This window comes from Serratia oryzae (assembly GCF_001976145.1).
In the GTDB taxonomy this organism is placed as follows: Bacteria; Pseudomonadota; Gammaproteobacteria; order Enterobacterales; family Enterobacteriaceae; genus Chania; species Chania oryzae.
The window spans coordinates 57,672-108,734 of sequence record NZ_MOXD01000015.1; the positions used below are offsets into that span (position 1 = coordinate 57,672).

General features: G+C 53.4%; 45 protein-coding genes, 1 tRNA gene and 1 pseudogene (1 of these 47 cut by a window edge). 35 read left to right on the forward strand and 12 right to left on the reverse strand.

Translation table 11 applies throughout. From position 1 onward, the window contains the following. Positions 1-2,344 carry the 5' portion of a pullulanase-type alpha-1,6-glucosidase gene (gene pulA / locus BMI79_RS20830; RefSeq protein WP_076944066.1) on the reverse strand. Its footprint begins 1,028 nt before the window's first position, so 2,344 of the gene's 3,372 nt are visible here — the first part of the coding sequence; it begins with the start codon at positions 2,342-2,344; its stop codon lies off the left edge, out of view. Between the two features lie 457 nt (positions 2,345-2,801). Between pulA and gspC the strand changes: the two genes are divergently transcribed. The 15 genes from gspC to BMI79_RS20905 all read left to right on the forward strand — a co-directional run bounded on the left by gspC (position 2,802) and on the right by BMI79_RS20905 (position 16,285). Next, on the forward strand, positions 2,802-3,668 hold the full coding sequence (gspC, locus tag BMI79_RS20835; protein WP_241680026.1) for a type II secretion system protein GspC: 867 nt from the start codon (positions 2,802-2,804) through the stop codon (positions 3,666-3,668). Between the two features lie 15 nt (positions 3,669-3,683). Then, positions 3,684-5,657, forward strand: a complete 1,974-nt coding sequence (gspD, locus tag BMI79_RS20840) for a type II secretion system secretin GspD (RefSeq protein ID WP_076944109.1) — start codon at positions 3,684-3,686, stop codon at positions 5,655-5,657. After that, positions 5,654-7,159: a type II secretion system ATPase GspE gene (gene gspE / locus BMI79_RS20845; RefSeq protein WP_076944067.1), complete on the forward strand. Its 1,506-nt coding sequence runs from the start codon at positions 5,654-5,656 to the stop codon at positions 7,157-7,159. The genes gspD and gspE overlap by 4 nt, the downstream gene beginning before the upstream one ends. Before the next feature lies 1 nt (position 7,160). Next, positions 7,161-8,384, forward strand: a complete 1,224-nt coding sequence (gspF, locus tag BMI79_RS20850) for a type II secretion system inner membrane protein GspF (RefSeq protein WP_076944068.1) — start codon at positions 7,161-7,163, stop codon at positions 8,382-8,384. Between the two features lie 30 nt (positions 8,385-8,414). Then, positions 8,415-8,846, forward strand: coding sequence for a type II secretion system major pseudopilin GspG (gene gspG / locus BMI79_RS20855; protein ID WP_076944069.1), 432 nt, complete (start codon positions 8,415-8,417; stop codon positions 8,844-8,846). Further along, positions 8,846-9,397 (forward strand): type II secretion system minor pseudopilin GspH, encoded by a 552-nt coding sequence (gene gspH, locus BMI79_RS20860; RefSeq protein ID WP_076944070.1) that lies wholly within the window; start codon positions 8,846-8,848, stop codon positions 9,395-9,397. Before gspG ends, gspH begins: the two co-directional genes overlap by 1 nt. Continuing rightward, positions 9,394-9,759, forward strand: a complete 366-nt coding sequence (gene gspI / locus BMI79_RS20865; RefSeq protein WP_076944071.1) for a type II secretion system minor pseudopilin GspI — start codon at positions 9,394-9,396, stop codon at positions 9,757-9,759. Before gspH ends, gspI begins: the two co-directional genes overlap by 4 nt. Continuing rightward, on the forward strand, positions 9,756-10,355 hold the full coding sequence (gene gspJ, locus BMI79_RS20870; protein ID WP_076944072.1) for a type II secretion system minor pseudopilin GspJ: 600 nt from the start codon (positions 9,756-9,758) through the stop codon (positions 10,353-10,355). Before gspI ends, gspJ begins: the two co-directional genes overlap by 4 nt. Continuing rightward, the gene (gene gspK / locus BMI79_RS20875; protein WP_076944073.1) at positions 10,352-11,329 is read left to right on the forward strand and encodes a type II secretion system minor pseudopilin GspK; all 978 of its coding nucleotides are present in this window, start codon (positions 10,352-10,354) and stop codon (positions 11,327-11,329) included. Before gspJ ends, gspK begins: the two co-directional genes overlap by 4 nt. 8 nt (positions 11,330-11,337) lie before the next feature. Further along, complete coding sequence (gspL, locus tag BMI79_RS20880; RefSeq protein WP_076944074.1) at positions 11,338-12,528, forward strand: type II secretion system protein GspL; 1,191 nt, start codon at positions 11,338-11,340, stop codon at positions 12,526-12,528. Next, entirely contained in the window at positions 12,521-13,012 is a 492-nt protein-coding gene (gspM, locus tag BMI79_RS20885) for a type II secretion system protein GspM (protein ID WP_076944075.1), read from the forward strand. The genes gspL and gspM overlap by 8 nt, the downstream gene beginning before the upstream one ends. Further along, on the forward strand, positions 13,002-13,745 hold the full coding sequence (locus BMI79_RS20890) for a type II secretion system protein N (protein WP_076944076.1): 744 nt from the start codon (positions 13,002-13,004) through the stop codon (positions 13,743-13,745). The genes gspM and BMI79_RS20890 overlap by 11 nt, the downstream gene beginning before the upstream one ends. Positions 13,746-13,779: 34 nt before the next feature. Then, positions 13,780-14,622: a prepilin peptidase gene (locus BMI79_RS20895; RefSeq protein WP_076944077.1), complete on the forward strand. Its 843-nt coding sequence runs from the start codon at positions 13,780-13,782 to the stop codon at positions 14,620-14,622. Between the two features lie 84 nt (positions 14,623-14,706). Continuing rightward, positions 14,707-15,801 (forward strand): M14 family metallopeptidase, encoded by a 1,095-nt coding sequence (locus tag BMI79_RS20900; protein ID WP_083704505.1) that lies wholly within the window; start codon positions 14,707-14,709, stop codon positions 15,799-15,801. Positions 15,802-16,075: 274 nt separating this feature from the next. Then, positions 16,076-16,285, forward strand: coding sequence for a hypothetical protein (locus BMI79_RS20905; protein WP_076944078.1), 210 nt, complete (start codon positions 16,076-16,078; stop codon positions 16,283-16,285). A gap of 88 nt (positions 16,286-16,373) precedes the next feature. On the opposite strand, the gene BMI79_RS20910 is transcribed toward BMI79_RS20905, so the two are convergent. Next, on the reverse strand, positions 16,374-17,696 hold the full coding sequence (locus BMI79_RS20910; protein ID WP_076944079.1) for a 6-phospho-alpha-glucosidase: 1,323 nt from the start codon (positions 17,694-17,696) through the stop codon (positions 16,374-16,376). Then, complete coding sequence (locus tag BMI79_RS20915; RefSeq protein WP_076944080.1) at positions 17,693-19,303, reverse strand: alpha-glucoside-specific PTS transporter subunit IIBC; 1,611 nt, start codon at positions 19,301-19,303, stop codon at positions 17,693-17,695. Before BMI79_RS20915 ends, BMI79_RS20910 begins: the two co-directional genes overlap by 4 nt. Before the next feature lie 283 nt (positions 19,304-19,586). On the opposite strand from BMI79_RS20915, the gene BMI79_RS20920 reads away from it, so the two are divergent. The 7 genes from BMI79_RS20920 (at position 19,587) to BMI79_RS20950 (ending at position 28,879) form a co-directional block, all read left to right on the forward strand. After that, on the forward strand, positions 19,587-20,324 hold the full coding sequence (locus tag BMI79_RS20920; protein ID WP_076944081.1) for a GntR family transcriptional regulator: 738 nt from the start codon (positions 19,587-19,589) through the stop codon (positions 20,322-20,324). Positions 20,325-20,485: 161 nt separating this feature from the next. Continuing rightward, positions 20,486-22,927, forward strand: a complete 2,442-nt coding sequence (locus tag BMI79_RS20925; protein ID WP_241680027.1) for a glycogen/starch/alpha-glucan phosphorylase — start codon at positions 20,486-20,488, stop codon at positions 22,925-22,927. Between the two features lie 84 nt (positions 22,928-23,011). Next, complete coding sequence (locus BMI79_RS20930) at positions 23,012-24,295, forward strand: PP2C family protein-serine/threonine phosphatase (RefSeq protein ID WP_244157362.1); 1,284 nt, start codon at positions 23,012-23,014, stop codon at positions 24,293-24,295. A gap of 9 nt (positions 24,296-24,304) precedes the next feature. After that, positions 24,305-24,643 carry an STAS domain-containing protein gene (locus BMI79_RS20935; RefSeq protein WP_076944082.1) on the forward strand — a complete coding sequence of 113 codons (339 nt, stop codon included), beginning with the start codon at positions 24,305-24,307 and terminating at the stop codon, positions 24,641-24,643. Between the two features lie 29 nt (positions 24,644-24,672). Beyond that, entirely contained in the window at positions 24,673-25,125 is a 453-nt protein-coding gene (locus BMI79_RS20940) for an ATP-binding protein (RefSeq protein ID WP_076944083.1), read from the forward strand. Positions 25,126-25,165: 40 nt separating this feature from the next. Beyond that, positions 25,166-27,043, forward strand: coding sequence for a diguanylate cyclase domain-containing protein (locus BMI79_RS20945; RefSeq protein WP_076944084.1), 1,878 nt, complete (start codon positions 25,166-25,168; stop codon positions 27,041-27,043). A 42-nt stretch (positions 27,044-27,085) separates the two neighbouring features. After that, entirely contained in the window at positions 27,086-28,879 is a 1,794-nt protein-coding gene (locus tag BMI79_RS20950) for a bifunctional diguanylate cyclase/phosphodiesterase (protein WP_076944085.1), read from the forward strand. A 31-nt stretch (positions 28,880-28,910) separates the two neighbouring features. On the opposite strand, the gene BMI79_RS20955 is transcribed toward BMI79_RS20950, so the two are convergent. The 8 genes from BMI79_RS20955 to BMI79_RS20990 form a co-directional block, all read right to left on the reverse strand. Beyond that, on the reverse strand, positions 28,911-31,604 hold the full coding sequence (locus BMI79_RS20955; RefSeq protein ID WP_076944086.1) for a PAS domain-containing hybrid sensor histidine kinase/response regulator: 2,694 nt from the start codon (positions 31,602-31,604) through the stop codon (positions 28,911-28,913). Next, a complete protein-coding gene (locus BMI79_RS20960; RefSeq protein WP_076944087.1) occupies positions 31,594-32,046 on the reverse strand; it encodes a Globin in 453 nt (150 codons plus the stop codon). The genes BMI79_RS20955 and BMI79_RS20960 overlap by 11 nt, the downstream gene beginning before the upstream one ends. A 324-nt stretch (positions 32,047-32,370) precedes the next feature. After that, a complete protein-coding gene (alr, locus tag BMI79_RS20965) occupies positions 32,371-33,597 on the reverse strand; it encodes an alanine racemase (protein ID WP_076944088.1) in 1,227 nt (408 codons plus the stop codon). 236 nt (positions 33,598-33,833) lie between these two features. Further along, positions 33,834-34,439: a class I SAM-dependent DNA methyltransferase gene (locus BMI79_RS20970; RefSeq protein WP_076944089.1), complete on the reverse strand. Its 606-nt coding sequence runs from the start codon at positions 34,437-34,439 to the stop codon at positions 33,834-33,836. Between the two features lie 113 nt (positions 34,440-34,552). After that, complete coding sequence (locus BMI79_RS20975) at positions 34,553-37,201, reverse strand: alpha-amylase family glycosyl hydrolase (protein WP_076944090.1); 2,649 nt, start codon at positions 37,199-37,201, stop codon at positions 34,553-34,555. 196 nt (positions 37,202-37,397) lie between these two features. Continuing rightward, positions 37,398-38,723, reverse strand: coding sequence for an alpha/beta hydrolase-fold protein (locus BMI79_RS20980; protein ID WP_083704507.1), 1,326 nt, complete (start codon positions 38,721-38,723; stop codon positions 37,398-37,400). Positions 38,724-39,066: 343 nt separating this feature from the next. Further along, positions 39,067-40,557, reverse strand: coding sequence for a helix-turn-helix transcriptional regulator (locus BMI79_RS20985; RefSeq protein ID WP_076944092.1), 1,491 nt, complete (start codon positions 40,555-40,557; stop codon positions 39,067-39,069). 83 nt (positions 40,558-40,640) lie between these two features. Beyond that, positions 40,641-40,715, reverse strand: a tRNA-Arg gene (locus BMI79_RS20990). Between the two features lie 398 nt (positions 40,716-41,113). On the opposite strand from BMI79_RS20990, the gene ccmA reads away from it, so the two are divergent. The 11 genes from ccmA (at position 41,114) to BMI79_RS21045 (ending at position 49,711) form a co-directional block, all read left to right on the forward strand. Continuing rightward, entirely contained in the window at positions 41,114-41,746 is a 633-nt protein-coding gene (ccmA, locus tag BMI79_RS20995) for a cytochrome c biogenesis heme-transporting ATPase CcmA (protein ID WP_076944093.1), read from the forward strand. Then, on the forward strand, positions 41,746-42,405 hold the full coding sequence (ccmB, locus tag BMI79_RS21000; protein WP_076944094.1) for a heme exporter protein CcmB: 660 nt from the start codon (positions 41,746-41,748) through the stop codon (positions 42,403-42,405). Before ccmA ends, ccmB begins: the two co-directional genes overlap by 1 nt. 81 nt (positions 42,406-42,486) lie before the next feature. Further along, a complete protein-coding gene (locus tag BMI79_RS21005) occupies positions 42,487-43,224 on the forward strand; it encodes a heme ABC transporter permease (RefSeq protein WP_076944095.1) in 738 nt (245 codons plus the stop codon). Continuing rightward, on the forward strand, positions 43,221-43,454 hold the full coding sequence (gene ccmD, locus BMI79_RS21010) for a heme exporter protein CcmD (RefSeq protein ID WP_076944096.1): 234 nt from the start codon (positions 43,221-43,223) through the stop codon (positions 43,452-43,454). Before BMI79_RS21005 ends, ccmD begins: the two co-directional genes overlap by 4 nt. Before the next feature lie 2 nt (positions 43,455-43,456). Continuing rightward, positions 43,457-43,951: a cytochrome c maturation protein CcmE gene (ccmE, locus tag BMI79_RS21015; protein ID WP_076944113.1), complete on the forward strand. Its 495-nt coding sequence runs from the start codon at positions 43,457-43,459 to the stop codon at positions 43,949-43,951. Next, positions 43,948-45,918: a heme lyase CcmF/NrfE family subunit gene (locus BMI79_RS21020; RefSeq protein WP_076944097.1), complete on the forward strand. Its 1,971-nt coding sequence runs from the start codon at positions 43,948-43,950 to the stop codon at positions 45,916-45,918. The genes ccmE and BMI79_RS21020 overlap by 4 nt, the downstream gene beginning before the upstream one ends. Beyond that, a complete protein-coding gene (locus tag BMI79_RS21025) occupies positions 45,915-46,466 on the forward strand; it encodes a DsbE family thiol:disulfide interchange protein (protein ID WP_076944098.1) in 552 nt (183 codons plus the stop codon). The genes BMI79_RS21020 and BMI79_RS21025 overlap by 4 nt, the downstream gene beginning before the upstream one ends. Then, positions 46,463-46,930 (forward strand): cytochrome c-type biogenesis protein, encoded by a 468-nt coding sequence (locus BMI79_RS21030; protein ID WP_076944099.1) that lies wholly within the window; start codon positions 46,463-46,465, stop codon positions 46,928-46,930. Before BMI79_RS21025 ends, BMI79_RS21030 begins: the two co-directional genes overlap by 4 nt. After that, positions 46,930-48,141 (forward strand): c-type cytochrome biogenesis protein CcmI, encoded by a 1,212-nt coding sequence (gene ccmI / locus BMI79_RS21035; protein WP_076944100.1) that lies wholly within the window; start codon positions 46,930-46,932, stop codon positions 48,139-48,141. The genes BMI79_RS21030 and ccmI overlap by 1 nt, the downstream gene beginning before the upstream one ends. 31 nt (positions 48,142-48,172) lie before the next feature. After that, positions 48,173-48,934 carry a phospholipid-binding lipoprotein MlaA gene (gene mlaA / locus BMI79_RS21040; RefSeq protein ID WP_076944101.1) on the forward strand — a complete coding sequence of 254 codons (762 nt, stop codon included), beginning with the start codon at positions 48,173-48,175 and terminating at the stop codon, positions 48,932-48,934. Between the two features lie 444 nt (positions 48,935-49,378). Next, positions 49,379-49,711 carry a hypothetical protein gene (locus tag BMI79_RS21045; protein WP_076944102.1) on the forward strand — a complete coding sequence of 111 codons (333 nt, stop codon included), beginning with the start codon at positions 49,379-49,381 and terminating at the stop codon, positions 49,709-49,711. A 146-nt stretch (positions 49,712-49,857) separates the two neighbouring features. Here BMI79_RS21045 and BMI79_RS21050 read toward each other — a convergent pair. Next, positions 49,858-50,111 (reverse strand): annotated as a pseudogene (locus tag BMI79_RS21050) (IS1 family transposase); the annotation flags it as partial. Positions 50,112-50,229: 118 nt separating this feature from the next. Between BMI79_RS21050 and BMI79_RS21055 the strand changes: the two are divergent. Together BMI79_RS21055 and tnpA are read left to right on the forward strand one after the other, a co-directional pair. Next, on the forward strand, positions 50,230-50,646 hold the full coding sequence (locus tag BMI79_RS21055) for a hypothetical protein (RefSeq protein WP_083704509.1): 417 nt from the start codon (positions 50,230-50,232) through the stop codon (positions 50,644-50,646). Positions 50,647-50,952: 306 nt separating this feature from the next. Then, positions 50,953-51,063: IS66 family insertion sequence element accessory protein TnpA (tnpA, locus tag BMI79_RS24625; RefSeq protein WP_425272365.1), on the forward strand; the 111-nt coding region annotated here is incomplete at its 3' end.

Genomic DNA, 51,063 nt, shown 5'->3' on the forward strand with positions numbered 1-51,063 from the left:
CGCGCACGGCATCACGCAGGCGATCGGAGAAGGTGCCGATCCCAGTGCCTTTCAGATTGATTTGTGAAGCGATCTCAAAACGATCTTCCTGCCCGGAGTTCCAGCCTTCGCCAAAGAAATAAACGTTAGGATTGACCTCTTTGACTTTCTCACGCGCCGCCAGGATCTGGGCTTTCGGGTGATAACCCATCAGATCGAAGCGGAAAGCATCGATCTTGTAGTCTCTGCTCCAAACCACCAGAGAATCATCAATCAGCTTGGCGAACATGCGGTGTTCTGGTGCTGAGTCGGAGCAACAGGTGGCTGATTCCACGCTGCCGGTCGATTCGTTCAGGCGCTGATAGTACCAGGGTACGATCTTATCCAGCACTGAGGTGCGATCGGTTGGGCCTGCGGCATTAGTGTGGTTGTACACCACGTCCATAATCACGTTCATCCCCAACTGCTGCTTGATGGCCTGCACCATGGTGCGGAACTCTTTGATACGCAGCGTGCCTTCCGGATTGGTGGCATAGGAGCCTTCCGGCACCGTGTAGTGGAAAGGATCGTAACCCCAGTTATAGGAGTCGGTCTGCGACACGTAGCCATTCAACTCTTGCACCTGCGGATTGTCTTTGCTGTCGTCCTGTTTTAGCGCGTTTAGCACTTCGCCAATGGTGGAAGCACTATTGCAGTAATCAGCAAAGCGGCTTTGCTTCACGGCGCTGTTCAACTCACACAGGCGGCTGAACGGTTGTGGCAGATCCGCCACTTTGTCGCTGAACTCATTCACCGTGGCCAGATCGAACACCGGCAGCAGTTCAATGTGCGTCACGCCAGACTGCGCCAACTGCTTCAGGTGTTTCACCATATTGCTGTTGGCGGCGGTCAGTGCCAGATATTTGCCACGCATGGCCTCAGGCACCGTCTGATCCCAGGCGGAAAGATCGCGGATATGAGATTCGTGGATCACCATCCGGGCGAGATCGGCCTGAGTAGCCTGCGGATGCGGCATGGTCAGGCTGTCCCAGCCGTCAGGTTTTAGCTCACTGTCATTGAGATCCACCACCTGGCTGTACTCGGAATTGGTCGAGAGGCTATGGGAGTATGGATCGGTGACCTCATACTGTTCCACTTTGCGCGATTGCGGATGGTAGACCGTCAGGGCATAGCGATAGAAAGCCCCTTTGAGATCGCTGCCGCCTTGATATGACCAGGCACCGGATTCGCTATCCCGGGTCATTGGCTGACTGCCAATCACTTTTTTATCTGCGCTGTAGAGCACCAGTTCAACCTGTTGGGCCGTCGGTGCCCACAGGCGGAAGGTCACACCGGAACCGTTCACCAGAGCGCCGTACTCCAGTTTTTCCGCCGCGGCCGCGAAGCGATCGTCCAGTACTCCCGCCGTTTGCACCTGGGTGGCCGAGCTCAAAATCCCGTCCTTATCGGTGGCCAGCACGACAGTTTCATCGGTCAGCAATTCATCCACGTTGGCTGTATTGGGCAGTTTGAACGCGGCATAACCGGCAAGATGCGGGAAGCGCGCGCTGGTTTCCTGGCTGATGGTGGTCGGCGTCAGCGAGAAATAGCGATCGGTAAACTTCCCTTCGCTGTTGGCGGCAACCTTGCTGCTGTGGTTGTAGTAAAGGCGCACGATCGGTTTATCTTTTCCGCCAGGCCAGAGGATGGTCTGTTTATCCACCCAGTGTGCTTCTGCCAGTGCGATTCCGAAGGCACCGCGGAAAGCATCGGCTCGGGTATCGTACACCGCACTGCTGCCCGCAAGGACCGACACGGTGCGATCGGGGAAGTCGCTGAACGTTACACGCATATCGGCATCAATCAGCTTATTGGTGCCGTCGCGCAGGATAAAGTTGATGCAACCGCTGGTTTGATTGAGCGGTAGAACCCAGTAAGGACCATAGGCATCACTTCCCGTTGGAGTGATACTGGTATCCTCCCAGCCATCGGAGGTTTTTTCCAGCGAGTTACAGCTATCGTTATTCCACAAAAACAGGTTCTTGGTCGCGTAATTCGCCGCGGCTCGGTTGGTGACGCCGGCAATATCCACCAGATGAATCACTGCCTGATTGCCATCTGCCGTAACGGCTTCGCCAGGAATAGCCACATCGGGTAAGCGTGCGATTGGTTCCTGATTGTCTGGGATTTCAGGTACCGGTTTTTCAGGATCGGGTGTCTCAGGTACCGGTGTCTCAGGCTCAGGTGTATTCGGCGTACCTGGTACTTCAGGTGTGGTCGGTGTTTCGGGTGTGTTGGGAGTAACATCAACAGAATTATTATTATCACAGCCGCTCAACAAGATGAGCGAACTGAAGAGTAGGGCATTACAGGTATGTTTAAGCATTCTAAATTCCCTATCAGACTCACGTAATAGAAAGTAAAAAATGGTATTAATGTGTAAAGCCAAGGCATTAGATAGCGTGGGCAAAGGCGCAGCATCATCCCGCAAGGGGAGGAGGCGGGGCGTAGAGAGCAGGAGGAAGCGTAACGGAGAAGGGATGACGAACTGCAAAACGGCGACTATTATGATGCGGGCTAAAAAAGAAAGAAATCACTAGCAAAACAGAAAGATGAATCATCCGCTTGGCAAAAAAAATTATTTTTTCGTCATGTGAGCATGTATAAAGTAGTCGTTGCTGAGAGGATCGTCTCACACGGCTCGGCGGAAGCGACGCAATTGCACTGCGCAAGGTTCCAGAGAGAATCTGACAGGGTTCTGTTGGACAGCGCTAACTATCACGATGTGCCTCTAGGGCTGAGTGGAGTGACTCAGGCTACTAGGGGCGCTGGCAAAGGAAAGCATGATTCAATTTTCTGGGATGGTTTTGTCAATCAGAGAGACAGCATTCAAGATGCTGACGCCGCGCTGGGTATTGTGCGTTGTGATGCTATTAGCCTGCAATCAACTGGCGATGTTGACCTGGCAGATCTGGCTACCTGCTGAACAACCTGCGGTCAGTTTGGCCAAGGCCGCGGTGCCGCAAGCTGCCGCCGTTAGCAACGAGGCGGCCGCAACCTATCGATTCAACCTGTTCGGCACAGCCGCGCCTTCGTCTGCGCCCGCCGCTACGGCGGTATCAGACTCTTCTCTGCATAATGCCCCGCCATCGGCGCTCAAAATCAACCTGACCGGCATTGTGGCCAGCCCCACGCCAGCGCATTCCATCGCCATTATTGCCAAAGACAGCAAGCAATTCAGCCTCGGTATCGGGGATAACACCCCCGGATATGATGCCAAGATTGCGGCTATTTTTGCCGATCGTGTGGTAATTAACTATCAGGGGCGCTATGAATCGCTGCTCCTGTTCGGTGATGCATCGCCCGCGGCGGCTAAGGCACCTAGCGAGAAAAAAGCCTCAGCAGGGCAGCTTAAGGCCCAGTTACAGAAACAGCCGCAAAATATTCTCACCTACCTGAATATTTCGCCCGTGATGGTGGATAACAAACTGACCGGGTATCGCCTGAACCCTGGCGTGCAAGGGGAGTTGTTCCAACAGGTTGGGCTGCGGGAAAACGATCTGGCCGTGGCGCTCAATGGCCTGGATCTGCGTGATGCCCAACAAGCCCAGCAGGCACTGAAACAGTTGCCAGAACTCAGTGAACTGAACCTTACCGTCGAACGTGATGGTCAATTGCATGATATCTATGTTGCTCTTGGAGATAATTAATTGTTTAGCAAAGGGATGATTGGGAGCTTACGCGTTTTGGTGCTGATCGCTGCGTTGCTCGGGACCAAGTCGGGGTGGAGCGCTGAGTTTTCTGCCAGTTTCAAAGGTACGGATATTCAGGAATTCATTAATACCGTCAGTAAGAATCTGAATAAAACGGTGATTATTGATCCTGCCGTGCGCGGCACCATCACCGTGCGCAGCTACGATATGCTGAACGAGGAACAGTATTACCAGTTCTTCCTCAGCGTGTTGGACGTTTACGGTTTTGCCGTGGTGGATATGCACAACGGCGTGTTGAAAGTGGTACGTTCGAAGGACGCCAAAACGGCGGCGGTCCCGGTGGCCAGCGATGCCGAACCGGGGCAGGGGGATGAAGTGGTGACCCGCGTGGTGCCGGTGAATAACGTGGCCGCCCGAGATCTGGCGCCGCTGCTGCGCCAGCTCAACGATAACGCCGGGGCTGGCAGCGTGGTGCACTATGAGCCTTCCAACGTGCTGTTGATGACCGGGCGTGCGGCGGTGATCAAACGTCTGATGGAAATTGTCGAGCGGGTGGATAAAGTAGGGGATCGCAACGTGGTTACGGTGCCTCTTGCCTATGCCTCGGCTGCTGAAGTGGTCAAGCTGGTCACCGAGCTGACCAAGGATGCCAGCAAGTCGGCCATGCCCAGCCTGATGACCGCCAGCCTGGTGGCCGATGAACGTACCAACTCGGTGCTGGTCAGCGGTGAACCTAATTCCCGTCAGCGGATTATTGCCATGATCAAGCAACTGGACCGCGAGCAGGCGGTGCAGGGCAATACCAAAGTAATTTACCTGAAATATGCTAAGGCCACCGATCTGGTGGAAGTGCTGACCGGCGTCAGCAGCAGTATGCAGAGCGAGCAGCAGAATGCCAAACCCGCCGTGGCGTTGCGTAAAGACGTCACCATTAAGGCCCATGAGCAGACCAATGCCCTGATCCTCACCGGTGCGCCAGACGTGATCCGCGATCTGGAAAAGGTGATTGCGCAGTTGGATATCCGGCGCGCGCAGGTGCTGGTTGAAGCAATTATTGCCGAAGTTCAGGATGCGGATGGCCTGAATCTGGGGATCCAATGGGCAAACAAGCACGCAGGGGGAACGCAGTTCACCAACACAGGCCTGCCGATCACCACCGCGATCGCCGGGGTCAATCAATACAATCAGGATGGTACCCTCAACTCGGCTTTTGCCAGCGCACTGAACAGTTTTAACGGCATAGCAGCAGGGTTTTATCAGGGGAACTGGGCAATGCTGCTAACTGCGCTTTCCAGCAGCAGCAAGAACGATATTCTGGCGACGCCAAGTATCGTCACGCTGGACAATATGGAAGCCACCTTCAACGTCGGCCAGGAAGTGCCGGTGCTGTCGGGTTCCCGCACCACCTCCGGCGATAACATCTTCAACACGGTGGAGCGTAAAACTGTCGGTATCAAGCTGAAGGTCAAGCCGCAGATTAACGAAGGGGATTCGGTGTTGTTGGAGATCGAACAAGAGGTTTCCAGCGTGGCGGATTCCGCTTCGGCTTCGGGCAACAATGCTAACTTGGGGCCAACCTTCAACACCCGTACGGTCAACAATGCCGTGCTGGTGGGCAGTGGGGAAACGGTGGTGGTGGGCGGTTTGCTGGATAAAATGGTCAATGACAGCGCCAGTAAGGTGCCGTTGCTGGGGGATATTCCGGTGCTGGGCTACCTGTTCCGTTCCAACAGCCAAAAGGTGTCCAAACGCAATCTGATGCTGTTTATCCGCCCGTCGATTATCCGCGATCGCGACGAATACCGCCGTGCTTCCTCGGAAAAATATGCGTCATTTAACGAAGAGCAGGAGCAGTTGCGTGGCAAAGAAAACCGTGCTCTGACTTTGAATAACGACGTGTTGAAGCTGCCACCAGATCAAAATGGCGCGACTTTCCGTCAGGTGAATGCGGCGATCAGCGCGTTTTATCAGCAGGGGGCTCGATGACCGACGCCACGCTGGATGCGGCCGAATTACGCCCTCTATTGCCTTTTGCCTACGCGCGTGCGCAGCGTATTTTATTGCTGCGCGATCGGGAGGGGTGCCGGGTGCTGTGCGTCGCTGATACGCCGACCAGCGCGCTGCTTGAGGCGCGCCGGGTGGCAGGCGCTCACCTGACCGTCAGCACGCTGTCGGCTGAGGAGTTTGAGAAACAACTGGTGATCGGCTATCAGCGTGACTCGGAAGAGGCGCGGCGGATGATGGCCGACATCGGCAATGAAATGGATTTTTATACTCTTGCCGAAGAACTGCCAGACAGCGACGATCTTCTGGATGCAGACGACGACGCGCCGATTATCCGCCTGATCAACGCCATGCTGACCGAGGCGATCAAGGATAAAGCGTCGGATATCCATATCGAAACCTACGAACGCCATTTGCAGATCCGCTTCCGCGTAGACGGGGTGCTGCGTGAGATCCTGCGCCCGCAGCGGCGCTTGGCGTCGTTGCTGATTTCGCGCATCAAGGTGATGGCAAAGCTGGATATTGCTGAAAAACGTGTTCCGCAGGACGGGCGCATGGCGCTGCGCATTGGCGGCAGAGCCATTGACGTGCGTGTTTCAACCCTGCCTTCCAACTACGGTGAGCGGATCGTGCTGCGTTTGCTGGATAAAAACAGCGTGAATCTGGATCTCGCCACGCTCGGTATGTCGCGGGAAAACCAGCGGCAGATCGATGAACTGATCCAGCGGCCACACGGCATTATTCTGGTGACGGGGCCGACCGGCTCCGGCAAAAGCACCACGCTGTACGCGGCGCTGAGCCGCTTGAACGCCAGCGAACGTAACATCATGACGGTCGAAGATCCGATCGAATATGAACTGGACGGCATCGGCCAGACGCAGGTCAATCCCAAAGTGGATATGACCTTTGCCCGCGGCCTGCGCGCCATTTTGCGCCAGGATCCAGACGTGGTGTTGGTAGGGGAGATCCGTGATGGTGAAACCGCACAGATCGCCGTGCAGGCATCACTGACCGGCCACCTGGTGCTCTCCACCTTGCATACCAACAGCGCGCTGGGGGCGCTGTCGCGCCTGCAGGATATGGGGATCGAACCCTTCCTGCTGTCGACTTCACTGCTGGCGGTGCTGGCCCAACGGCTGGTGCGCACCCTGTGCCCTGACTGCCGTCAACCCTATGAGGCCGATCCTGAATTGGCCCGGCAGATGGCAATCCCGCCAGGCACGCCGCTCTGGCAGCCGAAAGGGTGTCAGAAATGCGGTTTTACCGGTTATCGCGGGCGTACGGGGATTCATGAACTTCTGCTGATTGACGATCGGGTACGAACGGCGATCCATCAGGGGGAAAGTGAACTGAGCATTGCCCGCCAACTGCGTAATGAATATGTGACGCTGCGCGGCGATGGCCGCGAAAAGGTGCTGGCGGGTGAGACCAGTTGGGAAGAAGTGATCCGCGTCACGGAAAACCAGGTTCAGGAAGAGGAGTGACATGGCACTGTTCCATTACCAGGCATTAGACGGCCAAGGCAAGAAGCGTCGCGGTGTGCAAGAGGCCGATTCTGCCCGCCATGCCCGCCAACTGTTGCGTGAACAAGGGCTGGTGCCCGTCAGCCTGGAAGAAGGGCAGGATGAACGTCAGCGGGCCCGCAGCGGCAAGCGAGCCTTATGGCAGCGCGGGATCAGCAGTGCCGATCTGGCGCTGTTGACCCGGCAGTTGGCGACGCTGGTGGCCGCCTCGCTGCCGCTGGAGGAAGCGCTGGATGCGGTGGCAAAGCAGAGTGAAAAACCGCGCCAGCGCGCACTGATGGCGGCGGTGCGCACCAAGGTGCTGGAAGGGCATTCGCTGGCAGAGGCGATGGGAGGGTATCCCGCCAGTTTTGAACGCCTCTATTGTGCCATGGTGGCCGCGGGTGAGGCTTCTGGCCATCTGGATCTGGTGCTGAATCGGCTGGCGGATTATACCGAACAGCGTCAGCAGATGCGTGGCCGTATCCTGCAGGCGATGATTTACCCCTGCGTACTGACGGTCGTTGCCATCAGCGTGATTGCCATTCTGCTTTCCGCCGTAGTGCCGAAGGTGGTAGAGCAGTTTGTGCATATGAAGCAGGCGCTGCCGCTGTCTACCCGGGTGCTGATGGGGCTGAGCGACGGCGTGCGAGCCTTTGGCCCCTGGCTACTGTTGCTGATACTGCTGGGCGTGTTGCTGATGCGCGTGCTGTTGCGCCAGGAATCCCGTCGCGTGGCTTTTCATCGCCAACTGCTGCGCTTGCCGGTGGTTGGCCGCATTGCCCGTGGCCTGAATACCGCGCGCTATGCCCGCACCTTGAGCATTCTTAATGCCAGTGCGGTGCCGCTGTTGCAAGCGATGCGTATCAGCGGTGAGGTATTGAGCAATGATTATGCGCGCCGTCAGTTGGCCATCGCCACTGAGTCGGTGCGTGAAGGTGTCAGCCTGCATCGTGCGCTGGAGCGGACGGCGCTGTTCCCCCCAATGATGCGCCACATGATTGCCAGCGGTGAACGCAGCGGCGAGCTTGACAGCATGCTGGAACGCGCGGCAGACAACCAGGACCGGGAGTTTAGCGCCCAAATGCAGTTGGCGCTGGGGCTGTTTGAGCCTTTGCTGGTGGTGAGTATGGCGGGCGTGGTGCTGTTTATTGTGTTGGCGATCCTGCAACCGATCCTGCAATTGAATAACATGATGAGTATGTAAATGATGAATCTGCAACCAACGGAGAGAAACATGCGGCAACAGCGTCAGCGCGGCTTTACCCTGCTGGAAATTATGGTGGTGATTGTGATCCTGGGCATTCTGGCGAGCCTGGTGGTGCCTAACCTGATGGGGAACAAGGATAAAGCAGATCACCAGAAAGTGGTGAGCGATCTGGTGGCGCTTGAGAGCGCGCTGGATATGTACAAGCTGGATAACGGCCGTTACCCGACGACCGAGCAGGGGTTGCAGGCGCTGGTCAGCAAACCTTCAGCCCAACCGGAACCACGCAATTACCCGAAAGACGGCTATATCCGCCGCCTGCCGCAGGATCCGTGGGGTGCCGACTACCAGTTACTGAGCCCTGGGCAGCATGGTCAGATCGATATTTTCTCTTATGGCCCGGATGGCATGCCGGACACAGAGGATGATATCGGCAACTGGACGATCGGTAACAAGAAGTAGTGCGTCAGCGCGGCTTCACGCTGCTGGAGATGATGCTGGTGGTGCTGCTGATTGGCAGTGCTGCCAGCCTGGTGGTGATGTCATTTCCTGCCGTACAGCAAAAGACCCCGCAACAGCAGCTTGCGCGTTTTCAGGCACAGCTGGATTTTGCCTTGGACGACAGCCAGCAAAACGGCCAACTGCTGGGGATCCAGGTGCGGCCAGACGGCTGGGAGTTCAAGCTGTTGCAGCGGCAACTGGCAGAAAACGGCACTTCGGCGCCGGGTTCTGACGTTTGGCAGGGGTATTTCTGGCAAACCTGGCAGCCGCGCCGTGCTGCCTTAGGCAGTGAACTGCCGGATGACGTGCGGCTTGAGCTGCAGTTCCCCAGCTTGCATGAGTGGCCAACGGCCAGTGCCACTGAGGCAGAGCCGGATATTTTGCTGCTGCCTGGTGGTGAGGTAACGCCGTTTACCCTGGTGTTCAGGCAGGCGGGGAGCGGTGCGGAAGCCTGGCTGCGCATAGACGATGCCGGAACGATCAGCACTTCAGAACATGGGGCCGCACCGTGAAAGCGCAACGAGGGATGACGCTGCTGGAAGTGCTGGTGGCGCTGGTGGTGTTCGCTCTGGCAGGCTTGGCGCTGTTGCAAACCACGGCACTGCAGGCAAGCGGCATTGGCCGTATGGAAGAGAAAGTGCTGGCAAACTGGCTGGCAGATAATCAGCAGGTGCAACTGCGCCTGGATAAAGTCTGGCCAGAGAAGAGTTGGAGTGGGAAATCCGTCACCTTTGCCGGAGAGGAGTGGTACCTGCGCTGGCGAGGGGTGGATACCGAAATCAGTCAACTGCGTGCGCTGGATGTTGAGGTGCGGCGCAAAAAAGAAGATACGGCCGCATTGATTTCTCTGCGTAGCTACGTGGTGCGTGAATGAATCGCCAACAGGTGCAGGGCTTTACCCTGCTGGAGATGTTGCTGGCATTGGCTATTTTTGCCGCACTGAGCATCAGCGCCTTTCAGGTGTTACAGGGGGTGATGCGTAATGATGAAATCTCCCAGAGCAAGGTACAGCGCCTGGCCGAGCTGCAGCGGGCATTTGTGCAGATGGAGGGGGATTTTGGGCAGATCATCCCGCGCCGTAGCCGGGGGAGTGAGCGTCTGCTCTCTGCCGCGCCTTACCAATTGCAGAGTGAGGACTGGGCCGTGTCTTTCATGCGCAATAGCTGGCAAAACCCGCTGGGGATGCTGTCACGCTCCGAGTTACAGAACGTGGGCTATCGCCTGCGTCAGCAGCAGTTAGAACGGTTGAGCTACACCCATGCGGATCCGCAGGTGGGAGAGGCTCCGATCGTTAAGGTTTTGCTCAGCGGCGTCAGCGCTTTTCGCCTGCGCTTTTTTGCCAAAGGTGCCTGGCAAGAGAGTTGGGACAGCGCCACCACGTTACCGCAAGGGATTGAAGTGACGCTGACGGTGAACGGTTTTGGCGAGTTGACCCGGCTGTTTTTGATCACCGAAGAGGTAAAAGAATGAGGGCGCGGCAACGGGGCGTTGCGCTACTGGTGGTGTTGCTGATCCTGGCACTGATGGTGACGGTGGCTGCCACCATTGCCGAGCGCAACGGGCGGACTTACCTACGCACCGTGGCGCAGTTGGATCACCAGCAGGCGAAGTGGTATGGCCGTGCGGCAGAAGCGCTGGCCGGTAAAATCCTGCAGATGGATACGCTGGATTCACCGGAGAAAACCCATCTGGCGCAAAACTGGGCACAGGAAGAGCGCCGCTTCCCGGTTGAAGGGGGCGAATTGCGGGGGCAGATCGTCGATGCTCAGGCCTGCTTTAATCTTAATGCCATTAATCAGGGGGCGACTGACCCGACAGTTATGCCGTATCCCGCCAAGGTTTTTCTGCAGTTGTTGAAAAATCTGCAGGTGGAACCGCTGCAGGCAGCACAGGTAACCGCCGCCTTGCGCGACTGGATCGACAGTGACAGCGAACCGGTGATTGGGGGCGCGGAAGATGAGGTCTATATGGCGTTGGAGGTGCCTTACCTGCCTGCCAATCAGCCGATGAAGGATGTCAGCGAGTTGCGCACCGTGTCTGGCGTTGACGCCAGCCTTTATCGCCAACTGCTGCCCTATGTCTGCGCGTTGCCAAAGCAGACGCTGTTGGTGAACGTGAATACTCTGCGTGAATCGCAGGGGCCGTTACTGGCGGCATTGTTTCTGACGGAGTTTGATCCTAGTGCCGCGACACAACTGTTGCAGCAGCGCCCGCGTGAAGGGTGGGCCAGCGTGACGGCATTTTTGGCACAGCCGCAGTTACAGGGCATCGAGACATCAGCCGTGAGGCCAGTGCTGGCGGTGAAGAGCGATTTTTTTCTGGCCAATTTCAGCGTGCTGATGGGGAACAACCATTTTAGTCAGCACAGTTTATTGCAGCGCACGGGCAATAATTTTCAGGTGGTACAGCGCAAATACGGATTAAGCATGATGGTGACGCCTTGATAGAGAACATGAAGCGCAGTGGGGAAGTACGGTTAATTCTGCGTTTGCCCAGTGACGACACTCAGCCGATATTGTGGCGATTAGTGTCTTCAGACAGTCATCGGCACGGTAGCCTGGCGGCAGGGGAAACCGATCCTGAACTGGTACGCCTGCTGGCGGCTTATCCTGCCTGGGTGCTGGTGCCAGCGAGCGAGTTTGCTTTTCATCAGGTGACGCTGCCGCGCCGCGCCCGGCGCCAAAGTTTGCAGGTGTTGCCGTTTATGCTGGAGGAGCAGTTGGCAACGGAGGTTGAGCGCCTGCATTTTGCCATTTTGCAGCAAAGTGGCGATGTCTGCGACGTCGCGGTAGTGGAAAAAAGTGCCATGCGGCAGTGGATTAGCCGCTGTGAGCAACTGAGCGTGCGGGTTCAGGCCCTGCTGCCCGACGTGTTGATGCTGCCGCTGATCGCCGATGGCTGGAGCGCCGTTTGCCTGAACGATCAATGGCTGTTCCGCCGTGAAGCGCATGCCGGAATGATCGTGGAGTCATCCTGGCTGGCGGAACTGCTGGCGATGTCGGCTCCGCCGGTCATTGAGAGCTACTCCCCACCGCCTATGCAGGCGCAAGGTCTGGCGCAATGGCGCGTGCGGCCAGCGCGTGATGTGCTGCAACTGGCGGCAGAAGGTGAGATTTATCGCGGGGCCGATCTGCGCCAGGGCGAGTTTACCCCTTCCAGCCCCTGGCGCGCGGGATTACGCCCTTGGCGCCCGGTGATGCTGGCACTGGCGGGCTATTTATTGCTGCTGTGTGTGGACGCGGGCTGGTCGCATTACCGTCTTTGGCAACAGTCTGAGCATTGGCGGCAGGAAAGTGTGCGCCTCTACAAGCAACTGTTTCCCACAGAGAGAAACGTGGTTAACCCGCGCGTGCAGATGCAGCAGCACTTACAGCAGTTGCAACCAACTGCGCAGGCCGGGCTGAACGAGCAGGTGCGCCAATTGCAGCAACTGCTGACGGGGGCTTCGACCCTCCGCCTCCAGGCGTTGGCCTATGACGCAGGCAGTAAAGAGCTGAAAGTCGATCTGCATGCGGCTTCCTTCCAGGCGTTGGAACAGTTCCAGCAGCGCGCCGGGCAGCATTACCGGGTGCAACCTGGTGAGATCAAGCAAAACCCACATGGCGTCGAGAGCCGCTTGATTCTGGGGATACAGCATGAATGAACTTAAGCGCCGTTGGCTGCAAATCAGCCCGCGAGAACGCCGGTTGGTAGTAGGGTGTGGCCTGTTGCTCATCTTGTGGCTGTGTTATTACGCGCTATGGCTGCCTTGGCAACAACAGACCGAGCAGTGGCAGCGGACCCTCGCCCGTGAGAAGGGCACGGTGGAATGGATGCTACAACAGGCACCGCGCCTGCGTGAGCAAGGGGCCCGGCCAATGCCGCAGGGGGAATCCCTCAGTTTGTCAGCGACGGTGACGCGCAGCGCCGCCGTACAAGGCCTGAATATCACCCGCCTACAGCCGCAGGGCGAACGCTTGGCAGTCACGCTGGAACCGAGCGATTTTAATTTGCTGATGCAATGGCTCACCCAGTTGGAGCAGCAATACCGCGTGCGCATCGTGGCGTTTGAGGTTGCCGCGCAAGCCAATAAACCGGGCTGGGTAATGGTCAACAAACTGATGCTGGAGCGCAGCGATGGGCGCTAAAGCGAAAAAAACCGCGCTGTTGCTGTTTTGCTATCTGTTGTTGTTAGGATGGAACGCGCCAGCGCAGCTAGTGCGGGCTTTTTTACCTGCTGAGATCGGTGTCGGCAGCTTTTCTGGCTCTTTGTGGCAGGGCAGCGCGCACCAGTTAAACTTGCGTAACTTCACCTTGCCAGAGGTGAGCTGGCAACTGACCTGGTCCGCATGGCGGCCTGCGCTGAAGCTTGAGCTGCGCGATCCGCAAGGGATTCAAGGCAGTGGGATCCTGCGTGGCTGGTGGAACCTGCAACTGCATGCGTGGCAGCTTTCCGCTCCGGCAGATTTTATCCAGCAGCAGTTGCCGTTGCCCGTGCCGGTGAGCGTTCAGGGCAGGCTGCAACTGCGCCTACTGCTGGGGGAATTCAGCCCGCGTGGGTGCGCGAGCCTCAGCGGTGGCGTGGTTAACTGGCAGAATGCCCAGTTGGCGACTCCGTTGGGGGAAGTCGCTTTGGCTAATGTGCAGGGCCAACTTAGCTGCGATAGCCAAGGGGCGTTGGCGCTGGTGCTGAAACAGAACTCTTCGCAGCTAAGCCTGACGGGACGTGGCACCGTTGCATTCGACGGGCGCTATCAGTTCAGGGGGCAACTGCGCAGCGGGCCCGAACTGCCCGCGATGATGAAATCGCTGATGGGGCAGTTGGGCAGGGCCGACGATCAGGGGCAGATCCCCTGGCAGGTTCAGGGAAGGTTGCTTTGACCTGTAATAACATGACTAATAACAGGGATATTATGTGAATTTGTTAGTGGATTTTGCTGCGGCTTTTCCTCTTTTCTGGCTGTGCTTTGTTGGGCTGCTGGGGGCGATTGTCGGCAGCTTTCTCAACGTGGTGATTTACCGCTTGCCCGTGATGCTGGAAATGCGCTGGCAACGTGAAGCCCTGCTGCAACTGGCGCAGCCTTTGCCTGAGTCCGTGCCGCGTTTTAACCTGCTGCTGCCGCGCTCCTGTTGCCCCCATTGCCAGCACCCGGTGGCCACCAGGGATAATATTCCGCTGTTGAGCTTTTTGTGGCTCCAGGGCAAAGCCCGTTGCTGCGGTGAAACTATTTCCTGGCGTTACCCATTGGTGGAAGTGGCGACGGCGCTGCTGTTTGTGCTGGCCGCGTTGGCCTGGCCGCTGGGTATGCCGCTGCTGGGGGCCTGGATATTCCTGTCTGTTTTATTGGCGCTGGCGGTGATCGACCACCATACGCAACTGTTGCCGGATGTGCTGACGTTGCCGCTGCTGTGGCTCGGCCTGCTGTTTAACCTGCAAGGGCAGTTTGTGGCGTTGGAGCAGGCGATCATCGGTGCAGTGGCCGGGTATCTCTGTTTATGGAGCCTGTTCTGGCTGTTCAAGTTGGCCACCGGCAAAGAAGCGCTCGGCTACGGTGACTTTAAATTACTGGCGGCGCTGGGGGCCTGGTTAGGTTGGCAGGCCCTGCCGCAGGTGATCCTGGTGGCGGCGGGAGGTGGGTTATTGTTCACCTTGGTGCAGCGTGGGTTGGCGCAAAAAGACTTTAATCAGCCGTTAGCTTTTGGCCCGTGGCTTGCGCTGGCCGGTGCGCTCAATCTGTTGATACCCTTATTTTTTTAGATGGCAACGCTGTAAATTCCAGTTTTGTTTGCCGCCTTCCTGCTCAGGAAAGCGGTTTTTTTAGTCATACTTATGGGGAAGTGTATGTATAAAGTGACGATGTTGGCAGCATTGCTGCTGGGGGCGCTTAATGCTCAGGCAGCAACGGTTTATACCGGAGACAAGATTGATGGCCATCCGGTGATCAGCAAGCTGGACGTTGAGGATCTGGAGGCGGGCAAGGTTCACCGCTTTATGTTCCAAGGGGCCAGTAATGGCATCAGCCAGCATTGGTACGTGCCTGTTATGGTTGCCAAAGGGGCTCAGCCGGGCCCTAAGCTGGGGCTGCAAGCGGCCATTCATGGCGATGAACTGAACGGCACCCGGGTTATCCAGCAGGTGTTTGAGAAACTGAACCCTGCCGAGTTGAAAGGCAGCGTCGTAGGGGCAATTGGCGCTAACCCTTCCGGTATGTTAGCCAATAACCGTAACTGGCAACTGGTGAATGACGGTGGTGATATGGTCGATTTCAACCGTATCTGGCCGGGCAAAGAGAAAGGCAATACCGCGGAACAGCACGCCTGGTTGCTGTGGAATAATCTGTGGACAGGCAACGTGGGCATGTTTGTCGACATGCATACGCAAAGCCGTGGGACCGAATATCCGCTGTTTATTTATGCCGATTACCGCAATCCGCAGGTCAAGCAAATGGCCGAGCTGTTCCCGGCAGATCAGATTAAAGCCGATCCGGGCGAAAAAGGCTCTGTAGAAACGACCTTTGTTGAAAACAAGATCCCTGCCATCACGCTGGAAATCGGCAAACCGAAGCTGTATCAGCCTGAACTGATCGCACGTAGCGTAACGGGCGTGCATAACCTGATGATCCAGCAGGGGATGATCGCCGGGCAGTTAGGTGAGACAGCACAACAGCAGAAAACCTATATCGGCAATGAAATGAGCTCGATCCGTGCGGAAGTCGGTGGTTTTGCCGAGATTTTGGTCAAGGTGGGCGATGAGGTAACCAAAGGGCAGAAAGTGGCGGTACAGCGTAATGCTTTTGGTGACGTGATTCGTGAATATACGGCAACGCACGACGGTAAGGTGCTGGCGATTGGCGACGATCCTCTGCGGGAAGCGCGTGGCCTGCTGGTGCGAATCCTGTTTAATAATCCGGATCCTCAATGCGCTAATGGTTGTTAATTCCAATTGTGCGTAATGACCCCAAATAAACGATGGTTTAGATGATCTAGATCCAAATTTTGCAGTTTTTTATCCCGGATCGCACTATTGGAGTACATTTTATGACCGTTGGGTGTATCTTCAATAGTGCGGCTCATTTGACGAGCCCGTTGATATCTTGATTTTGGCACGTCACTTTTATACCCAATTAGGGGTTGAGATGCAGGCTGGCAGTGACGCCTCCTTGCAACTTCAAGCTCGCAGGGTATAGCGTGAAAGATTCAGGAGGGGTCAGATGGAAACCTTGGAAAGATGTTATGTGTATGCGAAGAACACGAGCAATATGGATTTTCTCGCGTCTACTGTAGCCTTCTTAGAGTTTCAGGGACGGGAAATCAATGCCCAGGATGTGGCTGGCAATATGTCACGCGAGCAAAGTGATAGCTTTTTTGAACGGCTTACTCACTATCGCACTATTTATAGAAAGCAAATACAGTTATCGTAAAATATTAAGCCCCGAGAATTCGGGGCTTTTTTCGCTTTATGATCGGGGGAAAAACAGACCAAACCTCAAGCGCTGGCTGCTATGGGGTTTAGCGCAGTTCTGGCCAGTAGTCTTTATTGGCCACAATCAAATCGTCGAGAATCGCTTTGGCCACCGAGGCGCTCGGCACCGTTTTTGACAGCGTGATCGCCTGCCAGAGTTTTTGATAAGAACGCTGCTCCCAGGCATCAACCACCAGTTTCTCAACGGCCACCTGCTGGCTCATCAGCCCTTTCTGGAACTGCGGAATATTCCCCACCACCAGCGGCTCTGGCCCACTCTTGCCCACCAGGCAAGGGATCTCCACCATCGCCTCTGGATCAAAATTATGGATAGCGCCGTTATTCTGCACAATCAACAGCATGCGTTCCTGCGTGTTGAAGGCGATCGCGGCCGCCAGATCGACGATATAAGATGCGTGTTCATCAATTTCCAGTTCGCCAGCCGAGGATTTGCCCGCCTGAATGATGGCGTTGCAGGAACCAAACACGTGCTTTTCGCGGTGCTCCATCACCTCGTTGGCGCGAGTGTGCTGCGGGTTGGCGTGCTGGACCACATAATCCGGGAACAGGTAATATTTCAGGTAGGTATTCGGTAAGGTATCAGGATCGAGTGCCCAGACATCTTTCGCTTTTGCAAAGGTGTCGTTCCAGCTAGCTTCGGTCGCCTGCTTATCGCTTGGCGGCACATAGCCAAACTTCGCCACATGTTCGCGGATTTTGGGCATTAAATCATTCCCTGCCAGATCTTCAATCGCTGTCCACCAGCCAAAGTGGTTCAGGCCGTAATAGCGAGTGCGCATTTCTTTGCGATCTTTCAGCCCGGCAATTTGCGCCATGCGCCCTTCAATGCCAATCGGCATATCGCAGATGTTGAGGATTTTGGCCTGTGGGCGCAGGCGGCGAGTGGCTTCGGCGACAATGGCTGCCGGGTTGGAATAATTGAGCATCCACGCGTTAGGTGAGTACTTCGTCATATAATCAACGAGTTCCAACACGCCACCGATCGAGCGCATACCGTATGCGATCCCTCCCGGGCCGCAGGTTTCCTGGCCAACCACGCCGTGGCGCAGCGGGATCTTCTCGTCTTGTTCACGCATCGGGTATTTACCCACCCGGATATGCGCCATCACAAAATCAACGTCGCTGAATGCGACTTGCGGCTGTGTGGTGTAGCTGAACTCAATCTCCGGTGCCTGTTCCTGCAGCAGGATTTTGCAGGCCTCGGCGATCGTTTCCTGGCGTGCGCCGTCGTTGTCGTAAAATTTGATGGCGCGCAAGGGCAAGCGGTGTTGGTTGGCCAGCAGCATTAATACGATGCCAGGAGTAAAGGTGCTACCTCCACCGGCGACAACGATTGAGAATTTTTTCATGATACAGCCTCCGTCATGGGTGTTTTTTCGAGATATGAGCGATCTTTCATCAGGTTTTCGAGCTGATCCCTGACTTGGGGAACGTGCAGGCCGACAATCACCTGAATGCCGTTGCCGCGGCGCACTACGCCATGAGCGCCCAGGGCTTTAAAGGTGTCGTCGCTTTGTGTGAGTGTCATGTCAGCCAACGTGATGCGCAGGCGCGTGGCGCAGTTGTTGATGCTGAGAATGTTACCGCAGCCCCCGAGGGCCTGCAGGAAACCGGCGGCCTGACTGGTTTTGGCTGCCACGGTGGTTTGCGCCCGTGCCGCCTGATAATCTGCCTTGCTGTAAAGTTTGATTTCGCTCTCGTCACGGCCGGGCGTTTTCAGGTTGAAGTGCAGGATCAGCGCCCGGAAAATAACAAAATAGAGCACGGTGAAAGCGATGCCGATACCAATCTGGGTGGCAATCATCCCAGCATGGTTGTGGAACATTGGGATCCAATTTTGCGGCAGGAACTGATCGAGCAAGCCGCCGCCCATATTGCCGACCACGCCGCACAGATACATCACCGTGGCCATGGTGGCAGCGAGCACGGCATGCACCGCAAACAGCAGCGGCGAGATGAACAGAAAGGTGAACTCCAGCGGTTCGGTAATGCCGACCAGCATTGCCGTCAGGGTGGCAGGGATCAGTAAACCGGCGACCTTGATGCGATTTTCCGGCGCAGCCGTGAAGTAGAGCGCTAAAGCGATCCCCACCGAACCGAAGATTTTTGAATTACCATGCAGCGCAAATCCGCCTTCTGGGAACAGGGTTTTCAGCGATTCGCTGCTTTGGCTGAATTCCTGTAAATGCTGTGCCCAGTAAACCTGGATCCCGCCCTCTACGGCGGCGGGGCCGTAGATAAAGGGGCCGTAAATAAAGTGATGCAGCCCAGTGGGGATCAGTATGCGTTCGAGGAAGGTATATACCCAGACGCCAATTGCCCCCGCACTGCGCAGGAACCCCTGTAGCGACTCGATGCCCAACTGCACCTTGGGCCAACCGAGCAGCGTCAGCCAGGCGCAGGGGATCATCACCAGAAAGGCGACGATCACCACGAAGGAACTGCCCTGGAAAATCCCCAGAAAGACCGGTAACGGCTTGTCGAAATAGCGGTTATGAATAGCAGTGACCAGCCCTGAAATCACAATCGCGCCAATAATGCTGGTGTCGAGCGTTTTTATGCCGGCGATCAGGGTTAAGCCGCTGCCTGCGCTGGGTTCGGCGCTGAAATCCACACCAAAGAAATGGCCCCAGGTCATTCCCATGGCGTTAATAAAATAGTTCCAGGTTAAAAAACTCACCAACACCGCCAGGCAGGCGCGCCCTTGCGCCTGTTTCGCCAGGCCAATAGGCAAACCGACGGCGAAAATAAGCGGCATATTACGGAATACCGTCCATCCGCCTTCTTCAATAATATGGATAATTTGAGCAAATAAATGATCTGGCGCGGCTAATGCTTCCCCCACAAACATCGGGTTGCGCAGCATGATAGCCAGGCCGACCACAATACCGGCAAATGGGAACAGCAGTACCGGGGTAAACATGGCTCCACCGAAGCGTTGTATTTGACTGAGCATTGTTAAATCCTCACGTAACAACTTGAAGGGTTTTTTTATATTGGTCTGGGTGGAGAGTAAGAAGCTGCCGTTGGCTTAGCTTGATCTGACATGCCGATTCGTGATCGCTTTCATGGTTTTTCTTTAGGCTAAGTGGTCTATTTTTAAGGGGATTGATAGACACAATAATTTTATTGTCAGAGTCTGCTATTTTTATCTTTAAATTATTAATTAAGAATCAGCCAATTAATCACGCTGTGGGTGATGAATTAAACCAAGTGCCGGGCGCTAAAGAGGTCTACAGGTGATCTACAAATCTATTGCTGAGCAGCTACGTATCCGGCTGAATTCTGCCGACTACAACATTGGCAGCCCGTTACCCAGTGAAAAAAGATTGGCGGAGGAGTTTGCCGTATCAAGGATGACGATTCGCAAAGCGGTAGATTTGTTGCTGAGTTGGGGGCTGGTCATGCGCCGTCATGGCAGTGGCACCTATGTGGCCAATAAGGATGTCCATCACGAAACCACCCATTTAACCGGCTTTATTGAGGTGATGAAAAATCAGGGCAAGCAGGTGGTGAGTGAGGTGCTGGAGTTTGTGGTCATGCCAGCGCCGCCGGCGATTGCCAGCCAGCTACGGATAAAAATTGATGAGCGGATCTATTACTCGCGCCGGGTTCGCTCGGTGGATGGCAAACCGTTGATGGTCGAAGACAGCTATATGCCGGTGAAGCTATACCGCAATTTATCGCTGGCTCATCTGGAGGGGTCAAAATTTTCCTACATTGAAGATGAATGCCATATCACCATATCTGGCAACTATGAAAGCCTGACGCCGGTGTTGGCCGATAAAAAAATGGCGACATTATTAAATATTGAACAGCAAACGCCGATTTTGCGCATTACGTCACTTTCTTATAGTGACGATGGTCAGTTCTTGAACTATTCAGTGATGTTTCGCAATGCCAGTGAATATCAGGTGGATTACCATTTAAGGCGCGAGTCTACCCAACGGCATATTGAATCTGCACTCAGCCGGTAATGGTTTCTCACTTTAATGGTGCTAACGCGACTGACTGATAATGGTGTTATTTAGCTCCCGATTACAAAAATCAGTCTACACTTGGCAGAGGTCTTTGCTCGCTATTTATCTTCTGATCTTGATCAGAAAAATTCAGATGCAGGAACGCATTAGGAGCTGAAATGAACACCGAACTCACCAACGTCAAGATGCCCAGTGTCGAAGAGATAAAGAAAAGCGTTATTAATAAGCTGAGATACAGTTTGTGCCTGGAAGTTGAAAGTGCAAAAAATATCGACATTTTTAATGCGCTGGCGTTAACCCTGCGCGATTACCAGCTTGATGGTTTCTTCAACACGCGTAAATCACAGAAAAAAGCCAAATCCAAGCGTCTCTACTACCTCTCGATGGAATTTCTGATCGGCCAGTCTTTGCGTAACAACCTAATGAACGTTGGATTGTTACAGCAAGCCAAACAGGCCGTGAGTGAGCTGGGATTTGACTTTGAACATATTACGGCGGAAGAGCCGGATGCCGCGTTGGGGAACGGTGGCCTGGGCCGCCTGGCGGCGTGTTTTATTGATTCTATGGCGACGCTGGATATTGCGGCTTCGGGGCATGGTATCAAATATGAATATGGTTTGTTTAAACAGGCGATACAGCATAACAAGCAGGTCGAACAGCCTGACGATTGGCACTCGACGCACTCTCCCTGGTTAATTGAGCACCACTCGCAGTTGATGTTAATTCCCATCGGTGGCCATATCGAAGAAAGTGAGGACATCGAGGGAAATTACAATCCTATGTGGATGGATTGGAAAGTGATTGTCGGCATTCCCCACGATTATCTGGTGACCGGTTACGGCGGGAAAACGGTAAACACCCTGCGGCTATACAGCGCGGGAGCCTCTGACTCGTTTGATGTGCATATCTTTAACCGCGGTGACTATCTGCGTGCCGTTAGCCAGAAGATCGCCTCCGAAAATATCTCAAAAATACTTTACCCGGCGGATGAAATCCAATCAGGTAAAGAATTGCGGCTGACGCAAGAGTATTTCCTGGTGGCATGTACATTGCGCGATATCTTCCATGATTATGCGCAACTGTCTTCAGATATTACCGCACTGCCTGATTTTGTTGCTATCCAGCTTAATGATACCCATCCGGCGTTGGCGATTGTTGAAATGATGCGGATCCTGGTGGACGAACATCGCCTGGATTGGCATCGCGCCTGGGAGATTACGCAGAAAACCTGCTCCTTCACCAACCATACGTTAATGCCTGAGGCGCTGGAAACCTGGCCGGTATCGTTATTTGAAAAATTGCTGCCACGCCACCTGCAAATCATTCTTGAAATCAACCACCGCTTTCTGGCTGAAGTGGCAGAGAAATGGCCCGATAAGCCGCACCTGCTGGCATCGTTATCGCTGTTTGAAGAAGGATGGGAGAAAAAGATCCGCATGGCGAATCTGGCCATCGTGGGCAGCCATAAGGTCAATGGGGTAGCCAAGCTGCACTCTGAATTGATTACGCAAACGCTGGTGCCCGATTTTTATTTTATTACGCCTGAAAAATTCACCAACCAGACCAATGGGGTGACCCCTCGGCGCTGGATCCAGCAGGCAAACCCGGGTTTAGCGACGTTTTTAAACCGCCAGTTGGGCAACGGCTGGGTCACCGATCTCGATAAGCTGCAGCAGTTGAGAAAATTGGCTACTGACAGCGGTGCGGTGGAAGAGATCCAGGCAATCAAGCTTAAGAATAAGCAGGCACTTTGCCGCCAGATCGCCTTTCATCAGGGGGCCCAGCTTGATCCGACAGCCATGTTTGACTGCCAGGTAAAACGTATTCACGAATACAAACGGCAACTGCTGAATATTTTGCATGTCATTCATCTGTATTTAGAGATCACGGAATCTGGCCGCACGTTAACGCCTAAAGTGCACTTATTTGCCGGGAAGGCGGCGCCGGGTTACGCGATGGCGAAACTGATCGTTCAACTGATTAACGAAGTGGCGAAAACGGTGAATAGCGATCCGCGCACCAAGGGCCAGCTCAGCGTGCTGTTCCTTGAAGATTATAAAGTCTCACTGGCGGAGCATATTATTCCCGCCACTGACCTTTCTGAGCAGATCTCCACGGCGGGTACCGAGGCTTCCGGCACCAGTAATATGAAGTTTGCCATGAACGGTGCTCTGACCATCGGCACGCTGGACGGTGCCAATATCGAGATCCGCGACGCGGTGGGGGCAGAGAACTTTTATCTGTTTGGCGCCAATGCGGATGAGATCGACAGGCATCGGCGGGCGGGTTCGCATAACCGGGTTTATCAGAATAACGATCCGGCGATTACCGCGGCGGTAGAAGCGCTGATCTCCGGGCGGTTTAATACCGATACCTCTGTTTTCTGGCCGATCTACCAGATGCTGACCGAATACGATCACTATTGCCACTTGCTGGACTTTGACAGTTACCGTATCGCCCAGAGCCAGGCGCAGGCTGACTTTGCACAGCAGTTGCAATGGCATCAGCGGGCGCTGCTGAATATTGCCAACATGGGCAGCTTCTCCAGCGATCGCACCATCAAAGGTTATGCTACGGAAATTTGGGGGATAGGCTCATGATATCCGCTAAGCAATGCGAGTAGGAATACGGCACATTGTGGCCGGCGACATCGTTACCATGCCTTTTGAGGCAAAGGATTTCTAATGGAACAGCTTACCCATAGTCATTCCTCCAAGGCGATGGAGGTGACGGTACTGATTGTGGATGATTCAAAAAGTTATCGTCATCTGATGGCGACCATGCTGACAAAATGGGGATTCAGCGTCTTTGAGGCGGAAGATGGCAAATGTGCCCTGCGCCTGTTGGAGCAGCAATCGGTGCATATCGTTATCAGCGACTGGGAAATGCCGGTCATGGACGGTGTTGAACTGTGCCAGGCGATCCGCCGGAACGATTTTGGCCATTACATCTATGTCATTCTGGTGACAGCGCGGCAGTCGCTTGACGATCTGCTTACCGGCATGGAGGCCGGGGCGGATGATTTCCTGTCCAAACCGGTCAACCAGAACCAACTTCGTGCACGCCTGCATGCGGCGGAACGCGTGTTGTTGCTGGAGAGCACCCTGGCGGCACGTAACGAAAAGATCTCCTCTGCCTACCGGCAAATCGAATCCGACCTGCAGGCGGCAGCAAAACTCCAGCACAGCGTTTTGCCTGCTCATAATCTGTCTCTGGCCGGATTTGAGGCGGATTGGATGTTTCTGCCCTCGGCCTATGTGTCTGGCGATGTGCTGAACTACTTCTCGCTGGACGAACGGCATATCGCGTTCTTCAGTGTCGATGTTGCTGGCCATGGCGTCAGTGCTGCCATGCTCTCTTTGGCGGTCGCGCGGGAGTTCATGACCGGCCGTATCAGCAGCCAACTGCTCGTCAGCCAGAATGCCGACGGGGAAAGCGCCCCGGTGGCCCCCCATCAGGTTGTGGCGGAGCTTAATCAGCGTTTCTGCCTGGATAATGACGAGGTGTTCAGCTACTACACGCTGATTTATGGCGTGATCGATAGCACCAACGGGCAGGGCACGCTCTGCCAGGCAGGCCATCCGACGCCTTTTATTATCCGGGCCGGTGGGGAGTTACAGGCGGTGGGGCAAGGGGGAATGCCGGTGGGGCTGTTTCCTGAGGCCGAGTATCAGGACAGCCACTTCACGCTTGAAAGCGGCGATCGCCTGTATCTTTACAGCGACGGGATTATTGAGTGCGAAGACGGGCAACAGCAACTGTACGGTGAAGAACGCTTACAACAGCTGTTGTGTCAATACCGCGAACTACCTAAACACCAGGTGTTTGAACGCGTTGAGAATGCGTTAAATACCTGGCGCAGCAGTGAAGTAGAAAACCGGCAGCCGCAGGGGGCTAAACCGCTGCGCCCTTTTGCCGACGATATTTCTCTGATGGCTATTGAACGTGTAGGCATATCAATCAATTAAGGAATCATTATGAACTTTGATATTCAGTCTGAGGATGGGATCGAAATTATTGTTCCGCTGGTACGTCGCCTCGATGCTTCGGTGGCTGCGGTGTTCAAGCAGGAAATGCAGTCTTTTATCCAACAGGGTAAACACTACATTCTTCTGGATTTTAGCCATATCGACTTTATTGACAGTAGCTGTCTGGGTGCCCTGGTATCGATACTCAAAACGCTCAATGGCCGTGGCGAACTGGCACTTTGTTCTTTGAACAGTAATATCCAGCACATGTTTAAACTGACGCGAATGGACAGAATTTTCACTATTGGTAACGATCGAGCGTCGACGTTGAAAGTCATGATTCGCTAAAACAGGACTTGATCCGTTAGAGAGGCCGTATGGCAAGTGTTAGCACCACACTGTGTTTACCGGCATCGCTGGGCAGCCTGGCTGAGCTGAGCAATGCGCTGTATGACTTTGTTGCGCCTTTTGCGCTTGATTCAGCTCTGGTTTATCAGGTTGATCTGGCTTCTTGTGAAGCATTTACCAACATCGTCAAGCATGCGGTGAACTATGATGATAGTCAGAATGTCATCATTACTCTGAGCAATGATGGGCAGCAACTCATGCTGACGCTGGCTGATAATGGGGTGGCGATCCCGGATGAGATCAGGCGAGAGCTTGGGCACGCGCCGAGTCTCTCGCCCGATCCGCTCGTTCAGTCCAGTTGGCCTGAAGGCGGAATGGGGCTGCTACTGATACAATCCATGATGGATAATGTCAGTTACCAAACGGAAAATGGGCGTAATATCCTGACATTGACTAAACAGTTATCCAGTGAGCATTCATGAGCGTTTCACATTCCTCATGGTGGAATGGTCAGGAGCTTTTATGATCGAGCCTTGTAAACCTGTCAATGAACCCTTGCGCCAACTGGCATTGGATACGTTGCACGTGTTGGATACCAATGCGCTGGAAAAACTGGATAGGATCACACGGCTGGCGGCCAATTACTTTAATGTTCCGATTGCGCTGGTTTCACTGATCGATCGTGAACGCCAGTGGTTTTTGTCGCGTTTCGGTCTGGAGGCCAGAGAAACGCCGAGAAATATCTCGTTTTGCGCGCATGCCATCTTGCAGCGGGAGACCTTTATTGTGCGCAATACGGCCACTGATGAACGATTTTGCGACAATCCATTGGTCACCGGTGAGCCGAGGATTGGTTTTTATGCCGGGCAACCGCTGCTATCACTCAATGGTCTGCCGCTGGGCACGCTGTGTATTATCGATCGGCAACCGCGTGCTTTTTCAGCGCAGCAGGCGGCGGATCTGCATGACTTTGCGGCGATCGTGGAAGAGCATCTGCACGGCATTGAGCGTAATGTCTACACCGAAAATCTTGAGTCTGACCTGAAACGAACCGAAGCTCTGTTTGAGCAAACCTTTTCTCAGGCGGCCGTCGGCATGGCGTTGGTCTCCCTCGAAGGCTATTGGCTGCGGGTCAACCCGCGCATTTGTGAAATATTAGGCTATAGCGAGTGGGAATTGCTGGCGCGTACTTTTCGCGATATTACCCATCCTGAGGATCTGGACAGTGATGCGCATCTGCTGCGGCAGTTGCTGGCCGGTGAAATCACCACTTACTCGGTGGAGAAACGTTATTTCCGCTCTGATGGTACGACAGTGTGGGTGCAGTTAACCGTTTCATTAAACCGTTTACCCGATAGTACCCCTCACCATTTTATTGCCGCGATTGTGGATATCACGGAGCGCAAGGTAGCAGAGCACAGTCTGCGTACACTGCAGCATGAACTGGAGGATCGGGTTGTGCAGCGGACACAAGAATTAAATATCGTGGTGAGCAAGCTGAATCAGGAGATTGAGAGCCGGATGAATGCTCAATACCAGCTCAATGCGGAAAAAGAGCGTCTGCGCGCCATCACCGACAACGTACCGGCGTTGATCAGCCAGGTTGGCCCTGATGAGGTGTATCAGTTCGCCAACAGCGCCTATAGGCGCTGGTTTGGTTTTGATGAAGCGACGCTGAAGAACATGAACTTACGGCAGTTGGTAGGTGAAAGTGCCTATCTTAAAGCTAAACCCCTGATCGAAAAAGCATTGCAAGGGCAGACGGTTAGTTTTGAAAATGAATTGCAGACGCTGGCCGGTGAGCGGATTGTCCACACCACGCTGGTGCCCTGTGAAACCCAAGGTTTTTACATTCTGTCGATGGACATCAGCGAGCTTAAACGTTTACAGCGCAGGCTGGAATACGACGTGACGCACGACATGCTGACGGGCTTGCCTAACCGGCGGGCATTTCTCCATCAGCTGACGCAGAGCATGGCGGAATGCGCAGCCAGCCAACAATCGATGGCCGTGTTGTTCATCGATCTGGATGGCTTTAAACAGATCAATGACACCTTTGGGCATGATTTTGGCGACGCCATTTTAAAAACGTTCGCCAAATTGCTTAATGGATGTATTCACGGCTTGGGTTCTATCGCCAGGCTGGCCGGGGATGAATTTACCGCCGTTCTTTGGCGTTTGGCGAACCCCCGCGCCGAAGTGGAACAGGTCTGTAAGGAGATTCTGGGGCAATTGGCACGGCTGGATCGGATTGGCGAGCGGCAAATCACCTTATCGGCCAGCATTGGGGCAGCTATTTATTCCGGCGATCACACAACGGCCAAAATGATACTGGGGCAGGCGGATACAGCAATGTACCGCGCAAAATTGGCGGGTAAGGGTAAATACTCTATCTATTAAGTGAGCAAAGGCTTGCTGTGCACATATACAGGAGTAGTCGGTATGTTGCGAAACCTTGGCAAAGATGAAGAGGCCAGGCTGGCATCCTTGGATGCTCTTGAGGCTTTGGGTGGTCTGCACGATGATGCTTTTCACCATATTCTGGATATGACCTGCATGCTGCTCAACCTGCCGGGGTGCTTTATCTATCTTTTTGGTGCGCAAAGAATATGGATTAAGGCAAAGAAAAACCTTGCGCCTGCAGCGATAAACCACGATAGCCCGTTATTCAACTTTGTGCGTTACAGCGGCGATACTCTGATTTGTGAAGATACGCATAAAGATTCCCGTTTTGCCAACGATCCGATGGTCACCGGGTCAACCGCCATTCGCCAGTTTATTGCCACTCCGTTACGAACCAGCGAAGGTTATGTGATCGGTGCCGTTTGTGTTATCGATCGAAAGCCTGGCAGTTTTTCTGAATCGACTGCGGATCTGTTGAGTAATATGGCCATGATTGTCGCGGAACTGCTTGAGGCGCAGAGTGAAATCGGCCTGGTGGATGCGGTGACGCGTTTCCCTAATCGGCAACGTCTGCTGGGGGATATCCAGCAGCTTGCTCCCGAGCATGGCGAGTTTGTGCTGATTCTGATCGATACCCTGGATATCAAATATGTCTACGAAATAGCCCGCTCGTTTGGTATGGCAGAAGTAGAAAGTGTTTTGCGCGACATCGGCCATTTTCTAAAAACCACCTTTATGAATGAACAGATGATCTACGCGATTTCTCTGGGGCGGTTTGCCATCATTTTGCGTGCGGAAAAGTTAAACCGCTGTATGGAACATATGGAGAAATTTGCCGACAGGATGCAGCGCGAAGTGCGCAGTATCGTGCCATTGAAGCTGGATTTTTATGCCGGCTACGTCTGGTTTTCTCCCCCTTGCACCACCCCTCCCGAGTTATTGCGTATGGCCACCAGTGCCTTGCATGACGCTATTGATGAGCGGGTGACAATTTCCGCTTACAGCGAATCTAAAGACGCAACGCGGAAGTTTAACCTTAATATACTCAACGATCTGGCTGAAAGCCTGAACCAGCAGCGTGGGCTGTATCTGGTCTTTCAGCCCAAGGTCATTTTGTCGACGCGGAAAATTATCGGTGCCGAGGCATTGCTCCGTTGGCAACACCCGACATTGGGCGAAATCCAGCCGGATGCTTTTATCCCAATTGCGGAAAGTACTTCGCTGATCAAGCTGTTGACTGAATTTGTCATTGCCCGCTCGGTGCTGGAAGCCAAACGCTTACGTCAACAGGGGATCAACATTCCGATCTCGATTAATATCAGCGCCAATAATTTTGCCGAGCCGGATTTTGCGGAAAAGCTCGACTATCTGGTGCGCGACGGCGGCCTGCAGCCGCAAGATATTGAAATTGAATGCCTGGAAACGCAGCGCATTCTGGAAAGCACGGAGGCTTTGGCCTGTGTAAAGGCCCTGCGTCAAATGGGGTATGCCATTGCGCTTGATGATTTTGGCACGGGCTACAGTAACCTCAATTATTTGCGTAATATCCCCGCCGATCTGATTAAAATCGATCGTTCATTGATCGAAAACCTGAAGTCAGACAATGACAGCCGCATTATCGTAGAGAGCCTGATCAAAATGCTGCATATGCTGAACTATGCCGTTTTGGCGGAAGGTGTTGAGGATCGTGAAACGCTGAAGTACCTGGAGCAGTATCAGTGCGATATTATTCAGGGGTATTTCTATTCTCCGCCAATGACGCTTGAGCGGCTGATGAGTCTGATCGCTGCGGAGAAGAATGGTATGTTGGCGTCATACCCTGATGGGGATTGAGCTTGGCTCGTTCCCCATCAAGGGCACTGTTTTAGCTGGCTTCTTGGGTGGCAGCAAGCGAGGTTTGAAGCTGTTGACACAGAGCTTCCAGGCCAGCGCTTTGCGCCAGAATAGTGGGCAGGTTGCCAGCCGCAGCAGCCTGTTCGATCTGGATGAGTTTGCTCTCCAGCGGGGCACAGACAAAGTGCAGGCATTCGCCTTTGAGCTGATGGGCGCTGCGCCGGATCGCGTCAAAGTCCTGTTTCTCTATAGCGTTATGCAGTGATGCCAGTAAGGCAGGCAACTCCTCGATAAATATCGCTGCCAATTCGTTAAACAGCGTTTTATCGTTGCTCAACTGGGCTAAGGCCTGCGAGTAGTCGAAGATCGGAGCCTCTGGCACCTCCCGGCTAAGATCGCATACCCGCTGAATTTCCCCCGCCAGATTTTCCAGCAAAATGGGCTTACTGATATAGCCATCAAAACCGTAGGATAAACACATTTCCCGATCGCCTTTCATGGCGTGTGCGGTCATGGCTACGATCGGTTGATGTTTGCCTGGCTGCTGTTTTTCACTGGCGCGAATCTGCTGCACGGCCTCAATACCATCCATTTCTGGCATTTGTAGATCCATCAGCACCACATCGTAATGCTCTTGCGCCAGTTTTTGCAGTGCTAGCTTGCCATTGCCCACCACTTCACAGGTGTGCCCCAGTTTACGGATGAAATTGATCGCCAGCTGTTGATTGATCAGATTATCTTCGGCCACCAGAATGTGATAACCCTTGTTAACCTCTTGCGCAGGAGCACTCACCACTGGCTGGAGCTTATGGGGATTTTCAGGGATCAGCGTGCGGATGATGGTTTCTTGCAGTTCGGCGGTATCAATAGGTTTGGTCAGAAAGCCCGATACGCCAACTTTTTTCAGCACCGCGGTATCTATCCGGTTGCCCATGGAGCTGAGCATGATCAGCTTACACTGACGCAGGCTGGGCGTGGACATAATCTCCAGTGCCAATGCCATACCGTCCATCTCCGGCATTTGTGAATCCAGCAGAATCAAGGGGAAGCGTCGGCCGGCGTTCAGCACGTCCAACGCCGCCTTGCCGGAGTTCACCGTGTGTGGCTTGAACCCCATATTGCGTAGCATATCGAACAGTAACCGCAGGTTGGTTTCATTGTCATCCACGACCAAAACGGCCAGATCGACCAGGGAGCTGGGCAATGTTGTTGGAGTGCGAACGGGGATCACCTCAGCATCAGCGTTGACCGGCAGGGAAAAGTAAAAACAACTGCCGTGCCCTGGCTGGCTGGAAACCTGCAGTTTACCCCCCATCATCGCCACCAGCCTGGCGGAAATGGTCAATCCCAGCCCGGTGCCGCCGTATTTACGCGTGGTTGAGGTGTCCGCCTGGCTGAAGGATTCAAAAATGATGGCCTGTTTGTCTTCAGCGATGCCAATACCGGTGTCGGTAATGCTGAACGTCAGCATCCCCGCAGGGGCAAGTGAGGGGGCGATGCGCAGTACCACTTCGCCGTCTTGGGTAAATTTAAGCGCATTGCCGATTAGGTTTGTCAGAATTTGCCGCAGGCGCAGTGCATCACCGTAAAACGTAGTCGGAACCGTTGGATCGATATCCACGATCAACTCGGGGCCTTTTTCGGCGAACTTGGACATTAGCGGCCGGGTAATCTCATGAATCAGGGTTCGTAGCGTAAAGTTCTCGGCCTCCAGAACGATCTTCCCGGCTTCAATTTTTGAAAAATCGAGAATGTCATCGATGATCTTTAGCAAGGCACGCGCGGACGAATAGACCATGTTGATGTAATCACGCTGCTCTTTGTTGAGGTTGGTTTCCAGGCACAACTGCGTCATCCCGAGGATCCCGTTCATCGGCGTGCGTATTTCGTGGCTCATATTGGCAAGGAATTCGCTCTTGGCGCGGCTAGCCGCACGGGCAAGTTCGACGGATTGCTGGGACGAAAATTCTGCTTCTTTACGCTCCGTGATGTCTTGCAATGTGCCGATTGCGCGTTGCACCTCACCTTGTATGCCCATGCTGATGATTTGACCTTGAATCAGCACCCAGCGGTAGTCGCCATCCCGATGTTTGATGCGAACCTCACAGTCAAACACCGGTAAAACTGCGTTGTTGGCCTGTTGCAGGCAATTCAACAACAGCGGTAAATCCTCGGGATGCAGCACCTGTTGCCACAGCGCGGAGGTATATTGACTGTTTTCGCGGCTGACCCCAAGTAGCAATAACAAGGCATCATTGACCTGCAACCGATCCTGTGTGCATTCCCAATCCCAAATCCCAATGTGGGAGGTTTCTGCCGCCAGAATGAAATTGTTGTGCCAGACCTGCCCGGAGTGGGCGATTTCGGCATATTGCGTGATGTCGGTGTGCAGGCTGACAATACCACCACCTGGTACCCGGTGATGCTGCACGTATAGCGTGCGTTCCAGCAGATTACGGATTTCATAATGACCATCCTGCCGGCAGTTATTGAGTACCGCTTCGGTCAGTTGTGGTTTTTTTAACTGGATTGAGCGGGCATCGCTGGTATCGAGCACGCATTCGATCACTTCTTCCAGTGAAATGCCTGAGCGCAATTGCCCCGCTAGTCCGGGATAATATTCCACCACCTTGCTATTCCAGTAACACAGGCGCTCCTCCTCGTCATAAACCAGCAGCGCAGCTTGAATCACATCCAATGCGGGGAATAAAAGATTATTTTTCATCCTGTGCCTCTTTGCTGGCATCATGATGCAGCTCCGCCTGGCGGCGCATGAACTCCAGCCCCGGGGCCATAAAAATTGCCCAGGCGGTGAGCACTTCCTCATCGCATTGCGGATCCAGATCGCGCACGGTTTGCAACACCGCGCGGCGCCAGTAGGCAAACACCGAGGCGGGTAAGTTGAGGCCGTGTTCGCTTTGTTCCCGCGTGACGTGTTCCAGATAGTCGGAGACGATGTAGCTGGTGGCGACAGACAGCATGTAGAAAAATGCTTTGTAGATTATTTTCTGCTGTTCCTGATGAGCCTGCGGGCTCGGCAGGACGTTAAGCGCCTGGGTGCTTTCGATGAATAACGCATAGAAATGGGAGAAAAAGGTATCCCCTTGGTCCGCTGAGGTCATCCGGTCGTAGCTGTCATTGAACAGCACTTCATAATTTGTGCTCATATCATTTTCCTTCAGCCTCGGGGAGGTATGCAATGATTTGACCCGTTAAGGCTATCTTTCACCCGCGCAGAGCTGGTGAGCCAGATGATTGAGAGGTGGCTCATCATAGGGATGAACAATAAAAGTGCACCATACATTCCAGTTGCGGGCAAGAGACAATGTTGTTTGGCATAAGACAGTCTAGTTGACCATAGGGGATGCGCAAGGCAGTGGGAAGATGGAAATCACATATTATTCATTGCATTAATAAAAGCGAACCGACACCTAGGTATTAAATGGGGATCTTTTCTGGCAACGGCCAACGCCGCAGCCAGATTGCCTAAGTTAATCCACCAGAACGCGTTTGTTGGTGGCCCCCCAAAGGATCGACATCTCGGTAAACAGCGCACCGCTGATCTCTTCAACCTCCTCGGCGGTAACCTGCGCAGTGCCCTGTTTGCCAAAGAACACAACTTCATCGCCAGGGCGCGCCTGCTTCAGTTCTGTGACATCCACCATCACGGTATTCATTGAGGTTTTACCAACAATTGGCACCCGTTGCCCGTGAATCAGCACGTGGCCTGCGTTGCTGAATACCCGGCGATAGCCATCGGCATAGCCTACGGGGATATTCGCCAGTACCGAGTCGCGTTTTAGCCTGTAAGTGCGATCGTAGCCCACGGTATTGCCTTGCGGGTAATGATTCAGCGCGGCAATCGAAGATTTGAAGGTCATCACGCGCCGGTATTCCGTGCTGGCAATGGTATCGCCATAAAATACCCCGCCGACGCGCACCATATCGAGCCAGGATTCTGGCACGGTGAGCGTGGCGAAGGTGTTGGCGACGTGCAGCGTAACGTCACTGCGTTTGAGCCCGGTAATATCCAGCACCTGTTGCGACTGCACTTTGAAACGGGCGAGGTCTTTCCTGACCGCCTCCGCATCTTCTTCCGGATAATGCGACATGATGCCAACAATCTTCAGGTGGCTTAATTGAGAGATCGCCTTGGCTTCTTGCAGACCTGTGGCATTGCTGACCTCCAGTCCGTTGCGCGACATGCCGCCGGCGTTGAGTGCCAAATGGATCCGCAGCGTTTTGCCCTGCTGAGCGGCAATGGCATCCAGACGCTGGGCCATCTCCAGGTTACCGATCAGTTCTTCAACATCGTAATCCGTCGCCTGACGCATCTCCTGCTCGGTGGCATTGCGCACGCGCATCAGGCGCCCGGTAAAGCCCAGTTCACGCACGGTTTTCAGCTCCTGATTGCTGGCTACGCCGATGCACTGAACGTTGTTTTTCAGCATCACCGGGGTCACCAGCGAGAGATCGTGCCCGTAGGCATCGCCTTTCAGGATGGCGCAGAGGGTGGATTTATTCCCCAGCAACTGCTGAATTTTTTGCGTGTTGTATTCCAGCGCGCTGCGCGAAATCTCAATCCTGGCATTATCCACCACCGGTTGGCTTTGGATCGAGAGAGGCAATGCGTTGGTGGCGGTAACCCGGGTGGGTTGATGGCAGGCGGTGATGACCAGCAGAGGTATTAAAGCCAAATGACGTAAAGGTAGTGGCATGCTAGCTCCTTAGCATAAGAGAAGGTAAATCCCTGAGGGTAGATCGTTTTTTTAGATTTTACTGATGGTTAGCGTTACGCCGACAAGGGGGATAGCAGGGTATGGAGATGTCGACTTGATGCAATAAACGCTAGAAAACGGGCATTGTCAATCGGTTCTTGACCGGCTGAAAGGGGCGGCTAGTATTTTGATTAGATAGCGTTTTTTATCGATGCTGTTCTCTCGTTGGCGGAGTTTTATTCTCTTTTTGCTAACCAGATCGTATGTCCTGAACATTGCGGGTCTTCTATGACCATATCGATAATTTCAAAGCCATTCTCATTCAGCAGCGTGCGGTATTCCTCCGGTGCAAGACTGGCATGGAACAGCGGCTCACCTGCAAACTGCCCGATGGCTATGCCATTACTGGGGCCGCTGGTAAAGATCAGGGCGCTACCTGGATGGCTGTGCTGTGCAAATAGCGGGAACATCTTCTGTTGGTCCTGTTGGGGTAAATGGAAGAAACTGTCCCACGCAATCAGGCCATCAAAGGTATCGCCCAGCGCTAACTCGCGCATATCCTGCTTTAACCAACGCTGTTCGGGAAAACGCCTGCGAGCGCGATCCAGCATCGCAGGGGCTCCATCAATGCCGGTGAGTTGAAAACCCTGTTGAATGAAATACTCGGCAATCGGCTGAGCATTACCGCAACCGATATCGAGAACGTGCCCCTTCTTGCCGATCGTACCGATGAACTTATCCAGCCAACTTTTTTCAAACAACGCGCGTGAACGTTGGCAGGCAAAAGCATCAGCATGGCGTTGGTAGAGGGAAAGAATGTTTCTTGCTGCAGAATTGTTCACTGTTCTGTTGCCATTTATCCGGTTTCTATTGAGGAATAAATAGGTTAAGTCAAAAGTATAAGGCCTGAGTCTGTTTGGTCGCCCTTTAAAGCGACCAAACCCCGTCGCCTTGTTTAATCGTTCATCCTAATCAGAGGGAGATCGTCCCAAATCAATGGATCCTGCTCTGTGCCCCCGGAAAAACTCCAGAGAGCGGGCTCTCTCTGCAGTGGGCGATAGGTACTTGAAAGGCCATCAAGATCCCAGGTTGTGACATAGAATTGGATGCCGTTCAAGCTCATTGGCTCCCCAAGGGCTGCACTTGCAAAATCGAAGTTAATTGTTCGGCTAGCTTTGTCCACCGTGATTGTTGGGGCCGGAGTGATAGACTCTCCAAGTTGATCTGAAGTGGCACCTTGGCTGCTGTAAAGACTGTTTTGCCATCCAAACGCCAGCACCTGCCGATGCCATGTCTGGCCACCTGGCATAGTCGCGTTAAGCTTAGGCAGCATACTTAGCCCCCCCTCTTGGCCGGGCAGATGGATAAAGATGCTGAAGCCCACATGATCGAACCCCAAGGTGGGTAACCAGGTGTCTGAGACGCTGGCCATTTGTAAGCTCAGGCGCACGTTACTGCCAATCTGGAATACCTTGGCCTGCTCTATTGCCAATTGCGGGTTTGATTTATCGTAGCTGGCATCTTCTGGCAAGTGGTAGTTGCCCATCGGGCCACCCGTGCCATTTCCAGCATCGCCGCTGTCATCAAGCGTGATGCTTGGTAAATCGGGGAAACTGACACGGCTCTGGAAGTGCACATCCGCAGTTGAACTGCCGCTGGCCTCCTCGTAGAGCGCCAGGCGGTGGGATTGCAAACCTACCTGGAAATGACGCAAGTTGAGCAGCCCCTGCCAGTTGCCGTTTTCATCCACGGTAATCCTGTCAGCCGTTCCCAAGCGGCCATCAATGACCAATCTTATCTGGCTGCCCGGCGTTCCCGTCCCGGTGAGTGGGAAATTTTTATCCAGGATCTTGCCTTGCAGATCCGTCAACAGTGCCATTGTGTGATCCTGTTGGGGAAGTTGCCCACCGCCCTCTGCGATCACCATCATTGCCGACTTGGGTTGCAGGGCAAGCGTCAGGGTACCGTCCTCTGCGGTCACTATCTCCTGACTCTCGGCCATATTGAGAGTATTTAGGATCCGCAGGCGAGTATTCCCACCTAATCCTGTTTCCATGCGGTTTAGCAGTATTGTCTCCTGTGCGGTGTTGAGGATCACTAAAAGGTCATCACCATCAATGTGACGGCGATAGGCAAAAACACCGGCCCCGTTTTTTTCTTCAGCCAGAATGGTTAAATTGCCCCGTGACAACACCTTGTGCTGATGACGCAGAGTGGTCAACTTTTGAATGAAGTGATACATCTCTGAGTCGCTATCAAAAGAATCAATCTGTTGGCCATCTTCCCGGTAGCCATGCCCGAACATGGCATCACGATGGCCGGTAAAAGCCTGCTCTGTGCCTTGGTAGAGAACAGGTATTCCCGGCAGCGTCAGCATGGTGAACAGGGCCTGCTTGAGATCGCTCAGATTCGCCTGAGCGAGGAAACGTGCCATGTCATGGTTCTCGATGAAGTTACCCAGCCGATAGGGATCGGGATACATTTCCATCATTTTGCGCAGTCTAAAGCCCAACTCCGCGGTTGGACGCCCGCCCCCGAACACCTGTGACATGGTCGCTTGAAGAGGGAAATTAAGCATTGACTCGAGTTCGGGCTTTTCCTTGGTACCCAGATAAGCGATGAGTTTCTCCTCACCTTCTGTGTTGTAGGGGGTGGAAGCTTCAAAGATTTCGCCAAGGCTTAAAAAGTCGTTGCGCCCAGTTTCCTTGGCTTTATCCAGGATGCCATTCTGGCCATGGAAGAAGTCGTGGTAAAAATCATGCTCGACAAATTTGACGGTATCAACCCGGAACGCATCCACGCCGACCTGTTCAATCCAGTAACGGTAGCTTTGTTTGAGGTAATCGCGTACTGCCGGGGTGGCGGTATTAAGATCGTCAAGATCGGACAACTGATAGGTTAGCTGCTGGTTCAGATCGTTGTGGTCGGCTATCTGGGGCGTCCAGTGGTAAATGGCCGCCTGCTGTGACTCTGGACTGTTGCACTGGTTGAGGTTCAGAGGGGAGGGCAGGCTCTGACCCGCCGCCAAGGAATTTGGGATCAGTTCAAAGCCATGACAAGGTTGGGCCGGGTCATAGGTACCCGAGTAGGTAAAGTAGTTACCCACATGGTTCACGACGATATCCTGGATCAAATACATGCCACGTTGGTGTAGCTCAGTGGCTAGCGCTTGATATTGTTTAAGATCGCCAAAATGTTCGTCGATCTTTTGCATATCACGAGCCCAATAACCGTGGTAGCCACCATAATTTTGGGCAGGATCCCACCATTGGTTAGCTACGGGCGGTGTCATCCAGACAGTGGTCGCACCAAGCCCGGCTATGTAATCCAGTTTCTGCTGTACGCCTGCGATATCACCACCGCTAAACTTCTTGTCACTGGTGGGGTCGTACTCTCCTGTCCCCTGATCGTTATTGGAGCTATCTCCATCGTTGAAGCGATCAATCATCAGGAAATAGATGATCTGATCGCGCCAATCAGGCGAGGCGACATGGCGGTAGGAAGAGGATTGCTCACCGTGGTCATTACTATCGAAGCAACCGGCTATGACGAATGACACCGCCGTAGCCAGTAAGCCCAAACGCGCCTTTCTTACTATGTTCATGTATTTTCCCAGTTCTCTATGAATAACTATCAAGCATTCTTGCGAGAGATCAGGGAAATTAAATTAGCATTTTACGCCATAATAGTGATATATGATGCCAGCCTGCGACTCTGTGATAACCTTCACGTTATGCGTGTGGCTGACGCATAAAAATCATCAGGCAATAACGTGCACAAAAACCTCTTTCCCTAGGGCGTTACCTCTCCATTGTCGCCATATAAACATCGGCAAAACGCTCTGACCACGATATTTCATCATGTAATGCTCCGCTGATTAACGGGCAGGAAACATCAGAATGTCCTGCCTTTTTCAGGCTGCTGCACATGGCTTGCATACCTTCAATCAGCATTTCTGGTTCTGGTGCATAAGCTAAACGCTCTTGAGTTCCCATATCCATATAAATCCGGGTCGGATAGTTAATGGGATCAGAGTTCTGCTCGATATAAGTGCGTAATTCATAGCCGTGCATAGGATCGTCTTGTGCGACAACCGAAAAAGCCATGAGTTTAGAAAAGCGCTCTTTCAGGCGAGTGCCTACGTACAGGGTCATATATCCTCCCATAGAACTACCTGCCAAAGCGGTAGTTTCCCGGCTGATATTCACCCGATAATTATTCTCTATATAGGGCATGACGACACCAGCAATAAAATCACTGGTCTCTTCGCCAAGAGGATCGATATGCCCCGTACCAGGAAGATCCCATTCCCAGGCCGTATATTCACGATAGCGTGCTTTTTTATATTCCCTATTAACTTCAGGGTTCAGTTCGGTGTCATCATTTTTATTCGGAGAATCTATGCCGACCACAATGGCCCCTTTGGTTTTTCCTTCACTGACGAGCTTTTCAAGCGTTTCGTCAATCTGCCACTCCATGCCATATCCGGCGGTAATTTCATCAAAAAGATTCTGCCCATCAAACATATAGAGCACAGGGTAAGACTCATTATTCTGATCATAACCTGCAGGAAGATAGATTCTGACGGTACGTTGCGCTGTAGTGAGTTGCGGGGTGCTAAACACCTGAGTTTCAACCTTACCTACCAATGTTGAGGGTTTTTCTTTTACTCCACCTTCTAGGTCTTTCCATTTTTTTATCGAGAAATGCAGAGTATTATTTTTACCATCAAAAATAACGCGGCGATTATGAATGGCGTATCCATTTTCATCCAGTTCTTCTGAATCCCAACTACCACGCGTAAACTTGAATTGGTGTACGTCGCCAATTTTGTTAAATGGCACGTCAATTTTATATTGGCACTGTTCGCCGCCTGGTTGTAAAGGGAGCGGCGGTTTTTTTTCAAGATCGCTGAGATCATTGCCCCCGTTCCAGCCATTCATGGTTCCTGCCAGATAGATACTTTCTCCTTCTGCAGTGCCGGCCGGTATATTATCCACGCAAAACGTCACTGTATTAGGGGGGGCGACAGATGCTGGTAAATGCTCACTTTTATTATCACAGGCGGTTATTATAAAAGGTGCTAAAAGTAAGGCATAACTGTACTTTGAAATGTTTATATTCATCCGCTCTCTCTTTACTTTCTTCTGACAGTAATATTCATAGGCTCTAATATCGCGAGTTGCAGACAGAGTATAGGCAGCTCGAATATAATAGTGCACTTATACCCTTCATACTTCAAGTTGCTTGGGTGTTGGCTGCCTTCACTCACCCTAGTCACTTACTTGAGTAAGCTCCTAGGGATTCATTCAGTTGCCGCCTACAAGCAACTCGAATTATTTTGGCTATATGTGTTATTGGCTTAGCTCAGCACTATATATTAATCGCGGTAGAAAAGAATGTGACTAGCATGCAACGCCAAAAAAATAGCATTTCATGCCAGTTTGCTGGAGTGTGACCTCTCTCAACTTATAAACACTGTGGGGAATATCCAACGCCATTGTTATCGAGTATCAGTTTAGCCCCGCCAACCTGGTGGAAATGGAATATCAGAGGCAGGTGGGTGTCTGGATAATCTATTATCCCCTGCCATTCCCAAGCCCCGGAGTGTTGACGGCCATGCAGTGGCTGAGGAGGGGCATTGTCGTGGCAAACCACATTAACGCGGGACCACTCATCGCGGCTGAAGAGACGAACCAGTACGGAGTTTTTCCCTTCAGCGCCCACGACCCTGATCAACTGATGGCAAACTGCGGGTTGCGAGCCTAACAGCACAGGACCATCGAGACAGTAATCATGGCCCCGGTCGTTATCAATATGGGTCTTTCCGCCGACTTGATATTTAATATGAAAGCGAAATGGCGCATGTACAGGCAGATTTGAGGTTGACCATAACTCAAGCTCCTTACTTAATGCACGTTCAAAGGTGGCGCTATAAGGTCGCCATAGCCCATCCTTATCTTCACCCACGACGGTAACGGACTTGACGAACGACAGGTTGCGCAAGGCAATCCAGATTCTGGCTCCATCACAGTGATACGGTGCCTTACGCCCTTCCTGACGGATCGCATAGTAGAGACTGACTGCGGGCAACTCATCATCATGGCGGAATGTAGGCTCATAGTATTGCTGGCGATATTGTCCGGGGGACATGGAAAACCATTTGCGAAATGCTCGTTGAAAGCTCGGTGTATCTCTGTAACCTAATTGCTGCCCTACCTGCTGGGTGGTGAAGTGTTTAACAGAAAGTAAGCTAATTGCATTATTGCGACGGACTTCCTCCAACAGTTGGTTATAGCTGGTCCCCAGCGTTCGAAACTTGCGCTGGAGCGTGCGTGGCGGCGTACTGTGCAAGGCGGCCAATTCACTCAATTGAGGGGGCGTCGGCAAGGCTTGCGTGAGCTGTTGCTTGACTTGCTCCAGCAGCCCTTGCGGTTGAGATCCCTGCTGGGACAGGTGATGCAGGAGCTTGCTCAGTATGTCGTTAAGGTGGGATTGCGGGTTTTGTTGCTGTTTAGTGCCCACATGGAGGGTGGGGTGGATGGCATAATGAGATGGAAGCAGCCTGAAGTGCAGTGGTATCGTTGTTTTTTGGGACTGAGGCCAGGCCAATCTCCATTCCAGAGAAGGATAGATACGGCTCAGGCTCAAATACCAGATTTGTAGTAGCCACCAGAGCGGTGTCAAGTTAGCTGACTGGCTAAGGGCCTTGAAGGTGATACTGAAACTGAGCCCCGACTCCTGCCACACGGGATACCACCCCAGATTGAGAAGGCGTAGGCTTTCACACCACTTCTGCAAGGAGATATTATTGTTCTTCGATGATGCAGCCGCGCTTTCTACCAGACGCAGCAGATCTTCACAACGCCACATCGAATCCCCGAGTTTGAGTACTTCCTGCCCGGTTGCGTTGGTCAATTGTTGTAAAAGCCAGTGCCACGCGACTTCGAATTCATCCATGAGGTTTTGCCTGAATGTTTAGAGTAAATGTGTCGGGTGCAGGCTTATTATTTTTCAGGAGATCGGCATGTGATAGCGGATGTTGGTGCCCCCGACTGGAATCGAACCAGTAACTAGCCCTTAGGAGGGGCTTGTTATATCCGTTTAACTACGGGGACCTTGCGGCAAGGGCTTTAGCCTTATCGCCGGGCATTATACCTTTTTTTTCCCGCAGAATAAGCGCTTAGCGGTGCGTTTGCTTATTCCCTCACCAAAATGCGCTGAATTTCGTCTGTTGCACGGTGTTATGTCACAATTTTTGCCGTTTACCCGCTTTTCCCGTGTTTCAGGTGCCTGGCTCTTCAGTGCCGATTTTCTTGACCAGCACCTTCTGCACCGCTCACTTTTACCGTTCAGAAAAACAGTCAAACCGTCACGCTGCCCACTTTTCCTACGCAATCTTGATCTGGTACGTAATATTACCCCTAATGGAGTAGATTCGTCGCCGGGTGCGGGCTTCGAGCCCCATGCCGCTTATGTTATGATTCGGTATCCCAAGGAAAAATACGAGCCCCCCATGCTGGAAGCCAAAGACCTGAGTTGTATCCGCGACGAACGCTCTCTGTTTAGCGGGTTGAGTTTTTCGGTGAGCCCAGGCGACATTGTGCAGGTTGAAGGGGCGAACGGCGCGGGTAAAACCAGCCTGTTGCGTATTCTGGCGGGTTTGGCGCGGCCGGAGGGGGGCGAAGTGCTGTGGCACGGCAAAAATACCTTACGCCACCGCGAGCAGTATCATCAGGATTTGCTGTTTCTCGGCCATCAGCCGGGGATTAAATCAATGCTGACCCCGTTTGAAAACCTGCAGTTTTATCAGGCCGTGCGCCAGGCAGTCGATCGCCAGGCCATTTGGCAGGCGCTGGAACAGGTCGGGTTAGTGGGCTATGAAGACTTGCCGGTAGCACAGCTTTCTGCTGGCCAACAGCGGCGCGTGGCGCTGGCACGCTTATGGCTCAGCAACAGCCCGCTGTGGATCCTGGATGAGCCGCTGACGGCGATAGATAAGCAGGGCGTAGTTGAGCTGACAGCGCTGTTTGAACAGCATGCACAAAGCGGTGGATTGGTATTGCTTACCACGCATCAGGATTTAACGGGGACCCAACGGGCGGTAGGGAAGATCCGCCTGGCAGCTAATAGCGCGGAGGCCGCCTGATGTTTTTCATCTTACTGCGCCGGGAACTGAAGATCGCCTTCCGTAAAGGCTCTGAGATCGTTAACCCGCTGTGGTTCTTCCTAATCGTCATCACGCTATTCCCGTTGGGCATTGGGCCTGAGCCGCAATTACTGGCGCGTATTGCGCCGGGCATTATCTGGGTCGCGGCGCTGCTGGCCTCGCTGCTGGCGCTGGAACGCCTGTTCCGTGACGATTTTCTCGATGGTTCGCTGGAGCAGTTGCTGCTGCTGCCAACGCCGCTACCGCTGACGGTATTAGGCAAAGTCTGTGCACACTGGATCGTTACCGGGCTGCCGCTGTTGATCCTGTCGCCGCTGGCGGCACTGCTGCTGTCGCTGGATGCCCCCACCTGGACGGCGATGGCATTGACCCTGCTGCTGGGAACGCCGACGCTGAGCCTGATTGGTGCTATTGGTGTGGCACTGACCGTCGGGCTGCGCAAAGGCGGCGTGTTGCTGAGTTTGCTGGTGCTGCCACTGTATATCCCGGTGCTGATCTTCGCTACGGCGGCCATCGATGCGGCGTCGATGGGCATGCCGATCGACGGTTATCTGGCGATCCTGGGTGCCATGCTGGCGGGCAGCGTAACGCTGGCCCCTTTTGCTACCGCGGCGGCGCTGCGGGTGAGCGTGCATTAGCGCGGTATCCGCGCAAAGAATTTGTGCCATTTCTCAGGGAGTGGCCACCGAATGAACCTTTGACCTTGAGCGATAACGACAATGTGGAAATGGTTACATCAATTTGCTCGGCCTGAACGGCTGTACCATGTTTGTGGCCGCTGGGTTCCCTGGCTGGGGATTGCCGGTGCGGCTTGCCTGCTGATTGGCTGGGTGTGGGGCTTTGGCTTCGCGCCGAAAGATTATCAACAAGGTGACAGCTTCCGCATCATGTATATCCATGTGCCGGCGGCGATGTGGTCGATGGGGATCTATGCCTCAATGGCGATCGCCGCCTTTATCGGTTTGGTCTGGCAGATGAAAATGTCAGACACCGTGGCGGCGGCCATGGCACCGGTTGGGGCGGTATTCACCTTTATTGCGCTGGTCACCGGCTCCGCCTGGGGTAAACCCATGTGGGGCACCTGGTGGGTATGGGATGCGCGCTTAACTTCTGAACTGGTGCTGCTGTTCCTCTATATGGGCATCATTGCGCTGTATAACGCCTTTGACGATCGCCGCCTGGCCGGGCGAGCTGCCGGGATCCTGGTGCTGGTGGGCGTGGTTAACATCCCGATCATCCATTTCTCTGTTGAATGGTGGAACACCCTGCATCAGGGTTCAACCAATATGCAGCAGAGTATCGCGCCCAGCATGCGTACGCCGCTGCGTTGGGCGATCCTCGGCTATCTGCTGTTCTTTATCACGCTGACGTTAATGCGCTTGCGCAACCTGATCCTGCGCCAGGAGAGTCAGCGCCCGTGGGTGGCCGAACTGGTTAATAAGGAGCGCCAATCATGAATGCCGCTTTCGATTCCTGGCAGGCCTTTTTTGCCATGGGAGGGTACGCTTTTTACGTCTGGCTGGCAGTGGCTGCTACGCTGCTTCCGCTGTTGGGGCTGGTGCTGCACACCTTCTGGCAACGTAAACAACTGCTGAATGAAGTTGGCCGCCGTCAGGCGCGCGAGCGGCGCATTCGCCAGTCAAAACAGCCAACCGCCGCGCAACCTGCAGAACAACGGGGGAAATGATTGTGAATCCACGTCGTAAAAGCCGCCTTTATCTGGCCATTGTGGTGCTGATCGGTGTCGTGCTGACCTCCACGCTGGTGCTGTATGCGCTGCGCTCCAATATCGATCTGTTCTATACCCCCGGCGAAATTCTGCTAGGGAAAGGTGAGAAACATGAAAAGCCTGAAGTTGGGCAACGTTTACGCATTGGCGGCATGGTGATGCCGGGCTCGGTAAAGCGCGATCCGCAAAGCCTGCAGGTGAGTTTCAAAGTGTATGATGCCCGTGGGGCGATCGACGTTACTTATGACGGCATTCTGCCGGATCTGTTCCGTGAAGGGCAGGGCGTTGTGGCGCAGGGCGTGCTGGGTGAAGGCAATGTGGTCAATGCCCGTGAGGTGCTGGCCAAGCACGATGAAAAATATACGCCGCCGGAAGTGGCCGATGCGATGAAAGACAATCACCAACGCCCGGCTGAAGCCTATGTCACTCCGCAGGCGGGGAGCAGCAAGTCATGATGCCTGAAGTCGGGAGTTTTCTGCTGTGTCTGGCGCTGGCGATTTCGCTGTTGCTGAGTATCTACCCGCAATGGGGGGCGGCGCGCCTGGATCAGCGTATGATGGCCGCCGCCCGCCCGTTGACCTATGGCATGTTCGCCGCTATTGCGCTGGCGTTTTTCTGCCTGGTGCACGCGTTTGTCATCAATGATTTCACCGTGGCCTACGTGGCCGCCAACTCCAATACGCAACTGCCGGTGTATTACCGTATTGCCGCCACCTGGGGAGCGCATGAAGGCTCGTTGCTGCTGTGGGTGCTGTTACTGAGCTGCTGGTCGCTGGCGGTGGCCCTGTTCAGCCGCGCTATGCCGCAGGATGCGGTGGCGCGCGTATTGTCAGTTATGGGGATGATTACCGCCGGTTTCCTGCTGTTCATCATCATGACCTCCAACCCGTTTAGCCGCACTTTGCCGAGCTTCCCGATCGACGGCAGCGATCTCAACCCGCTGTTGCAGGATATCGGCCTGATCTTCCACCCGCCGCTGTTGTACATGGGGTATGTCGGTTTCTCGGTGGCTTTTGCCTTTGCCATTGCCTCGTTGATGGCCGGGCGGCTCGATACCGCCTGGGCGCGCTGGTCACGCCCCTGGACTATGGCGGCCTGGGTGTTCCTGACCCTGGGGATCGTGCTGGGGTCGGCCTGGGCTTACTACGAGCTGGGCTGGGGCGGTTGGTGGTTCTGGGATCCGGTAGAAAACGCATCCTTTATGCCGTGGCTGGCAGGAACGGCCTTGATCCACTCATTAGCCGTAACCGAGAAACGCGGCACCTTCAAGGCCTGGACGGTATTGCTGGCGATTACCGCCTTCTCGCTGTGTCTGTTGGGCACCTTCCTGGTGCGCTCCGGCGTGCTGGTTTCCGTTCACTCGTTTGCCTCCGATCCGGCGCGTGGCATGTTTATCCTCGCCTATCTGGTGCTGGTCATCGGCGGTTCACTGCTGCTGTATGCGGTGAAGGGGGGGCAGGTGCGCAGCCGGGTGCAACATGAAACCTTCTCGCGGGAGACCTTCCTGCTGGGCAATAACCTGCTGCTGATCGCTGCCATGCTGGTGGTGCTGCTGGGTACGCTGCTGCCGCTGGTGCATAAACAACTCGGGTTGGGCAGTATTTCCATCGGTGAACCTTTCTTCAACACTATGTTCACCTGGCTGATGGCGCCGTTAGCGCTGCTGTTGGGGATTGGGCCGCTGGTACGCTGGCGCCGTGATGAACCCAGCAAGCTGTGGCGCCGCCTGGGTGTCGCATTGGTGGTAACGTTGCTGCTGTCGATTCTGCTGCCGTGGCTGTTGCAAGACAGCATCGCGGGTATGACGGTCGTCGGGCTGCTGATGGCCGTATGGGTGATCGTGCTGACGCTGATGGAGCTGCACGAACGTGCGACTCATCGCCACGGTTTTTGGCGAGGGTTGACGCAGCTTTCCCGCAGCCACTGGGGCATGGTGCTGGGCCATCTTGGGGTGGCGGTGACGGTCATTGGCATCGCTTTCAGCCAGAACTACAGTGTGGAGCGCGATGTACGCATGAAGGCCGGTGATAGTGTGGAAATCCACGATTATCGCTTCACCTTCCGTGATGTGCACGACATCCGTGGTTCTAACTATACCGGTGGCGTTGGCATCATCGACGTGACGCGTAATGGGAAACCAGAGGCCACATTGCATGCAGAAAAACGCTACTACAGCGTGGCGCGCAGCATGATGACCGAAGCGGCCATTGACGGCGGCCTCACGCGCGATCTGTATGCGGCATTGGGTGAGGAACTGGACGATGGTTCATGGGCGGTGCGCCTGTACTACAAACCTTTTGTCCGCTGGATCTGGTTCGGCGGCGTGTTTATGGCGCTTGGTGGCGTATTGTGTATTCTCGATCCGCGCTACCGCATGAGCAAAAAACTCAAACGTGCAACCACATCGGGGGAACAGGCATGAACCGTAAATTATTGTTTATTCCGTTAATCCTGTTCCTGCTGCTGGTAGTGGCACTGCTGGTGCAACTGACGCGCAACGCCGGTGGTGAAGACCCGACCATGCTGGAATCTGCGCTGATCGGCAAACCGGTGCCCACCTTTAAGCTGGAGTCGCTGGAACAACCCGGTAAAACGTTCGATCAGGCGGTGCTGCGTAACGGTAAACCGATGCTGCTCAACGTCTGGGCGACCTGGTGCCCCACCTGCCGTGCTGAGCATCAATACCTCAACACACTGGCAGCGCAAGGGGTTCGCGTCGTTGGGCTGAACTACAAAGACGATCGGGCTAAAGCGATTACCTGGCTGAATCAGTTGGGTAATCCTTACGCGCTTAGCCTGTTCGACGGTGATGGCATGCTGGGGCTGGATCTCGGCGTTTATGGCGCACCGGAAACTTTCCTGATCGACGGTGACGGCATTATCCGCTATCGCCACGCAGGCGATATGAACGAGCGCGTCTGGCAGCAGGAAGTCTTACCGCTGTACCGCAAGTACGGGGGAGATGCATGAGGCTGATGACTCTGATGCTGGCCGCCTTGCTGAGTTGGAGCGCAGCGGCGGCGATCGACACCTACCGATTCAACTCGGTGGAGCAGGAACAGCAATACCGCGAACTGACCGAGCAGTTACGCTGCCCAAAATGCCAGAACAACAGCATTGCCGACTCCAACGCGATCATCGCGGCGGACATGCGCACCAAGGTGTACGAATTGATGATGCAAGGGCAGAGCAAGCAGCAGGTGGTGGACTATATGGTGGCGCGCTACGGCAACTTCGTCACTTATGAACCGCCGGTCACTCCCGCGACGCTGATCCTGTGGGTTGGGCCGTTGCTGTTTGTGTTGATCGGGGGGGCGGTAGTGATATTGCGTACCCGTCATCGCCGGGTGGATACCGGTCATGAAGACTTCTCCGAACAAGAGCAGCAGCGGCTCGCTGCGTTGCTGAAAGAGACTGACAGGAAGAAACCCTAATGGCTTTTTGGCTGATGGTTATTGTGCTGCTGGCAGGAGCGGCCGCTTTGCTGGTGATCCCTGCATTACGTCAGAGCAAAGAGAATACGGCGGCCAGCCGTGATGCGCTGAACAAGGCATTTTATCAGGATCGCCTTGGTGAGTTGGAGCAGGATGAACAGCAGGGCGTGGTGGCAGAACGTCCTGAAATGATCCGGGAACTGCAACAGAACCTGTTGAATGATATTCCAGGGCAGCAGGAAGATCGCGTGCGGCCTATCAACCGCTGGGCATTAGTGCCCGGTGTGCTGGTGCTGGCCGTGGTGGCGGTTGGGCTTTATCTGAAAACCGGTGGGTTGGCTCAGGTTCGGGCCTGGCATCAGGTAGAATCCCAACTGCCTGAACTGCGCAAACGCGTGGCGGATGAGCGCGCGCAGCCGCTAACCCAGGAAGAGATTGCCCGCCTTGGGCTGGGGTTACGCACTGCGTTGCAGGACGATGATAGAAACATCAACGACTGGATGCTGCTGGGCCGTGTTGGGATGGCGCTTAATAACGCCACCACCGCGACGCAGGCTTTCGCCCATGCCTATCGCCTGGATCCGAATAATATGGACGTGCGCCTGGGGTATGCCGAAGTGTTGACGCGCTCCAACGATCCGCAAGATAATCAGCAAGCTACCGATATGCTGCGTAAGATGGCGGCAGAAGATCATACCAATCTTCGCGTGTTTAGCCTGTTGGCGTTCAACGCGTTTGAACAAGGGGATTTTCAGCAGGCGATCAATGCCTGGCAGGTGATGCTGAAGTTATTACCGGCTGACGATCCGCGTATTGACGTGATCAAGCGCAGTATTGAACAAGCAAAAGTACAGGCAGGAGAAGAAACTGTTAAACTTGTGGTTAATGTCACACTGTCGCCAGAAGCGGCAAAAGCATTACCGCAACAAGGAACGCTGATCGTCTCGGTGACCGATGGTGTTAGCCCGGTACCGGTCGCCGTGAAGCAATTGCCCCTGAGCCGTTTCCCGCTGTCATTTTCATTGGATGACAGCAGCGCCATGATGCCGGAGCGCCTGCTTTCGGCGCAGCAACAGGTGAAGGTTCGCGTGCGGCTTTCATTGGATGGTTTGGTGACTCCACAGCCGGGTGACTGGTTTGGTGAAAGCGCGTTACAGAAATTCAGCGGCAAAGAGCAGGTCAGCGTCCAGATAGACAAGCAGGTTCCCTGATAAAAACTGAATGGGTTTCATGGAGAAGAATATGAACTTTCGCCTGACTGGGCTGGCTTTCGCAACGGTACTTTTGGTGGGCTGCGCCAGCGCACCTGGCAATGAACCGCAAGGGCGTTCTGATCCCCTTGAAGGGTTCAACCGGGCGATGTTTAACTTTAACTACAACGTGATGGATCCTTATGTGGTGCGCCCAGTCGCGGTTGTGTGGCGTGACTACGTGCCGATGCCAGCACGTAATGGTTTAAGCAACTTTACTTCCAACCTGGAAGAGCCCGCCAGCATGGTGAACGAATTTCTGCGCGGTAACCCATATCAAGGCATGATCCATTTCAACCGCTTCTTCCTGAATACCCTGCTGGGGATGGGCGGGTTGATCGATGTGGCTGGCATGGCTAACCCGAAACTGGCGCGCGTAGATGCTCGTCGTTTTGGCGGTACGCTGGGTAATTACGGTGTGGGTTACGGCCCTTATGTTCATCTGCCGGTTTATGGCAGCTTTACTATTCGTGAAGACGGTGGTGACTGGGCAGATAGCGTTTATCCAATGTTAAGCTATCTGACCTTCTGGATGTCGGCAGGTAAGTGGGCGGTGGAAGGGGTGGAAACCCGTGCGCGGTTGCTGGATTCCGATGGCCTGCTGCGAAACTCTTCCGATCCTTACGTGTTGACGCGCGAAGCCTACTTCCAGCGCCATGATTTCAAGGCCAGCGGCGGCGTGCTCAAACCGCAGGAAAACCCCAATGCTAAGGCGATTCAGGGGGATTTAGACGAGATCGATTCATCTCACTAAGCTTCTTTTTATAGAAACCCGTTTTCTTGCGGTTTTATTCGATAAGAAAAACATAAAAAAGCGCCGTCACAGGCGTTTTTTTTGTCTATGGAAAATCCCCAGTTAGGTTGGCGGGGCAGTAAAGTTTTCAACTTTAAGTCAGCTAAAAGACCTCCTTTGATTTGTTAAAACGCCTTGCGGCCTGGCAACCGCAAAAGTTCAACAAGAAATCAAAAGGGGATCCCAATCGGAAGCGAAAAGAGCTTAGCGCATAGAGTCAGGTTCTGTTCGGACATACTGACCAGTTCGTAAATGCAAGCAATAATCATTTATGATAGCCCAATTGAGTAGACATTTATTAGCAAATAATTACAATTTGAAACCAATGTAAATTTATTGTGGGTAGACTCACTGTGTGACACGAATCCAGGGGGGCCCCTGGATTGAATGTAAATAGGGGGGAGCATGAAAAAAAATGATGTATACTTAGAAATGTTACAAGTGGCACTTCCACATATACGGTCTGTTACTACATGGCGATTAATTTATCGAATCAGAGATAAGTCTTGCTTCTATGAGTCGCAGTTGATACATGGTTTTTATATTCTGCTCACATCAGAAGAGTTTGAGGATGCTGATTTTTGGTTTTTAAATCATCATGCTCGCAGTTACTATGAAGAGTGCGATTCTAATAAAAGTATGCTTTATAACGCACAAGTGAAAAGTATAGCCAAAATTTTTTCACTTGTACCAGAGAATCTTAGATATAAACTTGAGTGGAATGGGCCTGGCATGTAAAATTAAAATAGCGAGAAACCAGGTTAAGTATAGTGGGAAATAACATATCATATGTTTTCTCGACCTTTCTAGTTTGTAATGCTTATGGCTTGGAACTGAGGTAACGTTGCGGGCTTCTCACCTTGATAACAAGGTTTGGTGATAGTTTTGATGAAGGTCCCTATGACCTTTTTATGCAACTCAATCGACAGTGAGAAGCAGGTTTTTTACGGGCCAGGCTCTTCATACAGGTTCGTAATGTCAGGTTGTTACGTTTAATACGTTGAGTAAATATTTTGTCCGTCAGATGTTTAACCTTCGGGACCTCCCGACGATAACAACTCCAGTCATCACTGGTTATCATGCCAACATTGAGCGGGGTTAGTAATGCCAGCAATTCGCGGCAAGTTTCATCCGTGCGGACCAAAAGAAATTATTATATTGATTTAGTTAATGTTGTCTATTTTAAATAACCAATAAACGGTGTTTCTGGTTCCGTTATTCCTCAAACCCCTGAATAATAGCGAAAGGAATTCATAATGCACAGTGAAAACAATGAAGTGATTAAAAGCAAATTACATGCCTATGAAATTCACATTGATGAATTCAGGTCCTCTGTGAACAAGGAGGGAGTGTGGTTATTCATAGCTACACTAGGTTGCTGGAGTGTAGATCAACGTCTTGCTTTATTTTGCGCTCTTGCAATAACATTTATCCTATTCACTTATCGTATTTATAGTAAATTAAGTGATAAACGCCCATTTTCCATAATAGAGAAAGAAATTGAAGAAAACATAAGAAAGTACTTGGACGGTGACACTCAGAAAGCACGACTTCATGACTTATCAGAAATCAAAAGAAATAAGCACTCACTGATTCATACTTTTAAATCATCCTTCATATTTTTCTTAAGCTATTCATTTCTTGCATTAACGGCTTATTACTCAGTTAAATAAAATTACATCAACAAACCCTTTAATAGCAATAAACTCAAACCATTTTTGGTATGTAACCCTACATACTTAAAATGATTTAAAAAAGAAGACAAGAAAGTAACAAAATATGAATTCATGTTATCCCCAGGGAAATGTTTCCCTGGGAAGTGGCTGGTTATTGGTTAACCTTGGGTAAAAAATCAGTGCGGGTGTGGTCCACTAAAGGTCCAATTAACTTGGACGTAAGCGTCCGGCGAACTCATATTGTTAACAAAACTCTGCTGCCACATGCTGCCTTCATTCAATACAACGAACCTGAGGCAAAATATGACAAAACAGTATTCTCACAGTGAACGGCAACAACATCTCGACGCCTGGCAACAGAGTGGATTGTCTAAAAAGCATTATTGCCGACTGCATGACCTGAACCCGGCCACC

Excerpts from the sequence above, each read along its gene's own strand:
- gspC (WP_241680026.1), top strand. The coding sequence starts at position 2,802 with ATGATTCAATTTTCTGGGATGGTTTTGTCAATCAGAGAGACAGCATTC.
- gspD (WP_076944109.1), top strand. The coding sequence starts at position 3,684 with ATGATTGGGAGCTTACGCGTTTTGGTGCTGATCGCTGCGTTGCTCGGG.
- gspE (WP_076944067.1), top strand. The coding sequence starts at position 5,654 with ATGACCGACGCCACGCTGGATGCGGCCGAATTACGCCCTCTATTGCCT.
- gspF (WP_076944068.1), top strand. The coding sequence starts at position 7,161 with ATGGCACTGTTCCATTACCAGGCATTAGACGGCCAAGGCAAGAAGCGT.
- gspG (WP_076944069.1), top strand. The coding sequence starts at position 8,415 with ATGCGGCAACAGCGTCAGCGCGGCTTTACCCTGCTGGAAATTATGGTG.
- gspJ (WP_076944072.1), top strand. The coding sequence starts at position 9,756 with ATGAATCGCCAACAGGTGCAGGGCTTTACCCTGCTGGAGATGTTGCTG.
- gspK (WP_076944073.1), top strand. The coding sequence starts at position 10,352 with ATGAGGGCGCGGCAACGGGGCGTTGCGCTACTGGTGGTGTTGCTGATC.
- gspL (WP_076944074.1), top strand. The coding sequence starts at position 11,338 with ATGAAGCGCAGTGGGGAAGTACGGTTAATTCTGCGTTTGCCCAGTGAC.
- gspM (WP_076944075.1), top strand. The coding sequence starts at position 12,521 with ATGAATGAACTTAAGCGCCGTTGGCTGCAAATCAGCCCGCGAGAACGC.
- BMI79_RS20890 (WP_076944076.1), top strand. The coding sequence starts at position 13,002 with ATGGGCGCTAAAGCGAAAAAAACCGCGCTGTTGCTGTTTTGCTATCTG.
- BMI79_RS20900 (WP_083704505.1), top strand. The coding sequence starts at position 14,707 with ATGTATAAAGTGACGATGTTGGCAGCATTGCTGCTGGGGGCGCTTAAT.
- BMI79_RS20905 (WP_076944078.1), top strand. The coding sequence starts at position 16,076 with ATGGAAACCTTGGAAAGATGTTATGTGTATGCGAAGAACACGAGCAAT.
- BMI79_RS20910 (WP_076944079.1), bottom strand. The coding sequence starts at position 17,696 with ATGAAAAAATTCTCAATCGTTGTCGCCGGTGGAGGTAGCACCTTTACT.
- BMI79_RS20915 (WP_076944080.1), bottom strand. The coding sequence starts at position 19,303 with ATGCTCAGTCAAATACAACGCTTCGGTGGAGCCATGTTTACCCCGGTA.
- BMI79_RS20925 (WP_241680027.1), top strand. The coding sequence starts at position 20,486 with ATGAACACCGAACTCACCAACGTCAAGATGCCCAGTGTCGAAGAGATA.
- BMI79_RS20930 (WP_244157362.1), top strand. The coding sequence starts at position 23,012 with ATGGAACAGCTTACCCATAGTCATTCCTCCAAGGCGATGGAGGTGACG.
- BMI79_RS20935 (WP_076944082.1), top strand. The coding sequence starts at position 24,305 with ATGAACTTTGATATTCAGTCTGAGGATGGGATCGAAATTATTGTTCCG.
- BMI79_RS20940 (WP_076944083.1), top strand. The coding sequence starts at position 24,673 with ATGGCAAGTGTTAGCACCACACTGTGTTTACCGGCATCGCTGGGCAGC.
- BMI79_RS20945 (WP_076944084.1), top strand. The coding sequence starts at position 25,166 with ATGATCGAGCCTTGTAAACCTGTCAATGAACCCTTGCGCCAACTGGCA.
- BMI79_RS20950 (WP_076944085.1), top strand. The coding sequence starts at position 27,086 with ATGTTGCGAAACCTTGGCAAAGATGAAGAGGCCAGGCTGGCATCCTTG.
- BMI79_RS20955 (WP_076944086.1), bottom strand. The coding sequence starts at position 31,604 with ATGAAAAATAATCTTTTATTCCCCGCATTGGATGTGATTCAAGCTGCG.
- BMI79_RS20960 (WP_076944087.1), bottom strand. The coding sequence starts at position 32,046 with ATGAGCACAAATTATGAAGTGCTGTTCAATGACAGCTACGACCGGATG.
- alr (WP_076944088.1), bottom strand. The coding sequence starts at position 33,597 with ATGCCACTACCTTTACGTCATTTGGCTTTAATACCTCTGCTGGTCATC.
- BMI79_RS20975 (WP_076944090.1), bottom strand. The coding sequence starts at position 37,201 with ATGAACATAGTAAGAAAGGCGCGTTTGGGCTTACTGGCTACGGCGGTG.
- BMI79_RS20980 (WP_083704507.1), bottom strand. The coding sequence starts at position 38,723 with ATGAATATAAACATTTCAAAGTACAGTTATGCCTTACTTTTAGCACCT.
- BMI79_RS20985 (WP_076944092.1), bottom strand. The coding sequence starts at position 40,557 with ATGGATGAATTCGAAGTCGCGTGGCACTGGCTTTTACAACAATTGACC.
- ccmA (WP_076944093.1), top strand. The coding sequence starts at position 41,114 with ATGCTGGAAGCCAAAGACCTGAGTTGTATCCGCGACGAACGCTCTCTG.
- ccmB (WP_076944094.1), top strand. The coding sequence starts at position 41,746 with ATGTTTTTCATCTTACTGCGCCGGGAACTGAAGATCGCCTTCCGTAAA.
- BMI79_RS21005 (WP_076944095.1), top strand. The coding sequence starts at position 42,487 with ATGTGGAAATGGTTACATCAATTTGCTCGGCCTGAACGGCTGTACCAT.
- ccmD (WP_076944096.1), top strand. The coding sequence starts at position 43,221 with ATGAATGCCGCTTTCGATTCCTGGCAGGCCTTTTTTGCCATGGGAGGG.
- BMI79_RS21020 (WP_076944097.1), top strand. The coding sequence starts at position 43,948 with ATGATGCCTGAAGTCGGGAGTTTTCTGCTGTGTCTGGCGCTGGCGATT.
- BMI79_RS21025 (WP_076944098.1), top strand. The coding sequence starts at position 45,915 with ATGAACCGTAAATTATTGTTTATTCCGTTAATCCTGTTCCTGCTGCTG.
- BMI79_RS21030 (WP_076944099.1), top strand. The coding sequence starts at position 46,463 with ATGAGGCTGATGACTCTGATGCTGGCCGCCTTGCTGAGTTGGAGCGCA.
- ccmI (WP_076944100.1), top strand. The coding sequence starts at position 46,930 with ATGGCTTTTTGGCTGATGGTTATTGTGCTGCTGGCAGGAGCGGCCGCT.
- mlaA (WP_076944101.1), top strand. The coding sequence starts at position 48,173 with ATGAACTTTCGCCTGACTGGGCTGGCTTTCGCAACGGTACTTTTGGTG.
- BMI79_RS21045 (WP_076944102.1), top strand. The coding sequence starts at position 49,379 with ATGAAAAAAAATGATGTATACTTAGAAATGTTACAAGTGGCACTTCCA.
- BMI79_RS21055 (WP_083704509.1), top strand. The coding sequence starts at position 50,230 with ATGCACAGTGAAAACAATGAAGTGATTAAAAGCAAATTACATGCCTAT.